The sequence below is a fragment of the Aquimonas sp. genome (assembly GCF_044377145.1).
In the GTDB taxonomy this organism is placed as follows: domain Bacteria; phylum Pseudomonadota; class Gammaproteobacteria; order Xanthomonadales; family Xanthomonadaceae; genus Aquimonas.
Map to the genome: position 1 here is coordinate 1 of NZ_JBILJQ010000039.1, position 48,305 is coordinate 48,305.

Here is a 48,305-nt window from a genome sequence, read left to right on the forward strand (position 1 = left end):
CAGCACACAGCACACAGCACACAGCACACAGCACACAGCACACAGCACACAGCACACAGCACACAGCACACAGCACACAGCACACAGCACACAGCACACAGCACACAGCACACAGCACACAGCACACAGCACACGCGGCGCAGCGCAGCCCACACCCTGCAGCTGACGGATCACAGCTGACAGATTACGGCGCACAGCCCACATCGCCCGACCCGGTGCCGATCTCTCATCGCCCTTCGCGCTAGCCTAGCCGCTCGCCCACCGCCGGGACCCCGCATGTGCGGTCGCTACACCAATGCCACCACCTGGGCCGAAGTGCATGCGGCGGCCTCGCCGCTGCCGGTGCTCGCGAGCGATGCGTCGCCCGGCATCGAGCTCAACATCGCGCCGACCAGTTTGGCCTGGGTGCTGCGGCTGGATGCCGAAGGCGCGCTGCGCGCCGCGCGGCTGCGCTGGGGCTTGGTGCCGGCCTGGTCGGAGACGCCGAGCACCGCGTTCTCGGCCTTCAATGCGCGGGTCGAGAGTGTGGCCGAGAAGCCCGTGTTCCGCGGCGCGTTTCGTGCGCGCCGCTGCCTGGTTCCGGCGTCGGGCTGGTACGAATGGCGGGACGAGACGGGCGGCAAGGTGCCGCACTTGTTCGAACCCGCGGCTGGCGGCGCGCTGCTGTTTGCTGGCCTGTGGGAGCGCTGGCAGCGGGGCGATGAGGCGGTCGAGAGCTTCACCATTCTGACCACCGAGGCGCGGGGCCAAGTGGCTGAGGTGCACGACCGCATGCCGGTGTTGGTGTCACATGCGGAGGCGCGGCAGTGGCTGGATCTGTCGGTGCTGGAAGCCGAAGCCTTCGCGCTTTCGCTGCATCTGGCGCCGCTCAAGGTCGAGCGCGGCCGCGCGCCGCCGGCTTCGCCGCGCAAAGCCCGGTCGACGCCGTTGCCGGAGCAGCCCGGTCTGTTCTGAGCTGTGCCCTGTTCCCGCGAGGCTTGCAGCCAGCCCCGGCCTGCACCACCATCCGCGCCCCGCATCGCAACCCAGGATCCCGCCATGTTCCGCATCGGCACCGGCTACGACGTCCACGCCTTCGGCCCGGGCGACTTCGTCACCCTGGGCGGCGTGCGCATTCCGCACGGCCGCGGCATCGTCGCCCACTCCGATGGCGATGTGCTGATCCACGCGCTCTGCGATGCACTGCTGGGTGCGCTGGCCTTGGGCGATATCGGCAAGCACTTCCCGCCCAGCGACGACGCCTGGAAGGGCGCCGACAGCCGCGGCCTGCTGCGTGCGGTGATGGCGATGCTGGGCGCACGCGGCTATGCGGTGGTGAACATCGACAGCGTGGTGGTCTGCGAGCGGCCGAAGCTGCTGCCGCACATCGATGCGATGCGCGCGAATCTTGCCGCTGATCTGGGCGTCGCGATCGACGCGGTCAGCGTCAAGGCCACCACCAGCGAGAAGTTGGGTTTCACCGGTCGCGAAGAAGGCATCGCCGCCCAGGCCGTGGTGCTGCTGCAGCAGGTGTCGGCATGAGCGCTGACCTGAGCCGCCCGCGCGCTTTGGGCCCGTCGGTGCTGAGCGCACGCATCCGCAGCGAGCCGGAGGATTTCCGCGTCGACGAGGTGCTGGGCTTCGAGCGCAGCGGCAGCGGCGAGCACCTGTTTGTCGAGATCGAAAAGCGCAGCGCCAATACCGCCTGGATCGCCAAGCAGCTGGCCAAGTGGGCCGGCATCGCGCCGATGGGCGTGGGCTACGCGGGCCTGAAGGATCGCCACGCCATCACCCGCCAGTGGTTCAGCCTGCACCTGCCCAAGCGCATCGCCCCGGCGACGCCGTTTGAAGACCCCGAGGCCACGGTCATCACCCAGATCTGGCACAACCGCAAGCTCCCCCGCGGCGCGTTGAAGGGCAATCGTTTCCGCCTGCGGCTGCGTGCGCTGGCGGGTGAACACGCGGCGATCGAGCAGCGTCTGGCCGAGATCGCCGCGCGCGGCGTGCCGAACTATTTCGGCGCACAGCGCTTCGGCCGTGAGGGCGGCAATCTTGATGCCGCGCGCAGCATGTTCGGCGGCCGTCGGGTCGATCGTGAGGAGCGCAGCATCCTGCTGTCGTCGGCGCGTTCGGCGATCTTCAACGCGGTGCTGGCCGAGCGGGTCAAACGTGGCGACTGGGAGCAGCTGGCGGAAGGCGAGGTGTGCATGCTCGACGGCAGCCACAGCGTGTTCGGCCCGGAGCCGATCACCCCGGCGCTGATCGAGCGCGCACGCCTGCTCGACCTGCACCCGACCGGCCCGCTGTGGGGCGCCGGCAGCCTGCGCAGCGCGGCCGAGCTGCAGGCGCTTGAAGCCTCGACCGCGGCCGAGTTCGCCGATCTCTGCGCCGGCCTCGAAGCCGCTGACCTGCGCCAGGAGCGGCGCGCGCTGCGGCTGCCGGTGCGTGAGCTGGCCTGGTCGTTCGAAGCCGATGATGCCCTGCAGCTCGAGTTCTTCCTGCCCGCCGGTGCGTTCGCGACCAGCGTGCTGGAGGCGCTGGGCGAAATCGAAGACGCCAGTGGGCGGCCGATGCCGAGTTGAGGCCACTCGCTGTCTGAGCGGCTGCAATCTCGCTGTTTCGGGGTGCTGTCGGCCCGCCGCGCGGGCGTTGATCCGCGCAACACAGCGAGCCCGGTGATCGCCCCGATGGCGCTGTGCTTTCGTCCGTGTCGGCGTTGGCGCGAGCTTGCCCAACTGCGTCGGCGTGCTTCCCGGACAGGCGATCTGCTGCCCTCCGCGACGCGGATGTTCGCCCGTGGCGCCAGATCGACCGAGCGTCCACTGCGTTGCCGACGCGGAGCAGGCCGCAAGCCTGCCCGACGCCGACGCAGGAGCGTCATCTACTGCAGCAGACGGGCGATCTTTCGGAACACCATCACTCCAGCAGCGGCGACAGCCGATCCAGATCGCGCAGCAGCTCGCTGCGGGCGACCGCGCTCAGGCTTGAGAACGGACGCAGGCCGGCGGCATCCCAGCTGCCGGACCTGCGCAGGGTGAGTGCGCCCAGGGTCTGCTTGGGTTCGTACTGGATATCGCCGACCACGGTGCCGGGGTCGAGCTCGATCTGTGCTTCCAGCCCGCCGGGCAGCTGCTTGGTGAACCAGCCGACCCAGCCGGCATCCTGTGCGTCGCCGTGGCGCCAGCCGCGGTGCTGCAAGCCGTAGGCACTGCCGGTGGCGATGCGCTTGCCCTTGAAGCGCTCGCAGCTGCTCTGGGCGAGCTCGCCCTCACTCATCAGCAGAACTTCGCGGCCGAGCTGCGGGAAGGGCTGCAGGATCTCGTAGTCGCTGAACACCTGGCCGAAGCCGGCCTGATCCTCCGCGCTGAGCTCAAGCAGGTGCGGCAGGCAGATCACCGCATCCGCTGGCAGCTCGAAGACGTCGTCATTGCGATCGGCGAAGCTTGAATCCTCGGCCACGCGGAACGCGCTGACCGCGCCATCGGTGCCGCGCACGCCCCACAGCAGACGCCGCGCCAGATGCCGCTGCAGCGGGTGCTGCACGAAGAACTGCAGGAACACGTCGGCCGGAAAACTGCGGCCGCTGCACATCGCCTGTTCCAGCCGCTGCAGCTGGGTGCTGGCGATCGACTTGGCGTCCTTCTTCAGCAGCTTCCAGCGCTCGCTGGCCGCCTGCGCGAGTTCGGCGGTATCGCTCTTGCCGGGCTTGGGCAGATCCTTCAGGCGCGCGCCACTGGCATCGAGTGCGAACGGCCGCAGCTGCTCGTCGAAGCCGACGGTGAACTGGCGCGGGCCGAAATCCAGCAGCAGGGTGCCGTGCTCATCCAGATCGAGATCCGGCACCAGCCGATCGGCCAGTTCTTCCGGGCTCAGGCCGCGCGCTTCGGCGATCGCTTCGATGCGGTCGGTGGCACGCTGCTGCAGGCCTTTGAACTTGGCCTTGTTGGCGATTGCGTTCAAGTTCATCAGGGCGAGATCGCTGCCGATCGCGGCCAGGATGTCGAGCCCGCTGACCGCGCGCGCGTGTTGCGCCTCGCCCGGCCATTCGCGGATCAGCGGGGTCAGCAGGCGCACGCACTGGTCGCCGCCGAGCAGGCCAACGGCAGTGAACGCCCAGTTGTCTTTGCTGGGTGCGCCGCTCTGGTACCAGGACTGGAACAGGTCCCAGGCGAAAGCATCCAGCGAGTCGGCGCTGCAGGCCTGCTTGACCTCATCCAGCCCGGCATAGGGCTCATCCAGCAGGGACACCTGCAGCATCGTGCCCAGCGCCGGCAGCACCTGCAGCGGCAGCCCATTGCCATCGTGCAGGCGCGGGCGCGCATAGCCGCCGGGCAGGAAGAAGGTGGGCAGCGGGCGTGGCTTCTGCGGCAGCAGCGCCAGCGGATCGATCGCGATCACCGCCGTCAGCAGGTCTTCGCCGGCCGCACCGAAGTGGCCGGCGCCGATCTGCATGCGTGCGCGCTCGGCGTGCACGGCCATCCAGCGCAGGCCGCGTTCGGCCAGCTCGATCTGCTTCTTGCCGGCGCCGGCCGCGCCGACCTGGGCCAGCAGGGCGGTTGTTGCAAGCTCGGTGTGCGCGCGCAGCCAGGCGGCGGCGTGCGGGCGCGAACGTTTGCCGGCCAGACCCAGCGCGGCGTAGCTGGCGACCGCAGCGGCGGCCAGCGGCAGCGCCGCCTGCAGTGCTGCATCCAGCCGCGAGATGAGGTAAGTCAGCAGGCCGGGCAGGGCATCGAGTTCGTGGTGGGCCAGCAGCGAGCCGGCGGTGGCGGAACCATCCCAGCTGTAGGAATCGAAGCCGGGCAGGCTGTTCCACAGCAGCAGCCGATGCTTGGGCGCCAGGCTGCCGAGGTGGTAGATCGCCCGGCTGCGGTAGTAGCTCGGTCGGCTGGCGCGGAAGCGCTCGATCTCCTCAAGGTGCGGCCCAAGGTCCGTGATCGCGCCCGAGACCAGGCCCGGCCGCAGCGCCGGCGGTATCGACAGCGACTCCAGCACCTGGGCGAGGCGGCCCTTCTGCTTGTTCGAGTCGGGGTCGGCCGCTGCATGCGAGGGTATGTCCTTCAGCCACTGCTCGCGCAGGCCCGTCGGCCAGCGCATGCAGGGTTCCGGCAGTGAACGATCGGGCAGGCTGGGGCGTGCAAGCTTCGGCTGCGGTTTCAGCCAGGGCGGATCGCGCAGCACCGCCGGCAGGGACTCCAGCGGCGCATCGCTGATGTTGACCAGCCGATCCTGGAGACGCCGCAGCGCATCCAGCGCAGCGCCCTCCAGGCCCTGATGCAGGGCCGGCAGCCATTGAGGGTGGGCGGCGAGCATGCGGCCAAGCCAGGCTTCGAGGCTCTTGTCGCGGCTGCTGGCGATTCGGATCGCCGCCGCGCGCATGGCCGCAAACGGCCAGGCTTTGGCGAACTCGTCGATGCCGCCGCGCGCTTCCTTGTGCTCGATGTGGGCCAGCAGCTCGGTGAACGCGGCGCTGTGATTGCAGGCCGCCAGCAGGTCGGCCAGCAGGCTGCGCGTGGGTGAACTGTGCTGGGTGGTGTACAGCTCGCCCAGCAGCGGGATCGCCGCTTCGCCGTGGCTGCGGATCAGGTTTACCGCCAGCCGCCGCACGTGATCAACGTGGTCGCGCAGGGCATCGGCGCGCACCAGTTGCTGCGCTTGCGCGAGGTCGAGCCGCACGCCGCTGAGCAGGGCGGCTGAGATGAAGTTGTGGGTGTTGGCGAAGTCAGCGACGCGCAGCGCATCGGCGACCAGCGCAGGTTCGGCGCCGAAGACCGCGCCGCGGGCGAAGCGCTCGAGTTCATTGGCGGGCTCGGACTGCAGCACCGCATCGCGGATCTGGGCGTAGTCGGCCTCGCTGCAGGCGGCGAGCGCCGCGTTGAACTCATCAAGGCCGGGCGCGCGGCTGAGCTGCCAGAAGTAGTTCTGCGCACCCTTCAGCTGCGGGATCGCCGCGAAGTAGCGCCGCAGCGCGAACTCGATGCCGTGCAGATGGATGCACAGCTCGATCACGCCCGGCAGGGCGGGCACGTTCTGATCATCGCTGATCACACAGCCCAGCTGCAGCGCGGCCTCCCAGCGCTCCGTTTCAGCCAGCTCAAGGCTGCCGATGGTGAACAGCGTGTTGATAGGGAATCGCTTCAGCACCGGCTCCAGGCCGTGGCCGGTGATCCCCCAGCGCAGCTGCTGCTGATTGGTGGCGGCGATCCGCCCAAGACGCAGCAGCAGGGCTTCGAGGCTGGGTGCTTCGGTGCTCAGCACTTCGCCGCGCTGTGCCGGCAGCGCCTTGCGCCAGCTCGATGTCCAGCGGAAGGCCCCGCTGGGTTCGGGTGGGGATTGTTCGGCTGCAGCCGCGTCGGCGCTGGCGATCGGGGCGTGGCCGACCACGTCGGCAGCGGGAGCATTCGCTGCGGTCACTGCGGCAGGCTCGGCCTCAGTGCTGACGGTGTCTGCACCGGCTGCCTTCGGCGTTGGCGCCGCGGGGGCTTTCGGGCTCGGTTTGACGGTGGCCGACGCGGGCGCGCCGCCACCTGCCGCGGCGACCTCCTGATAGCCCTTGCCGGTCTTCTCCTTGATCAGTTTGTTGACCTCGACCTCGGCCTGGGCGTCACTGGCTGCTGTCTTTTCGAGCGACTGGCCCTGGGTGCCGATGCGGCCATAGCGCACGGTGTAGGTGCTGCCGTCGCGCCCGACTTCCCAGAATTTCGAGGACTTGCCTTCAACCAGTTCAAAGCGACGCATCGTTGGCTCCCATGTGTTCATCAGCAGTGGCCTGTTCATCGTCAGGCATTGGTTCATCCGCATTCGCATCGTCGAAGTCGAGCGCGGCCAGCGCGTGCTGGGCGAGTGCCGACCAGCACGCCAGCTGCAGCAGCGCATCCACTGCCGGCTGCAGGGCCTCGCGACTGCCGCCCTGCAGCTGTGCGCTGTGCCCGCGCAGGGCTTCAAGCCGCGCGGTGACCGAGGTGGCGGCGATATTCGCATTGGCATGCAGGCCGAGCTCGCGGCTGCGTTCGATCAAGTCGGCCAGCCGATCGAGCAGGCCGCTGCGGCGCGCCAGACCATCGCGCAATGCCTCGCACAGCGCGTCGTCCAGGGCCTGCAGAAAGGCCGCCAGCGGGTCATTCGCTGTGCGTGCCGCGGCGCTCAGCCGCACGCCGGCCAGAGCGCCATCGGCAGCGCTGGCATCCGGCACCACCACGCCACCGGCGCTGAGCGCCCAGGGTTCGATGCAGAGGCTGCCGGCTTCGCGCTGCACGGTGCCGGCGACATAGAGCGGCGCGGAACTCGTCGCCGAATTGGCCCGCGCAAGCAGCACGCGGGCGATGGCATCGAGCGCACCCGGATTGGCCGCAGCGTGTTCGCGCTGCAGAATCCAGGCGGCACCACTCGGGTCGATGAGCAGCGCGTGCAAGCACTGCTGGCCCGGATCGAAGCCGACCTCGGCCACCTCTGCTACCTGCAGCACATGGAAGTTCGGCAGCGCGGTGCGCGCGGCCAGTGCCTGCGGCGGGGCGAGTTGCTGCTGGCGCAGGTACTCGGCCTGTGAGTCGATCCGCAGTGGCGCCAGCACGCGCGACCAGTCGCCATTCTGCGCGCCGATCGAGGCCTTGCCGGCGAAGCTCTGGCCCAGCTTGAGCTCGCCATTGGCGCGGCGTCGCGCGGTGGTGGTGACCAGCGTGCCGGCCGCCAACCTCGCCAGGCGCAGCGAGCCGGCCACGCGCTGCTGGTCGAGCAGGGCCAGTTCGCCGTGCGTGCTGTCGGCGGGACGCTGCCAGGTCTTGTGCAGGCTAAGCAGGGTCTGGGTATCGCAGTCGACCACCGCCAGGGTGGCGCGTCGATGCGGTCCATCGGCCTGAACGCGCAGGCCGAGCGAGATCAGGCTCAGCCGGTCCAGCGGGCTTTCCATCGCCTCGCCGATGCCGAGCACCGTGCGCGCCGACAGTTCACCCGTAGTCGCAGTGGCCGCGCTCATCCGCAGGCTGAGTTCGCGCAGCAGCTGCAGGCCTTCGCTCAACGCAAAGCGCGCGCTGCGCTGGCGGTAGCCGTCGAGCCAGAGTTCCAGTGCTTCCAGGCAGAGCGTCAGCCAGGTGGCGGCCAGCGCGCGGCTTGCGGCGAGCGCGGCGCTCAGCGCGGCTGCCGTCTCGGCGCGCTCAGCGGCGCCATGGGCCAGACCGTCCTGCAGCAGCAGACGCAGCAGCGGGAGATAGGGCGCAGTCGACAGTTCCGCGGCCTGCGCACGCGGCGTGCCGCCGAGCTCGATTGCGCGCCGCGCATCGCCGACTGGGCCGGCCTGGGCCAGCGCCAGCGCACCGAGCGCGATGTGTTCGCAGCGGCTCTGCGCGGTGCAGTCGCAGCGCGCGAAGGCGAGGTCGGCGCCGGCATAGAAGCGCACAGTGGCCTGCGGCAGGCGTGCGCTGTGAATCAGGCTGCGCTGGTCCGAGGCGAGGCTGCGCTCCAGCTCGATGCGGACGCCCTGGCGCAGCTCGCGTTCGACCCGAGGCCACAGCGAGGCCGCGGTCTGCGCCTGCACCTGGGCGAGGTCGAGGCTGCTGAAATCGGCTGCGGCCGGCAGTTCTGCGGCATCCGCATCGGCGGCCGTTGCTGCATGCTGCAGCACCACCGCGATCCGATGCCGACACAGCGGCGCGCCGCAGCTGCAGCGGGCGTCCTTCAGGCCGGCGCCGGGGGCGAACTCGGTGCGCACCTGGTCGGGAAACTCGGCGTGCAGATGACCGTCGACCTCGATGCGGATGCTCGGCACGTAGCCGCCTGCGAGCTCCTTCTGCGCACGTTTGACCAGGCCGAGGTTGGCCAGCTGTGCCAGCGCCTCGGGGGTCAGCTGGGCCAGATCCTTACGCTGCGCGCTCATCCGTTTCGCCTAAGCACTTCGGCCAGCCAGCCGGCCAGCTGGCCCGGCGTCATCGCGCCGACCTCGGCGCCGACCTCAACCAAGCGTGCCGCCATCGCGCGGTCGTAGGCCGGGGTGGCGTCCTGATCCAGCGCGGCCAGGCCCAGCACGCGGCTGCCTTGGGCCACCAGATCGGCGACCACGCGCACCAGCCGATGCTCGGGCCCACCCTCGTAGAAGTCACTGATCAGCACCACGATCGCGCGACGCGGCGCTTCGATCAGGTCGGCGGCGTAGCGCATCGCTTTCTGGATGTCGGTGCCGCCGCCGAGCTGGACCTTCATCAGCAGCTCAACCGGGTCGCTGCGCTCGTCGGTGAGATTCACCACTTGAGTGTCGAAGGCCAGCAGATGGGTGTCGATGCCGGGCAGGCGGCTCAAGCAGGCGGCGGTTACGGCTGAGTGGATCACGCTGGAGACCATGCTGCCGCTCTGGTCGACCACCAGGATGATCTGCCAGCGCTCCAGGTGGCGGGCGCTGCGGCTGTTGAACAGGGCGCGCTCGATCACCAGACGTCGGCGCTCGGGATCGTAGTGCTTCAGATTCGCGCGCAGAGTGGCGGCCGCATCGAAGTTGCGCGCGCTGGCATGGCGGGTGTGCTGACGCCGGTTGCGCACACCGCTGAAGGCCTGCTGCAGCTCGATCGCCAGCGCTTCGATCAGCTGCTGAACAACCTTGGCGACCAGCTCGCGCGCCATCGCCAGCACTTCGGGATTCATCAGGTGCTTGGTGTGCAGCACAGCTTCGAGCAGAGCCTGGCTGGGCTGGACCCGCTGCAGCACCTCCGGACGGGTGACCAGTTCGGTAATGCGGTAGTGCTCGACCGCGTCGCGCTCCAGCCGCTCGATGGTTTCGCGCGGGAACAAAGTGTGGACCTGGTTGATCCAGTCGGGGATGCTCAGCGCGCTGGCGCCGAGGTCGGCCGAGCGCTCGCGCTGCAGCAGGTCGCGGCCTTCGCCTTCGCGGCCGTACAGCCACTCCAGCGCGCGGTCCATCGCCAGGGTTTCGGCCGACAGCCCGCCGCCTTCGCCCGTGCCGCTGCTGCCGCAGAGTTCGTTGTGCGCGGCCTCGCCGAGCAGCAGGCGCCAGCGCTCCAGCGGCTGCAGCTGCGCGCTCACAGGCCGAACCTCGTCTGCAGTTGCGCCACCGCCTGCTGCAGGCGCGCGCTGCGCTGCAGGTCGTGCAGGCTGCAGGGCAGGCGCATCCAGTCGGAGCTGCCGGCCGCAGCGCCGCCGTGCAGGCGGCCGATATGGGCGGCGATCTGCGCGCGTTCGCGCGGCGGGAAGTAGTGAAACGCCTGGCGCAGCGCCGGCGCGGCCAGCAGGAACTCGTGATCGCTCATGCTGCCGATGGCGGCATCCAGTAGAGCCAACAGCGCCTGCGAGCGCGCGCATTCATTGCGCGCCAGCGCAAACAGGCCGAACAGGAAATCGCCGAGCTGCTCGCCGTGGGCGAAGCCGCGCGCGGCCACCAGCAGGGCCGGCTCGGCGGTGGCGGGCTCGGCCTGTCGCCACAGCACGGCAAAGCAGGCACCGCGTAGTGAGGGCGGTGCCTCCGGATGCGCGGCGACGCGGGTCACCACTGCCAGCGCACTGGAGATATCGAAGCTGTCGTCGTGCGCATCGGCGCACAGGCGGTCGATTAGATTGAGCGCATCGACATCGCCGGTCTGCGCCGGCTGGGTCGGGCCCGACAGCCCCTCCAGCAGCCACAGCAGTCGCGCCAGCAGTGCCTGCAGGGCGGGTTCCAGCAAACGCCCGTGGCCAGTCTGACCCAGTCCGACCGCATGCAGGGCCAGCAGACGCAGGCCGGCGCGGCCGAGCAGACCGTGATCGCCGCAGCTGTGCAGGGCGCTCTGCAGATCCGGCAGCAGGCCGGCGCCGAAGGCGTGGTAGCCGGCGCGCACCGCGTTGACGTAGAGCTCGGCGATCGCATCCACGCTGCGGCTGTCGCTGATCTGCTCGCTCAAGCAGCGCAGCGCGGCGGCTTCCAGGGTCGGGCCGTACGCGCCGGCCTCAATCAGGGCGGTGTGGCGCGCTTCGACGGCCTGCAGCTGCCACTGTTCCAGCGGCTGCTGGTCAGCGCCCTGCTGGCGCGCGGCGCCGGGCGCGCTGCTGCCCTGATAGTCGAAGCCGGGGATGCGCAGCAGCCGCAGCCGCCACAGGGTCTGTGCGCGGAGGTCCTGCGCGGGCAGGCGGCGATCCAGCTGCAGCGCCTGGGTGCCCTTCAACTGCTGCGCGTCGAGCAGGGCCTCGACTTCGGCCAGCAGCGGCGGCAGCGGCGTGCCCGGCGCGAGTTGGCCCTTGGCCTCGCCGGTCAGCGCCAGCAGTACCTCACGCAGGGCGGGGTCGTCCTGCATGCTCAATGCACCGCGCTGGGTCCACGGTGGCGGCGCGCTGAGCGCGTCCTGGCTGATCGCATCCAGCAGGCCGTCCAGCACATCGATGCGCATCGGCTGCGGATGTCCGCGCAGCCGCGCCAGCAGTTCGATCCGCGCATGCGCGGCGATCAGGGCGGCGGTGGACAGCGGCTGCCGCGCCGCGCGCCAGCGCTGCACCACAGCGCTGATGGCCCACTCGGCCGCAGCGACCGCGCCGTCGCGAAACAGCCGCGTGTAGTAGGCCGGAGACTGCATTCCGGCGGCGTAGCCAGACAGGGCTTCGAGCTGGCGCTCGCTGTAGGGAATCAGAAAATTGCCGTAGCGCTCGATGTTCGTCGGCACGCTCAGTTCAAGTTCGGCCTCACTGACATCAGCCACGGCGGCCAGTGCCTGCAGCAGCGGCCGTCGATGCCAGCCGCCGCAGACCACCAGCACGCGCTGTGCGCTCGCTGCGGCATGCGCGATCCAACGCGCCATGTAGGCCTCGCGCGCGAAGTCGCTGCTGTCGCCGGGCTCATCCGTGCGCAGCTCGTCGAAATAGGTCGCCAGCCGCACCTGCAGCTCGTCGGTCGGCATGGCCTGTTCGAACAGGTGATCCCACAGCGCGTCGACGCCGTCCATGCCGAAGCGCTGCGCCAGCGCCAGTTCGCGCGTGTGCTGGCGAGCGCGGGCCAGGGCCTCGCCCTGCAGCTCGGCCTGACCGCGCGAGCCGGGATGCCAGTACGGCAGGTCGATGAGTCGGGTGATCGCGCCGAGCGCCGCGGCCTCCTGCAGGGCGACCCATTCCGGCGAGCACTCGGCGAACGGCACGAATACGTGCTGGGTGTGGGTGGCACTGCCGCAGTAGCTGAAGATCGCGATCGGCGCCCGGTGCGCCGGGTTCTGCAGCTCGGCGATGCGCGGGTTGAAATCGCTGGGGCCTTCGATCAGCACACAGTCGGGCCGCAGCGCCTGCATGCGCGCGCGCACCAGCCCCGCGCAGGCCGGACTGTGATGGCGCACGCCGATCACTTCGATCTGTGCACTCATGCCGAGGGCAGGCGGTGACGCGCCTCGTAGAACTCCCGCCAGGCCGCACCCTTGCGCTTGCCGACCCGCTGTTCCAGATAGCGCCGCAGCTTTTTCAGATCCTCGGGGTTGTCCTTGACCGCGGTGCTGACCAGGGCCTCGACGATGTCGCCGGGCTGGCCGCTGTCGCCGCGCAGGTAATAGCCGCGCAGGCCGATCGCGTGGGCCACGCTGACCGCCTCGGCCGTGGACAGCACGCTGGAGAGTTTCTCCATGCCGCCGCCTTCGCCGTCGAGCCCCTGACGCAGCTCGCGGAAGCTGGTCACCAGCACTTCGATCACCTCATCCGGCGGGCTCAGTTCAACCCCGGACTGTTTCAGCAGCCGCGCGGATTCGCGTTTGACCAGGGCCAGCTCGTCTTCCAGTCGGGCGATCGGGAATACGGTCTCGAATGCGAACCGGCGCTTCAGCGCGGCGCTCATCTCGTTGACGCCGCGATCGCGGGTGTTGGCGGTGGCGATCAGGTTGAACCCGGGCCGCGCATGCACCGCGCCCTCGGCGCCGCTGAGCTCGGCGATCATCAGCAGGCGCTCGGACAGGATCGACAGCAGGCTGTCCTGCACCTCGGCCGGGCAGCGGGTGATCTCCTCGAAGCGGGCCAGCTTGCCTTCGCGCATCGCGGTCAGGATCGGGCCCGGCACCAGAGCGCGCGGGCTCGGGCCTTCGTTGAGCAGCAGGGCGTAGTTCCAGCCGTACTTGATCTGGTCCTCGCCGGTGGCCGCGCCGCCCTGAACGGTCAGCAGGCTGGTGCCGGACACTGCCGCCGCCAGCAGCTCGCTGAGCAGGGACTTGGCGGTGCCGGGCTCACCCACCAGCAGCAGGCCGCGTCCGCTGGCGAGCGTCACCATGCAGCGGTCGACCAGGCTCATCGGCACCATCAGTTTCGCCGGTCGGCCTTGCGCCTGATCACCGACAATAAAGCGTCGCACCGCGTGCAGGCTGAGTGCCCAGCCGGGCGGCTTCGGATCGCGATCGGTGGCGGCGAGCTCGGCCAGCTCGTCGGCGTGCTGCACTTCGGCGGGTGGACGTTGAACCGGGGCGTGTGCAGCAGCGGACGAAGGGCGAGCCATGGCTTGATCGAGCGGGGGAGGAGCTTGAATGGTAGCCGTACAGCACGACACGGTGGCGGCGGTGCCGCGCTGTGCGTCGCCGGTGCCACCGCGCTGAATCCGGCCGTAGCCATCTGTCACCGGGCGCGGGCCCGACGACCTTCCGCGGCTTCGCGAAATGAATGGGTGAGGTCGGTGGCCGTGAGATCGGCTGCCAAGCACCTCGGCACGGTCTGCCCTCGGACCGGAATCGTCCGGCGCCTTGATTGGTCGGCGCGGAACCGGTGGTCTGATGTTTGCATCGCAGATCTCGACCCGCTGCCTGCGGACAGCGCCCCGGCAGGGAAGCCTTGATGACCTGCGGGATGCCGGAAGCCTGTTGCGACCTTCTTCAGTCTGGCGGACCTGCTGACCACCCCGCCGAGGCGAGGAGTGGGGGCGGGCCCACGCCGCAAGCGGCAGTCGTGCCGACTGGACACCGCTTTCTGAGCGGTGGGCAAGCACGAGGTTCATCGCCGTGCTCAGTTCACCCAGATGACTCAACCGAACACCCCGAGGTTCCATGGAGCACATGAAGCTGGAAGGCCTTTCAATCAAGCAGCTCGAAACGCTGGAGCTGGCCGTTCGACAGCGTCGCGAATATCTCATCTATCAGGACCGCAAACGGGTCCGCGATCTGCTGATGGAGACCGCGCGCCAGGCGGGATTCTCCCTCTACGCCTTGTTCGACTTGCCGACACCCGGGAGCGCCCGCGCTTCCTCGACGCGCTTGCAGTACGACGCCGAGGACTGATCGCCACGTCAGCACGGCTTGGCCTGCGGTCTGGCTGGCAGGATGCAGGCGCTGAAAACGGACTCCGATCCAGCGGGTGCCGAACGAGACCCGATCGATGTGGCGCCCCGCGGGATTGTTTCATCGTGGATGTAATTCTGGCTGGCTATTCACAACGTTCCGTCCTCGCCTTGAAGAGGGCGTGCGGGCGTCGATGGCTGCGGAGAAAGTCAACCTGGGCCGATAGTGCGGTGCGGTTGGTGCAGAAGTGAGCCGGTATGCCCGCGGACGCGACCACTGTTCATGTCCCGAGCCCACGCACGAACGGCAGCTGCGAGTTCGTCTCCAAGAGCTTGAACATGAGCGAGCGAAGCGATGCACGACGAAGCAGGGCAAGCAACCGTGCTTCAGCACGAGCGCCGAGGGGGCCGCCGCGGTTCTCCAACAGTGGTGCACGTGGCGACCGAAACCACTGCAAGCCTGCCCGTGGACAGAACAAGGTCCCGCTTCATCCGGAGAAAGCAACGCAATGCGGATGCTCAGCGCGTGTTGGAATCCGGAGAGTCCAGGGCACGCTCCCTGAATCCGACGGGCAGCTCGCCCGACCAGCGCTTGAACGCGCGTCGGAACGCGCGCGCATCGGAGTAGCCGACCGCCTGCGCCACTTCGGCGATGGTGGTGCCGGGGCGGGCGAGCAGCTCTTTCGCCTTGGCGTAGCGGGCTGCGTCCGAGACGGTGCGGAAGCTGGTGTCGAGCTTGCCCAGGCGCCGGCGCAGCGTGCGTTCGCTGAGGTTGATGCGGGTGGCGAGTTCGCGCTGGCGCAGCCTCTCGCCGTCGCGCTGGGCCACGGCGGAGAGGGTTTCCACGAGATCGTGTCGGGCGCTGGGCAGGGCCACCAGATTCTCCAGCTGGGTGCGCAGCTGGAACGAACCGATCCGATCGAAGCTGGGCAGGCGCGTGCCGAGCCAGTGGCTGTCGAAGGTGAGGCGATGGGCGATGGCGCCAAAGCGCACCGGGCAACGGAAGTGCCGCGCATAGAGCGGCGAGGGGGCCTCGCAGTCGAAGGCGAACTCGACCCGCAGGGGCCGGAAGGCATCGCCCAGCAGCGCGCGCGTGATGGCGACGATGCTGGCGAAATCCTCCTCGACGATGAAAGCTTCGACCTGCGGATCGAAGCGCCGCGGATAGCACTCGAGGTGCACTTCCGAGCCCACGATTTCGAAGCCGTGGTCGACCAGCGAGCCCAAGCCGTCCTGATGGCTCATGCCGAACTCGATGACTTCGCTGAAGGTTTCGCAGGTGTAGAGCGCAAGCCCCAGCAGTCCCCATGAGGCCGGGGTCTGGCGCGCGCCACAGGCGATGGCCAGGCCCGGCTCCGGCAGCTGCTGTCGCGCACGTGTCAGCACCTGCCGGATCTGCGCCATCGACAGCGCGGCGCGTCCGTGGACGAGGTCGGCGTAGGTGAAGCCGAGCCCCATGCAGAGGCGGTCCGGGCTCAGCCCTCGCTCTTCGACAAGGGACAGCAGCGCCCTCACCACCAGGGGAACCACGTCCGCTCGAGTGAGCGGAAGGGGGAGGGTGTCAGTCGAGTCAGCGGGAGGGACGCGTGGTCGCATGGCGGGATGCCGGTCGCTGGTGGGGCGCTCGGAGTCTACGGCCGACGCAGGCGCGTGGGACCTTCGGGGTGCAGTCCTGGCCGCAAGTGTCCCGTGGTTGTCCTCTGCAGTCCTGCTGACACCAGACACGCGACGGGAGCCTGTCCTGGCCCGACCCCCAGCGTCTCTGCTCAGCCGTGCCCTTTGCTGCCGCATTCGTCCATCGCCTCTGCGGCTGGTGGTGTGCGGCGCCGATCCGCGCGTGTGCGAGCCCTCGGTGCAGGTTTGACGCACCCGCTGCAGGCCCAGGCACAGCTGGGGCGGAGGCGCAGCCCGCACACATCCTGGCTGCGCGAGGCTGCACCGCGCATGGCCACACGCTTCACCTTGCCCGCGGGCGAGGTGGCGCTGCTGCGGCGCGCCGGCCTCACCGTGCTGGAGGCGGACCCGGACTTCCGGCGGCTGCGCGAGCGCCTGTCCGGACAGGTCCCGCCAACGGCCGTTTCTGTCCCGTAACGGCGGCCCCGCCTACCTAGAGTGCGGTCCCGTTGTCCCCCTGCTCACAGCCATCATCGAGGTGTTCCATGGCTATCCGTCGGCGCGCATCGCGGGCCCTGTTGCTTCCCCTGCTCATCGCCGCCAGCGGCTTGGTGGGCTGCTCCAGCGAGGTGGAGCCGGCGCCGCCGGCGCCACGTCCTGCCCTGGTGGCGGTGGCGGAACCGGCCGCGAGCGAGGGCTCGGGCTTCACCGGTCTGGTGCGTGCCCGGCAGCGCGCGGCGCTGGCGGTCACTGTGCCCGGACGTGTGCTACGCGTTCACGTGGACCTGGGTGATCGCGTCGAGCGCGGGCAGGCGCTGCTGAGCCTCGACACCACGGCGGTGCAGGCGGCCGTGCTCGCCGCCGAGGCTGCGCTGGCGCAGGCCTCCGCGCTGGCGCTGGATTCGACCCAGCGCCTGGAGCGGGCCAAGGCGGCATCGGCCTCAGGGGCCGCCAGCCCGACGGAATTCGGCGCGCTCACGGCGTCGGCCGAGGCGGCCGCGGCGCAGGTCGCGTCCGCCCGTGCGGCGCTGGCGGAAGCGCGCTGGCGGCAGGCGCAGTCGCAGCTGCGCTCACCTATCGATGGCGTGGTTGCCGTGCGTCACGTCGAGCCCGGCCAGGCCTTGGCAGAGGGCATGCCCGCGATCGAGATCGACGGCCACGGCCGCGAGCTTGTGCTCGATCTGCCGCTGTCGATCGCGCTTGCGCTGGGCGATGCCGTGCGTCTGACGGGCCCCGATGGGGCGGCCGAGGGCAGGGTGGTGCAGCTCAACCAGCGTCTGGAGGCCGCAGCGACGCGTCGCGCAGTGCTGGCGATGCCCGACGCCGCCCGCGTCGGCGAACTGTGGACCCTGCATCCACAGGCCTCGGCGGGCGACGTGTATGTGCCTCTGCGCGCCGTGCAGCGGCAGGCGCCCGCGGGCACGCCTTTCGTACTCAGGCTGAGCGCGGACACCGGCGAGGTGTCGAGCGTGCCGGTCAGCCTCGGCGCAGCCCGCGGCCCGATGATCGCGATCCGCGAAGGGCTGCAGGTGGGCGAGCGCGTAGTCATTGCCGGCGCTTCCGCGCTGCGTGACGGCGATCGTGTCGTCGCTGTTGAATCCCTGCGCTGAGGCCTGCGTCCATGTCCAGCCTCTCCGAAACCGCGCTGCGTCGCCCGCGTTCCACCGTGCTGCTCACGCTGGCCCTTCTGCTCGCCGGCGTGTGGCTTGCGCTGGACTATCCCTCCACCGAGGAACCCCAGGTCACCATCCGCACGGCGACCGTGCTCAGCCTCGTGCCTGGCGCCTCTGCCGAACGCGTCGAGGACCTCATCGCCAGCCCGATCGAAGAGGCGATCCTGTCCATGCCGGAGGTGCGGCGCGTGCGCACCACGGTGCGCCCGAGCTTCGCGTTCACCTACGTGGATCTGCACCCGACGGTGCCGCCCGCGTCGATGCCGGACGTCTGGCAGCGACTGCGTTCGAAGATGAACGATGTCCAGCCGGGTCTGCCCGCGGGCACGCTCGGGCCGCTGGTCGACGATGAGTTCGGCCGCGTTGCGGTGCTGACCCTGGGGCTCGCTGGCGAGGGCTACGCCCCGGGCGAGCTGCGCGCGGTTGCGCGCAACCTGCGCGATCAGATCCAGCGCGTGCCTGGCGTCGAGCGCGTGACCCTGCACGGGGTCCAGGACGAGCAGGTGACCGTGCGCATCGAGCCCGCCACCCTGCTGGCGCATGGGCTTGCACCGACCGCGCTGGCGCGTGCCGTCGCCGAACGCAATGTGATGCTGCCGTCCGGTCATCTTGAAGTCGACGGCACCGAGCTCACCCTAACCGTCAGCGGCGACACCGACGAGCTGGCTGCCCTCGGCGCGACGCCCGTCGCCCTGCCCAAGGGCGGATACCTGCGTCTGGATGCGCTCGCCAGCCTGTCGCGCGAGCCCATGGACCCGCCGCTGACCGCGGCTTTCGTCGACGGCCGCGAAGCCGTGGTGCTTGCGGTGTCGATGGACCCGGGTCGCAACGTGATCTCGTTCGCCGCGGCACTGCGCGGCACGCTGGAGAACCTCAAGGCCACTCTGCCTGCCGGCCTCGATCTCGTGCCGATCACCGATCAGGCCGCCATCGTGAAAACCCAGCTCGGTCGCGTCGGGCAGGTCTTCGTTGAAACCACGCTGATCGTGATGGGCGTGGTGGTGCTGTTTCTCGGGCTGCGCACCGGCCTGATTGTCGGCGCGATCGTGCCGACCACGGTGCTGGGAAGCCTGGTGGTCATGCGCCTGCTGGGCATCGAACTGCACATCATCTCGATCGGCGCGATCATCATCGCCCTCGGGCTGTTCGTCGATAACGCCATCGTGGTGGCGGAGGACATGGAGCGCCGCCTCAGCCTGGGCGAGGATCGCGCGCACGCCGCCGCCGAAGCCGGCCGCACCATGTTCGTGCCGCTGCTGGTGTCGTCGCTGGCGATCATCCTGACCTTCCTGCCGCTGGTGTTGAGCAGCACCGAGACCGGCGAGTACCTGCGCAGCATGGGCATCGTGATGGCGATCGCGCTGCTGCTGTCGCTCGCGCTCGCGGTGACGGTGACGCCGCTGCTGTGTCAGCGCTTCGCCGTGCATCACGCCGAGCTCAGCCGCGCCGCCGCGGCGGTGGAGCGTCTGACCGGCTGGTATCGCGGCAAGGTCCGCTGGGTGCTGGCCCATCGTCGGCTCTACATCGGCGCGATGGTGCTGCTGCTGGTTGGCGCGGCTGCGCTGTTCACCACGGTGCCGTCTGAACTTATGCCCGCCTCGGAGCGGCGCCAGCTGCAGATGGGCATCGAGCTGGGGCCCGAGGCGAGCACCGTCGAGACACTGCGCGTGAGCCGTGCCGTGAGCGCAGCACTGAGCGACCGCGAGCGCTTTCCCGAGGTGGCCAGCCATGCGCTGTACATGGGCGACGGTGGCCCGCGCTTCATCCTCGCTCTGAACCCGCCGACCCCTGCGGCACATCGCGCCTATGCGGTGATCACCCTGGCCGACGGTGTGACCCACGAGCAGGCCGCGACGGCGCTTCGCGACCGTCTGGATACGGCGTTTCCCAGCCTGCGCTTCGAGCCCAAGCGCTTCTCGATGGGCTCCTCGGAGTCGGGCCTGGCGGTGTTCCGCATTGCCGGCCACGCCGACCTGAGCGCACACGCGGCGGCGGAGCGTCTGCTGGATGCGCTGCGCGCGGTGCCGGGCATGGTCGACGTCCGCAGCGACGGTGAGCATCCGATTCCGAAGGTGCGCGTCGAGATCGACCAGGACCGCGCCGCCCGCGCCGGGCTGAGCAGCGAGAGCGTGTCGAGGACGCTCGAACTGTTCCTGGCCGGCACGCCGATCGCACAGCTGCGCGACGGCGATACGGTGCTGCCGATCGTGCTGCGCGGCAACCCGGCTTTGCGCCAGGACGTGGCCGCGCTGGCGGCACTGCCGATGCCCACCGCCGACGGCGCAGGCAGTGTGCCCCTGGGCGCGGTGGCGGAGATCGCGCTGGACGTGCAGCCCTCGGTGATCCATCGCTACAACCAGCAGGTCGTGGTGACCGTCAGCGCCAAGCACGCGCGCATGACCGCCCTGGACGTGGCAGCCGCGGTCGAGACCACACTGGCCGAGCTCAAGCGCGACGGCATCGAGGTCGCACTGGGCGGCGAGATCGAGGAGAACAACGAGGCCAACGCGGCGATCGGCGCACTGCTGCCGGCCTGTCTGATCGGCATGTTCCTGCTCTTCGTCTGGCAGTTCGAAAGCCTGCGCAAGAGCCTGATCGTGATGGCGAGCATCCCCTTCGTCAGCATCGGTGCGGCGCTCGCCCTGGAGCTCTCCGGCACCACCCTGACCTTCGTGGGCACCCTGGGCCTGCTCGCCCTGGCCGGCATCATCGTCAACAACGCCATCCTGCTGATCGATGCCATCGACGAGGCGCGCGCCGCAGGCGTGGACGACGCGCAGGCGATCGAGGATGCCGCCTCGAAGCGCCTGCGTCCGATCGTGATGACCAAGCTCGTCTGCATCCTCGGCCTGCTGCCGCTGTGGCTGTTTGGCGGCGCGGTGTGGGAAAGCCTGGCCGTGGTGATGATGGGCGGGCTGGCACTCGGCACGCTGATCACCCTCGGCCTGATCCCGGCGCTCTATGCGCTTCTGTTCCGCGTTCCCCACCCTGCGAGCGAGGCTTGAGCCATGTCGAATCTCGACAGTTCCCTGCTGCGATCTGCCCTGGGCGTGGCCCTTGCGGCTGCCCTGATCGCTGTCACCGCCGGCTGTGCGCCGGTCCGGCCGCGACCCATGCTCGACTCGGCGGCCGAGCGCGTCGGGCTCGTTGGCCCTGAGTCTGACAAGGCTTCGACTCCGGTGAGTTCGCAGGCTGCGGTAGAGCGCTCACCGTGGTCCTTCGATCCACTGCTGGTGGCCCTGCTGCAGGCCTCGCGACAGAACAGCCCGGACCTGCAGGCCGCCCGCGCTCGGCTGGACGCGGCGCGCGCCGTGGCGGGCTTCGCTGCGCGCGGCCTGGCGCCCGCTGGTGGCGTGAGCGCCCAGCTCAGCGAGAGCCAGCTCTCGGTGACGGAAGCCGACCCCTACGATCAGGGCTCGCCGCGGCCGCCGCGGCGTCAGATCCTGCAGGCCGGGCTCGCGGTGCGCTGGGAGCTCGATCTGTTCGGACGCGTGGGCACCGCGCAAGCGATCGCCGCGCGCGGCGTCGACGCCGAAGCCGCTGCGCTGGCGGGGGCCGAAGCCCTGCTCGACGCCGAGATCGTCCGGCTCTACGCCCTGCGGCGCGAGCGCCAGTGGGCGCGGCGCTCGCTGGCCGAGGCGCTGCGTCTGTCGGAGCAGCGGAAGCGAGACACCGCGGAGCGACTGGCGGGTGGGCTCGCCGAGCCGCCCGAGCTGTGGCAAATCGAAGCCGAGCATGCGGCGCTGCGGGCCGAACAGGCTGCGGCCGAAGCCGAACTGCAGGCGGCCCGCGCGCAGCTGCTGGCTGCGGTCGGCCTCTCACCGCTGCTCGATCATCCGCTGCGCGAGCGGCTGGAGGCTTCCGCCGAGCCCGGCGCGCTGCCGGACCTCCAGGACTACGCACTGCCGCCGGACTTTCTCGATCGGCGCCCCGACGTGCGCATGGCCGAGGCGCGCCTGCGCGCAGCGATGGGCGAGACGGTGTTCGCCGAGCGCGCGTCCTGGCCGTCGCTGACTCTGCTGGGTTCGCTCGCATCGGTGGCCCTGCCGGGCCAGTTCGGCGAGGCCGCCACGCGCTCGCTGGGGATTGGCCCCGCCCTTGAATGGAACTGGCTCAGCTTTGGCCGCAACCGGCTTCGCGAAGCGGCTGCGCAGGCGGGTGAGCAGGCACTGGCCGCGGAGTTCGAGGCCACCGTGCTGCGCGCCGTCGCCGATGCCGACGGCGCTGCGCGCGCCTGGTATGCCGCGCGCAGTGGCTGGGAAGAAGCCGTAGACGCAGCCCGCCTTGCGGAGCAGGCGCATCTGCGCATGCAGAAGCGTGTCGATGCGGGGCTCGACGCCCGGGTGTTGGGCCTCGGCGCAGCACTGGAACTGCGCGCCGCCGAGCGGCGTGCCGTGCAGGCGTGGGCCGAGGCGCTGGCGGCCTACGCAGCGCTGAAGCTGGCGCTGGGCGTCGACACGGCGGCGGATGACGGGCATGCATGAAGGCGAGCGCGAAGTGCCAGATGCGTCCGCCGCGCTCTCGCCTGATTCGATCGGGCAGTCGGAGGCATTTGCTCCCGCGCCTGGATGCGCGGACGTGCCGCAGATCGACAGCGCGGACGATGCGGTCGGTCAGGGCGCCTTGATGGCGAGTTCCGATGCTTCCAGTGGACGCGCCGAGCCGTCCTGGCCGATCCGATGGGGGCCGAGACGCTGTCGGCGCAGTCGCGTTAGGATCGCGATTCCGGCCCTGACGAATCCGGTCGAGGGCCCGGCTTCGCCGGTTGAGCTGGAATCCTCCGCCCGCGGGTCCGCTGCGTGAGCGTTGGCCGATCCGACCACAGAAAACTGAGCCCGGCCGGCTGCGAGCCTTCGACTTTCGCAGCACCGCTAGCGCGGAGCGGAGTCGATGTCGAACCTGTTGATCATTCCTATGGCCGCGCACATCCTGCTGGCGGCACTGCTTTGCGCCACGCTGACCGCGGGGCGCGCCCACGGTCAGCGTGCATCGACCGCCGCGCGGGCGGGTCGAATCCGTTTGCTGCGATCTAAGCGCGGTTGAGCGCCAACCTGTCGAACCAGTCCGAGTGGCCGCTGTTGTTTCACAACCAGAGCGCCAAGTCCGCACGGTGGGAGGCATCGAGTGGCAGGCGGGCACAGCTTATTTCGCGCCCCGCGATGGCCCGTCGACCGCATTGAGCAAGGAAGGCATCGAAACGCGGCATGGCATTCATGCGGGCATGCGGCGTCGGCGTTCACAGGCCTTCCGGCCTCGGGCATGCGGTGCCGATGACCTGCAGCGCGCAGCGTGGCCCGCGCGATCAACGAGCTGCGCGGCCCGGGCTTAGGCCTGCGTCCCAGCTGCGAAGGCCGGCTAGTCCAGCGATCGGAAATCGCGCGAGCGCTTCTGCACCAGGCGCAGGGCGATGCTGTCCGGCAGGCATTGGGTGATTGCCTTGATCAAGCGGTTCGCGCGGCCGGTCACGTGCACAACCCGGCCCGCTTCCAGCGCGTCGATGCCTTCGCGCGCGACATCCTCGGCGCTCATCCACATCCAGCGCGGCATCCGCGACACCTGCGGCCGGGTGCCGGTGATGTCGTGGAACTCGGAATACGTGAACCCCGGGCACAGCGCGCTGACGCGGATTCCGCGGTCGGCGTTCTCCAGCGCCAGCGATTCGGAGAAGCGGATCATGAAGGCCTTGGCGGCCGCGTACAGGGTGTGTCCCGCCGAACCGGGCATGTGGCCCGCCAGCGAGGCGACATTGAGGATCGAGCCCGACTGCCGCTGCTGCATCGCCGGCAACAGCCGCCAAGTGAGTTCGCAAACCGAGTGGATCATCACCTGCAGAAACCGCGCGTGGGCTTCCCAGCTCGGCACGTGGTATGCGCCAGGCTGGCCGTAGCCCGCATTGTTGACCAGGGTTTCGACTTCCAGTCCGCGACGGGCCAGCTCGGCCACGATCGCTTGCGGCGCGGTCGGATCCGACAGGTCCGCCGTGATGATCTCCACCGCCACCTGTGGCGAGAGTTCGTCGGCGAGCGCCTGCAGTCGCTCGACTCGACGTGCAAGCAGAATCACCGGCTGACCGCGACGCGCGTACTCACGCGCCAGAGCCGCGCCGATGCCCGCGGAAGCGCCGGTGATCAGGATGTAGCGGAGCGTGCTGTTCATGCGGCCGGAGTCTACCAGTCAGCGTGAAGGCGCCGCCGTCATCACGGTCTTTGCATGGTCTTGATGTCGATTGCGCTTCGTTGAATCCATCCGTCCGATGCCGACCGACGAGCTCAAGATCGACAAGAGCTTCGTGCTTGCTTTGACTCCTGGCGGCGCCGATGCCGAGATCGTGCGCATCGCAGTCGAACTGGGGCACAGCCTGGGCTTGAGGTGATCGCTGAAGGCGTAGAAACGATCGAGAGCCTGCGGGTACTGCTCCGGGTCGGGTGCGATCTGGGGCAGGGCTGTCTTTTCAGCCGTCCGATCGATCAGAAACGCTGCGGCCGTGGCCCCGCGAGTTCCGCTTTCCGCTGCTGGATGAGCGGAGCTCGCCCTGATGCAGACCCGGCATCGGCTTGCATCAAGAGGTGTTCCATGAGCGCCGAGCGCGCGCGCCGACGGAGCCATGGAGGTGGATCTCGGCGGCGCACTTCGTGTGCGGCTGCGCTGTTCGGCGCGCGCATGTTGCTCGCTGGATGCGCTGCGGGTGCGACGTCGCGCACGCCCGACCCGCGTGTGTTCGACGCACTGGGTGGCGCGCTTGGCATCGAGCGCATCGTTGACGACTTGTTGATCTCCATCAGCGAAGACCCTCGCATCAGCCACCATTTCGCGGATACCAATGTCTCGCGGTTGCGCGGCAAGCTTATCGAGCAGTTCTGCTCGCAAAGCGGTGGTCCCTGCATCTACACCGCCGACAGCATGCAGGCGAGCCACGCCGGCCATGGTTTTGCCGACGCGGACTTCAACGCCCTGGTCGAGTGCTTGCAGCAGTCGATGTGCGCGCAGAAAGTGCCCTCCGCTGCCCAGAATCGGCTGCTGGAGCGGTTGGCGCCAATGCGCGCAGACATCACCTACCGCTGATGGAAGAGTTGGCATACCTTCGGCGGTCGCGAACCAGGGCCGGCAGTTCTGCGGCGATGGGACAGGCTGCGGCCTCCCCGTCCTCGCGGTGTGTAAGGCCCGGAGCGGATGAGTTGGTTTTGAGCCAGCTGCGCCAATTTCAGATGCCGCGTATTCTCAGCGCCCCGCGCGCGCTGGCACCTGCGCCGCTCCCCTAGAGATTGGAGAACCACGCATGCGCACGCCGATCGTCGCCGGCAACTGGAAGTTGAATGGCTCAAGATCGCAGGCGCGCGGCTTGGTCGACGAGATCGCTGCGGGCGCTCCGAATCAAGGCGTGCGGTTACTTGTGTTCCCGCCAGCGGTCTACTTGGCAGAAGTGGTCGACGCCTGCCGCGGTTCGCTGCTCGGGGTGGGTGCTCAGGATTCGAGTGAACATGCCAGTGGCGCCTACACCGGCGAAGTTTCGGCGCGGATGCTTGCGGACATCGGCGTCGGCTGCTGCCTGGTCGGACACAGCGAGCGTCGTGCCTACCATGGCGAGAGCTCGGCACTGGTGGCGCGCAAGGCTCGGGCGGTACTGGATGCTGGTTTGCGTCCCATCATCTGTATCGGCGAAACCCAGGCGCAACGCGAAGCGGGGGCGACCGAGGCTGTTTTGCTGGAGCAGCTCGCGCCGGTTCTGACGTTGGCGGCGCAGTCAGCGGGCGAGATCATCCTGGCCTACGAGCCCGTCTGGGCGATCGGCACCGGGCTCACCGCCACTCCGCTGCAGGCGCAGGAAGTCCATGCCTTCATCCGTAGCCAATTTTCCGCGATCGATGCTAATATGGCGAACTCGCTTGCCATCCTTTACGGAGGTAGCGTGAAGCCCGACAACGCCGCCATGCTGTTTGCGCAGCCGGACGTCGATGGCGGGCTGGTGGGTGGCGCCTCGCTGGCGGCCGCCGACTTCCTCAGGATCGCGGCGGCTGCCGTGATCCGCTGAAGCCAATCAAACTTTGCCGCCGGGTCCCATGTCCTCAACCGTCCTCACTCTCGCGAACATCCTTTACGTCTTGGTCTCTGTGGCCATGATCGTGATGATTCTTTTGCAGCGCGGCGCCGGTGCGGCCGCAGGTTCGGGTTTTGGTGGTGGTGCGTCGGCGACCGTGTTCGGTTCGCGCGGTGCTTCAAACTTCCTTTCGAAGTCGACCGCGATTCTGGCAACCCTGTTTTTCATCATCAGCCTCGGCATGGCGATGTATGTGACCCGCGGCGGCTTGCCGGCGGCCACGGATGATCTCGGTGTGATGGGTGCGGCTGTCCCGACGGCTGCGCCGCCGGTAGACGCACAGATCCCACCGTCAACCGCCGCGCCGGCGGCAAGTGCGATTCCGGCCGCGGATGACGCAGCTGAAACCACCGCGGAAGCGCCTGTCGAAGCGGTCGAAGCAGAGCAAGTTCCCCCGTCGGAGGGTGATTCGGGCGAGTGATCGCCTGATACAATCCGACTCCTGTTGCGGCAAGCACACAGATGCTTCTTCAACAGTCCCTGGCCCAGGTGGTGGAATTGGTAGACACACTATCTTGAGGGGGTAGCGGCGTAAGCTGTGCGGGTTCGAGTCCCGCCCTGGGCACCAACATTCTGGAACGGCAGCGGAGCTGCTTCACTCTCTCCGCTGCGCTGATGCGCCCGCGGCGGCGCGGAGGTGGCGACGCGTGTTGGCTGATTATTTGCCGATCCTGCTTTTTCTTGGCGTTGCCGCTGGTATCGGCGTTCTCCTGCTGATACTCGGCTGGCTGCTCGGTCCCAAGTCGAACACTCCCGACGGCGAGAAGCTGTCGCCCTACGAGTGCGGCTTCGAGGCCTTCGAAGATGCGCGCATGAAGTTCGATGTGCGCTTCTATCTGGTCGCCATCCTGTTCATCATTTTCGATCTCGAGATCGCCTTCCTGTTTCCGTGGGCGCTGGTGTTCAAGGACATCGGCATCACGGCGATCGCCGCCATGGCCGTGTTCCTGGGGATTCTCGTGATCGGTTTCGTCTACGAATGGAAGAAGGGAGCGCTGGAATGGGAGTGAGCCAGCTGCTGCACAACCCTGAGCCGATCGGCCGGCTGGACGACATCCTGCGTCCTGAAGGCGATAACCCTCTGCTTGAGCGCGGCTTCGTCACCACTTCGGTGGATGCGCTGATGAATTGGGCGCGCACCGGGTCGATGTGGCCGATGACTTTCGGTCTGGCCTGTTGCGCGGTCGAAATGATGCACGCCGGTATGTCCCGCCTGGATCTGGACCGTTACGGGGTGATCTTCCGCCCGTCGCCGCGCCAGTCGGACGTCATGATTGTCGCCGGGACCCTGGTCAACAAAATGGCTCCGGCGCTGCGCAAGGTCTACGACCAGATGCCAAACCCGAAATGGGTGATTTCCATGGGCAGCTGCGCGAACGGTGGCGGCTACTACCACTACTCTTATTCGGTGGTCCGCGGCTGCGATCGCGTGGTGCCGGTCGACGTCTACGTGCCGGGCTGTCCGCCCACCGCCGAGGCGCTGATCTACGGCATCCTGCAGCTGCAGAAGAAGATCCGCCGAACCAATACGATCGCGCGCTGACCTCATGGCCAACGAACTCTCCCCGCTGGCAGAACGTCTGCGCATTCGTTTCGAAGGCAAGTTGCTCAAGTGCAGCTGCGAGCGTGACGAGACCACGATCGAGGTCGCGCCGGATTCCCTGCTGGAGGTCTGCCGCACCCTGCGCGATGACCCTGAATTCCGGTTCGACCAAGCGGTTGATGTCTGCGGCGTCGACTACCTCGGTTTTGGCGATGTCGAGTGGGACACCAGCGACATCTCGCACGAGGGCTTCTCCCGCGGTGTCGAGGGTTTCGGCCCTGGGCGCTTCAACTGGCAGCAGCGGCCGGCTGTGTCCAGCGGTGCGGGTCGGTTTGCCGCCGTGTTCCATCTGCTTTCGATCCTACACAACCGCCGCCTGCGGGTGCGCTGTTTCGGTGCGGACGACAGCCTGCCGGTGGTGCCGAGCGTCACCGAAATCTGGCCGGGCACCAACTGGTTCGAGCGCGAAGCGTTTGACCTCTACGGGATCGTGTTCGAAGGTCATCCTGACCTGCGACGGATCCTGACCGACTACGGTTTCGTCGGCCATCCGTTCCGCAAGGATTTCCCGCTGATCGGCAATGTCGAAGTGCGCTACGACCCTGAGAAGGGTCGCGTGGTGTACGAGCCGGTGAGCATCGATCCGCGCGTCGGCGTGCCGCGTGTGGTTCGCCACGATTCCCGCTACGAACAGGCCCAGGCCGAACGCAGCGCAGGGCAGGGCAAGTAAGCCATGCAGCAGATCCGCAACTACACGATGAACTTCGGTCCGCAGCACCCGGCCGCCCACGGCGTGCTGCGCCTGGTGCTGGAGCTGGACGGCGAGACGGTGATGCGTGCAGACCCGCATGTGGGCCTGCTGCATCGCGGTACCGAGAAGCTTGCTGAGTCCAAGCCGTTCAACCAATCGATCGGCTACATGGATCGCCTCGACTACGTGTCGATGATGTGCAACGAGCACGCGTACGTGCGTGCAATCGAACAACTGCTGGGGATCGAGGCACCGGAGCGGGCGCAGTGGATCCGCACCCTGTTCGATGAGATCACCCGCATCCTGAATCACTTGATGTGGGTCGGGTCGAACGGCCTCGACCTCGGCGCGATGGCGGTCATCCTGTACGCCTTCCGAGAGCGCGAAGAGCTGATGGACTGTTACGAAGCCGTCTCAGGCGCGCGCATGCATGCGGCCTATTACCGCCCGGGCGGCGTCTACCGCGATCTGCCGGATCGGATGCCGCAGTACCGCGAGTCGCCGTGGACCAAGGGCAAGAATCTGCAGCGCCGCAACGCCTGGCGCGAAGGCTCGATGCTCGATTTCCTCGACGCGTTTGCCGATGACTTTCCGTCGAAGATTGACGAGTACGAAACCCTGCTGACCAACAACCGCATCTGGAAGCAGCGGACTGTCGGCATCGGCGTGGTCAGCCCCGAGCATGCCTTGGCGTGGGGAATGAGCGGCCCGATGCTGCGTGGCTCCGGTGTGGCTTGGGATCTGCGCAAGAAGCAGCCTTACGCGAAGTACGCCGAAGTCGATTTCGACATTCCGGTCGGCGTTAACGGCGACTGTTATGACCGCTATCTGGTCCGCGTCGAAGAGATGCGCCAGAGCACCCGCATCGTCAAGCAGTGCATCAAGTGGCTGCGCGCGAATCCCGGCCCGGTCATGCTGAAAAACTTCAAAGTGTCGCCGCCCTCCCGCGAGGAGATGAAGGACGACATGGAAGCCTTGATCCATCACTTCAAGCTGTTTACCGAAGGCTATTGCGTGCCGCCTGGTGAGACGTATGCAGCGGTCGAGGCGCCCAAGGGGGAGTTCGCCTGCTATCTGATCTCGGACGGCGCCAACAAGCCGTTCCGGGTCAAGCTGCGCGCGCCCGGCTTCGCCCACTTGAGCTCGATGGATTCGATCGTGCGCGGTCACATGCTGGCCGACGTGGTGGCGATGATCGGCACTTATGACGTGGTGTTTGGAGAGATCGACCGATGAAGGCCAGCGGCAACTTCGAAGCGGTATGCGAGGTCGACCCGCTCGCCTTGTTGAGCGAGCACACCCGTCATCACATCGACCACTGGGTCGGCAAATTCCCGCCCGAGCGCAAGCGCTCGGCCTTGATCCAGGGCCTGATGGCTGCGCAGGAGCAGAACGGCGGCTGGCTGTCGGATGATCTGGTGACCGCCGTGGCGCGCTACCTGGATCTGCCGTCGGTGTGGGCCTACGAGGTGGCGACGTTCTACTCGATGTTCGAGCTGCAGCCGGTCGGCCGCAACAACGTGGCGATCTGCACCAACATCAGCTGCTGGTTGAACGGGGCGGAAGACCTGGTGACTCACGTCGAGAAACGTCTGGGCATCAAGCTCGGTGAGAGTACCGCCGACGGCCGGATCTACCTCAAGCGCGAAGAGGAATGCCTCGCCGCCTGCTGCGGGGCGCCGATGATGGTGGTCAACGGCCACTATTACGAGCGTCTTGATGCGGCGTCGATGGACGCGATTCTGGATTCGCTGAAGTAGGCCGCGCAGGCAGCGACGCCACCCGGCGCCGCGCCGCAGCGACCTGCACAGCAGCCCGCCCGCCATCCTGCGAGCGGTAGAGAGCAAGAAGGTGAGAAGGCAATGGCGTACGGACCCGAACCGCAAGAGCACAACGTCGTTTACACCACGCTGCATTTCGATACGCCGTGGTCCTACGAAAGCTACCTGAAGGTCGGTGGCTACCAAGCCTTGCGCAAGATACTGACGGACAAGATTCCGCAGGAGCAGGTCATTGAGCAGGTCAAGCAGAGCGGTCTGCGCGGGCGCGGCGGCGCCGGTTTTCCGGCCGGCCTGAAATGGAGCTTCATGCCGCGCAACGCGCCCGGCCAGAAGTACATCCTGTGCAACTCCGATGAGTCCGAGCCTGGCACCTGCAAAGACCGCGACATCCTGCGTTACAACCCGCATTCGGTGATCGAGGGCATGGCGATCGCGTGCTACGCGACCGGCAGTACGGCGGCCTACAACTATCTGCGCGGCGAGTTTCATCACGAGCCCTTCGAGCACTTCGAAGAGGCGCTGAAAGACGCATACGCCAACGGCTGGCTGGGCAAGAACGTGCTGGGCTCGGGCGTCGATATCGATATCTATTCCGCGCTTGGCGCCGGCGCATACATCTGTGGTGAAGAGACTGCGCTGATGGAGTCGCTGGAAGGCAAGAAAGGCCAGCCGCGTTTCAAGCCGCCGTTTCCAGCCAATTTCGGTCTGTTCGGTCGTCCGACCACGATCAACAACACCGAAACCTATGCGTCCGTGCCGGCGATCATCCGCAACGGCCCGGAGTGGTTCCTCAACCTCGGCAAGCCGAACAACGGCGGCCCGAAGGTGTTCTCGGTATCTGGCCACGTCAGCAATCCGGGCAATTTTGAAATCCGCTTGGGTACGCCGTTCAAGGATCTGCTGGCGATGGCCGGCGGTGTGCGAGGCGGTCGCACGCTGAAAGCGGTGATCCCGGGTGGCTCGTCCATGCCGGTGCTGCCGGCCGAAACCATCATGCAACTGACCATGGACTACGACGCCCTGCAGAAGGCGGGCTCGGGCCTGGGTTCGGGCGCCGTCATCGTGATGGATGAAACCACCTGCATGGTCAAGGCCTGTCGCCGCATCTCGCAGTTCTACTACAAGGAAAGCTGCGGCCAGTGCACGCCCTGCCGCGAAGGCACCGGCTGGATGTTCCGCGTGCTCAACCGAATCGTGGAAGGCAAGGGCTCGGTGGAAGACATCCACATGCTCAAGGCTGCCGCCGGCCAGATCGAAGGCCATACCATCTGCGCTTTCGGCGAAGCCGCCGCGTGGCCGGTGCAAGGCTTCCTGCGCCACTACTGGCATGAGTTCGAGTACTACGTCGCCAATGGGCGATCGATGGTCGAAGCGCAATTGGGGGTAGCCGCATGAGCCTTTCTCGCTGTTGCGACGCGGGATTCGGGAATCGGGAGTCGGGAATCGGTAGGGCTGATGCCCCGGTACTTGGCCGTTCCCGCTCTGAACGATTCCCGATTTCCGATTCCCGATTCCCGGAAGCGAAGGCATGAGCGCCGCCCCCACCGCGCCCAACGTGGCGCCCGACTTGATCAAGGTGGAGATCGACGGCACCGCGATGTCGGTGCCGAAGGGCTCGATGATCATCGAGGCTGCCGACAAGGCGGGCATTCCGATCCCGCGCTTCTGCTACCACAAGAAGCTGCCGATCGCGGCCAATTGCCGCATGTGTCTGGTCGACGTCGAAAAGATGCCCAAGCCCGCTCCGGCCTGCGCCACGCCGGTGATGGAAGGCATGAAGATCTACACCCAGTCCAAGCGTGCGCTGGATTCGCAGCGCAACGTCATGGAATTCCTGCTGATCAACCACCCGCTGGACTGCCCGATCTGCGACCAGGGCGGCGAATGCGAGCTGCAGGATGTGGCGATGGGTTACGGTCGTTCGGTCAGCCGCTTCGTTGAACGCAAGCGCGTGGTTGCCGATGAAGACATCGGCCCGCTGGTGGCCACCGACATGACTCGCTGCATCCACTGCACCCGGTGCGTGCGCTTTGTCAGTGAGATCGCAGGTACGTACGAGCTTGGCGGTATGGGCCGCGGTGATCGGCTTGAGATCGGCACCTACATTGGCAAGAACATCGACAGCGAACTGTCGGGAAACATCATCGATGTGTGCCCGGTCGGCGCGCTGACCAACAAGCCCTTCCGCTTCCGCGCCCGTGCCTGGGAGCTCGCTGCGCGCGAGTCTCTCGGCTATCACGATGCGTTGGGGTCCAACCTCTATCTGCATGTGCGCCGCGGCGAAGTGATGCGCGTGGTTCCGCGAGAGAACGAAGCTGTCAACGAAAGCTGGCTCTCCGACCGTGATCGCTATAGCCACACCGGTCTGGTATCGGAGGATCGTGCACGCGTGGCTTTGGTTCGCGACGGCGCCAGCTGGAAGGAAGTGAGTCTTGAAGAGGGTATTGCCCGCGCCGCGCAGCTGCTGAAGGCGGCCGAGGGCGAGCAGACCGGGTTCCTGGTGCATCCCTCCACGACAGTCGAAGAAGGTGCGCTGCTGGCTGCTGTTGCGCGCGGCCTGGGGTCGAGGCATATCGATCATCGCCTCGACGTTCTGGACTTCGCGGATGCTCCGGTGGCCGCCGAGTTCGAGATGTCCCTGCCGGAAATCGAGCAGGCGCGTGCACTGCTGCTGGTGGGCTGCAACCCGCGCCACGAGGCCCCGATCCTCGGACATCGCATCCGCAAAGCGTGGAAAGCGGGCGCCAAGATCAGCGCGATCAATCCAGTGGATTTCGACTTCAACTTCGGCCTCAGCGCCAAGCTGATCAGCACGCCGGACGCGATGCTCGACAGCCTGGCCCGCGTGTTCGTTGCTGCGGGCGGCACGGCCGCTGATCTGCCGGCAGAACTGGCGGAGACGGTTGCTGCCGCACAGGTGGACGAAGTCAGCCGCGCGATCGCAGAGCAGCTGAAGTCAGCTTCGAGCGCGCTGGTGCAACTGGGAGAGAATGCTCAGGGTCATGCCAATGGCTCTTGGCTGCGCGCATTGGCCAAAGCCATCGCCCGGGTCACCGGTGCAAGAATCAATCAGCTGAGCCGTGGCGCGAACGCGTTGGGTCTGGCGTGCAGCGGCGTGTTGCCGGCGGGTTTGAATGCACGCTCGATGCTGGAACAGCCGCGCGCCACGTACGTGCTGTATGGCGTCGAGCCCGAGTTCGATTTCGCCGACAACACACTCGCATTGCAGGCTCTGTCGCAGGCCAAACAGGTCGTGGCCTTCAGCGCCTTCGTCACCGACAGCCTGAAGCGTTGTGCCAACGTGATCCTGCCGATCGCCCTGCTGCCCGAACTGGAGGGCAGCCTGGTCAACGCACAGGGCCAAACGCAGCTGGTTGCTCCCGGTGCCAAGGCGCCTGGCGATGCGCGGCCTGGTTGGCGTCTGCTGCGTGGTCTGGGTGAAGCCCTGAAGCTGCAGGGCTTCGAGTTCACCGACATCCACGGTCTGCGTGCCCACGTGCAGCAGGCCAAGGTCGAATCGGGTGCCGGGCTGTCCAAGCGCGGGGCTGTTCAGGGCCTGCAGCGCATCGCCAGCACCCCGATCTACTGCAGCGACGCGGTGCTGCGCCGCGCGTTGCCGCTGAATGCGCACAGCCTGACTCAAGGCCCCCGCGTGCGGCTCAACCCCGCGGATGCTCTGGCGGCCGGTCTGTCTTCGGGTGCGATGGCGCGGGTGGGCGATGGTCGCGGCCAGGCCACCCTGCAGGTCGAGATCAGTGCGCGCGTCCCGCAGGGCGCGCTGTGGATCGAAACCGCATACGGTGCCACGGCGCCGCTGGCGCCCGCAGGCGCGCTCACCGTGGAAAAGGTCTAAGTCCCCATGCTGTCGCTCATCGAACCTATCCGCGAGTTCTTCCTCGGCTTCGGCGACATCGGGCTGGTGGTCTGGACCTTGGTCAAGATCATCTGCATCACTGCGCCGCTGATCGTGGCCGTCGCGTTCTTCACCCTGTTCGAACGCAAGGTGATCGGCTGGATGCATGTCCGCCAGGGGCCGGTGTTTGTCGGCAGGGTCTTCGGCATCGGCATCATCCAACCCTTCGCTGATACCTTCAAACTGCTGCTGAAAGAAGTCGTGGTGCCCACCAGCGCCAACGGTTTTCTATTCCGTCTGGCGCCCATTCTCGCGCTGGCTCCCGCCTTCGCCGCGTGGGCGGTGGTGCCGTTTGAAGATGGCTTCGTGCTCGCCAACATCAATGCTGGCCTGCTGCTGCTGCTGGCGATGACGTCGATGGGCGTGTATGGAGTGCTGCTGGCCGGCTGGGCCTCGAACTCCAAATACGCCTTCCTGGGCGCGATGCGCTCGGCGGCGCAGGTGGTCAGCTACGAAATCGCGATGGGCTTCGCCCTGGTCGGCGTGCTGGTGGCTGCCGGCAGCTTGAACCTGACTGAGATCGTCAATGCTCAGCAGGGTAATGCCGGTTTCTTCGAGTGGTTCTGGCTTCCGCTGTTTCCACTGTTCATCATCTACTTCATCTCGGGCGTTGCTGAAACCAATCGCGCGCCGTTTGACGTCGCCGAAGGTGAGTCGGAGATCGTCGCCGGATTCCACGTCGAGTACTCGGGTGCGGCGTTCGCCGTGTTCTTCCTGGCCGAGTACGCCAACATGATCCTGATCAGCTTCCTCGCCGCGTTGTTGTTCCTCGGCGGCTGGCTGTCACCCTTCCAGGGCTGGATCGAGGGCCCGCTCGCGGCCTCTGGCCCGTGGTGGCTGCTGGTCAAGGCGGTGTTCTTCGCGTTCTGCTACGTGTGGTTCCGCGCCAGCTTTCCGCGCTACCGCTACGACCAGATCATGCGCCTGGGCTGGAAGGTGTTCATCCCCATCACTATCGTCTGGATCCTCGTTGCCGCTTGGGCGGTGCACGCGGACTGGTTCACGGCCAACGCTTGAGGATGACCGCATGAACCGCGTTGTTTCATACCTGAAGAGCCTGCTGCTGATCGAGCTGCTGCAGGGCCTGTGGCTCACCCTGAAGTACTTCTTCAAGCCGAACTACACGCTCGCCTACCCGTTCGAGAAGATTCCGCAGTCGCCACGTTTCCGTGGACTCCATGCGCTGCGCCGCTATCCCAACGGCGAAGAGCGCTGCATCGCCTGCAAGCTCTGCGAAGCGGTGTGCCCGGCCCTGGCGATCACCATCGATTCGGAGCCGCGCGAGGACGGCAGTCGCCGCACCACGCGTTATGACATCGACCTGTTCAAGTGCATCTTCTGCGGTTTCTGCGAAGAATCCTGTCCGGTCGACTCTATCGTCGAGACGCATATCCACGAGTATCACTTCGAGAAGCGCGGCGAGAACGTTGTCAACAAGGCCCAGTTGCTCGCCATCGGCGATCGGCTGGAAGCGGAAATCGCCGAGCGCCGCACGCTCGACTCCGCCTACCGCTGAGTCGGCCGTGTTGCCGTCCGCCTGTCCGGAACCCCTGCAATGAGCTATCCCCTGATCGCCTTCTACGCCTTCGCCGCTGTCGCCGTCTGTTCGGCGCTGGCCGTGGTTTCCGTGCGTAACCCGGTGCACGCGGTGTTGTTCCTGATCCTCACCTTCTTCTCCAGCGCCTGCCTGTGGTTGCTGGCTCAAGCCGAATTCCTGGGCATCGCCCTGGTGCTCGTCTACGTGGGAGCGGTGATGGTGCTTTTCCTATTCGTGGTGATGATGCTCGACATAAAGTTCGCGCCGCTGCGCGAAGGCTTTGCCCGCTACTTGCCTGTCGGGATTGTGGTCGGCATCGTGATGGCGCTGGAAATGATCGTGCTGATCGGCCTGGCGCGTTTCGAGCAGCCCCTGTCCGGCGCGGATCCGGCGCTTGCAGCAGGGATGTCCAACACCGAGTGGTTGGGCAAGGCGATGTTCACCGACTACCTGTATCCGTTCGAGATCGCGGCCGTGGTGTTGACGGTGGCGATTGTTGGCGCGATCGCCATCACCTTGCGTCGGCAGGTCAACCCGAAGGCACAGGATCCGGCTCGCCAGGTCCAGGTGCGCCGAGAGGATCGCGTGCGCATCATCAAGATGAAGGCCGAGACGCAGGAGAGCCGCCAGTGATCACGTTGGGACACTACCTTGCAGTCGGTGCGCTGCTGTTCTGCATCGGCGTCGGCGGCATCTTCATCAACCGCAAGAACGTCATCGTGCTGCTGATGAGCATCGAGCTGATGCTGCTGGCGGTCAACATGAACTTCATCGGCTTCTCGCGCCATCTGGGCGACCCCGCCGGGCAGGTGTTCGTGTTTTTCATTCTGACTGTGGCCGCCGCCGAGGCGGCGATCGGTCTTGCCATTCTGGTGGCGCTGTTCCGCGCCCGTTCGACGATCAACGTCGGCGAACTCGATTCGATGAAGGGTTGAACCATGCTGCCCGTAGCTTCCATGTGTAGTGCTCGAGCGTTCCAAGGGGGTGGCCGGTGATCAGTCAGAACTCGCTGCTGGTGATCGCGCTGGCGCCGCTGCTTGGGGCGATCCTTGCGGGCCTGTTCGGGCGCCAGCTCGGTCGCGCCGGCGCGCACTGGGTGACGATCCTCGGCGTCGCGCTGTCCTGCGCGCTGTCGATCCAGGTGCTGTACCAGTTGGTCTGGGGCGGTGCGCCTGTGTTCAACCAGAATCTGTACACTTGGTTCGAGATCGGTGAGTACTCGGCGCATGTCGGTTTTTTGATCGACCGTCTGAGCGCGATGATGATGGTGGTGGTGACCTTCGTGTCGCTGCTGGTGCACATCTACACCATTGGATACATGCACGAAGATCCGGGCTACCAGCGCTTCTTCTCCTACATCAGCCTGTTCACCTTCTCGATGCTGATGCTGGTGATGAGCAACAACTTCCTTCAGTTGTTCTTCGGCTGGGAAGCGGTCGGTCTCGTGTCCTACCTGCTGATCGGTTTCTGGTTCAAGAAGCCGTCGGCGGTGTTCGCCAATATGAAGGCCTTCCTGGTCAATCGCGTCGGTGACTTCGGCTTCCTGCTCGGCATCGCCGGTGTGCTGTACTGGTTGGGTACGCTGGACTATCAGACCGCGTTCGCCAATGCCCCGCAGATCGCCGCCCTGAGCGTCGAGGTGTGGCCGGGCAGCCAGTGGGCGGTGCCGACATTCATCTGCATCTGCCTGTTCATCGGCGCAATGGGCAAGTCGGCACAGGTGCCTCTGCACGTCTGGCTGCCGGACTCGATGGAAGGCCCGACGCCGATCTCGGCCCTGATCCACGCCGCGACCATGGTCACCGCTGGCATCTTCATGGTGGCGCGGATGTCCCCGCTGTTCGAGATGAGCGAGACCGCGCTCGCCTTCGTGTTGTTTGTCGGCGCGACCACTGCGCTGTTCACCGGTTTGATCGGCATTGTTCAAAACGACATCAAGCGCGTGGTTGCGTATTCGACGCTGTCTCAGCTGGGATACATGACAGTCGCGCTCGGCGTATCGGCCTATGCCGGCGCGGTGTTCCATCTGATGACTCATGCCTTCTTCAAGGCGCTGCTGTTCCTCGCGGCGGGCTCGGTGATCATCGGTATGCATCATGAGCAGGACATGCGCCGCATGGGCGGCCTGCGCAGATACATGCCGATCACCTGGATCACCAGCCTGATCGGCACCTTGGCCCTGGTGGGCACGCCGTTCCTGTCCGGCTACTACTCGAAGGACACCATCATCGAGGCTGCAGGCGTGGCGGCAGGGCAGGGCGGCTGGGTGCAGAGCTATGCCTATTGGGCGGTGATGCTGGGCGTGTTCATCACCAGCTTCTACAGCTTCCGTTTGCTCTACTTGACCTTCCACGGCAAGGAGCGCTTCCGCGATGCTCATGCGCATGAGCACGCCCACGACGAGCACGGGCACGATGACCACCACGGCCCGCATGAGCCGCACGAGTCGCCTTGGGTGGTGACCTTGCCGCTGGTGCTGCTGGCGATTCCATCCATCGCGATAGGTTTCCTGACAGTCGGGCCGATGGCCTTCGGCGACTTCTTCTCCGGTGCGATCAGCGTGCTGCCCGAGCACGACACCCTGTCTGGCGTCGCCGCCAAGCTGTGGCACGACGAGCACGGCTGGTTCTCGGCGGCGATAGGCTTCGGCGCGCATTTCGTTGCTTCGCCGGCGTTCTGGCTGGCGTTCGCCGGGTTCGCATCCGCGACCTATCTGTATCTTTTCAACCCTGGCATGGCCGCATCGCTGCGCAAGACCTTCGCGCTGCCGGTGCGGGTGCTGGAGAACAAGTACGGGTTCGACGACTTCAACCAGGCGGTGTTCGCTCGTGGCAGCGTCGGATTGGGTCGGCTTTTCTGGAAGGCGGGCGACACCGCGGTCATCGACGGCATTGCCATCGATGGCACCGCGGCGCTGGTCGACCGGATCGCTGCGGTGGTGCGCAAGCTGCAGTCCGGCCTGATGTACCACTACGCCTTCGCCATGATCCTGGGCCTGATCGCGCTGCTCGGCGCGCTGATCTGGTCGCTGCGCGTCTGATGACGTCGCGATAACAAGAACACAAAGGAACTGCGGATGCCGTCCTCACTGCCCCTCCTGAGCCTGCTGATCTGGCTGCCCATACTGGGCGGCTTTGCAGCGCTCGCTTTCGGCGCCGAACGTGCCACGCAGGTGCGCTGGTTCGCCCTACTGGTCACTCTGCTGACTTTCGCCATCAGCATCCCGCTGTACACCGGTTTCGATGCCGGCACCGCAGCGATGCAGTTTGTCGAGAACTACAGCTGGATCAGCGCTTTCGATATCCGCTATCACCTGGGCGTAGACGGCATTTCACTGGCCCTGGTGCTGTTGACCTGCTTCACCAGCGTGCTGGTGTTGATCGGCGCCTGGACATCGGTCGACGAGCGCGTGCACCAGTACATGGCCGCCTTCATGATTCTCGAAGGCTTGATGATCGGCGTGTTCTGCGCGCTCGATGCAATTCTGTTCTACGTGTTCTTCGAGGGCATGCTGATCCCGATGTTCATCATCATCGGCGTCTGGGGCGGCTACCGCCGAATCTATGCCTCGATGAAGTTCTTTCTGTACACCTTCCTTGGCTCGATCTTCATGCTGATCGGGCTCATTTATCTGTACCTGAAAGGGGGCAGCTTCCAGCTCGCCGACCTGTATGCGCTGAAGCTCAGCTCCACCGAACAGATGTGGCTGTTCTTCGGGTTCTTCGCTGCCTTCGCGGTCAAGATCCCGATGTTCCCGGTGCACACCTGGCTGCCGGATGCCCATGTCGAGGCTCCGACCGCCGGCTCGGTTGTACTGGCGGCGATCATGCTGAAGATCGGCGGCTACGGATTCCTGCGCTTCACCCTGCCGATCGTGCCCGATGCGGGCTTCGAGTACGCCTGGCTGCTGATCACGCTGAGCCTGATCGCGGTGGTCTACATCGGCCTGGTCGCGCTGGCGCAGGAGGATATGAAGAAGCTGATCGCCTACTCGTCGATCTCACACATGGGCTTCGTTACGCTCGGTACCTTCATCGCCTTCGCGCTGATGCGCCAGGGCAGCGTTGATGCTGCCCAGCTGGGTCTGCAGGGCGCGATGGTTCAGATGATCTCGCACGGGTTCATCTCCGGCGCGATGTTCTCCTGCGTGGGCGTGATGTACGACCGCATGCACACACGCATGATCAAGGACTACGGCGGCGTTGCGAACGTCATGCCTATGTTTGCCGCGTTCATGGTGTTCTTTGCCATGGCCAACAGCGGCCTGCCAGGCACTTCCGGCTTTGTTGGCGAGTTCATGGTGATTCTCGCAGCATTCCAGCAGAGCCCGTGGATTGCCGCAGTCGCTGCACTCACCCTGATCATTGGTGCGGCCTATACCCTGTGGATGGTCAAGCGGGTGCTGTACGGCGAGGTGGCGAACCCCAATGTCGCTGCATTGAAGGATCTGCGCGGGCATGAGTTTCTGGTGCTGGCCTCGTTCGCTGCGGCGGTCCTTTACTTCGGTGTGAATCCCAAGCCGTTGACCGATCTGATGGACGTCTCCATCGCCCAACTCGCGGTGCAGCTCGCCGCCAGCAAGCTGTAAGCGGAGACGACAGCCATGATTGCTACCTCCGACTTCATTCCACTCACGCCCGAGCTGTTCCTGCTTGGGGCGACCTGCGTGCTTCTGCTGGCCGACCTGTTCATCAGCGATGCCCGGCGCGGATTGACTCACTTCCTGGGCCTGCTGACCCTGGTCGCCACGGCGGCGCTGACGCTACGCAATGGCGTCGCCACCGAAGCGGTTACCGCCTTCGGGGGCATGTTCATCCGCGATGGGGTGGCTGATGTGCTGAAGGTCTTCGCGCTGCTGGTGACGGGCGCCGCCTTCGTCTATGCCAAGCCCTATCTGCAGGACCGTGGATTGTTCAAGGGCGAGTTCTACGTGCTCTGCCTGTTCGCCGTGCTCGGCATCATGCTGTTGGTGTCGGCGGGCAACCTGATCAGCGTGTACATGGGCCTGGAACTGCTGGCATTGTCGTCCTATGCGTTGGTGGCGCTGGACCGTGACAGCAAGCTTGCGACCGAAGCTGCCATGAAGTACTTCGTGCTCGGAGCACTTGCCTCGGGCATGTTGCTCTACGGCATGTCGATGATCTACGGCGCTACCGGCAGCCTCGACATCGCCACCATCCACGCGGCCGTCGGCGGCATTGGTGAGAACCGCGGCATCTTGCTGCTGGGCGTGGTTTTTCTGGTGGTCGGAATCGCCTTCAAGTTCGGCGCGGCGCCGTTCCACATGTGGCTACCCGATGTCTACCAGGGCGCGCCGACGGCAGTTACCGCCTTCATCGGCTCGGCGCCCAAGCTCGCTGCGTTTGGCATGGCCTATCGGCTGCTTGAAGGCGCCGTGGGTGACGTCAACGAATGGCGCCACATGCTCGCTTGGCTTGCAGTGCTGTCGCTGGCGATCGGCAATGTGGTGGCCATCGCCCAGACCAATCTGAAGCGGATGCTGGCGTACTCCACCATCTCGCACGTCGGCTTCCTGTTCCTCGGGCTTTCTGCGGGTACGCCCGCCGGCTATGGCGCCGCGATGTTCTATGCGATCAGCTATGCGTTGATGTCGGTCGGCGCGTTTGCCGCGGTGATGCTGCTGGCGCGCAAGGGCTTCGAGGCGGACAACATCAGCGACTTCCGGGGTCTGAACCAGCGCCATCCCTGGTATGCATTCATCATCCTGCTGCTGATGGCCTCGCTGGCCGGCTTCCCGCCGCTGTTCGGTTTCTGGGCCAAGCTGGCGGTGCTTGAGGCTGCCCTGAAGGCCGACATGCTGTGGCTGGCGCTGGTGGCCGTGGTGTTCGCCGTGATCGGCGCCTACTACTACCTGCGCATCATTCGAACCATGTACTTCGATGCGCCCGAAGAAGGCGAGAAGCAAACCCTATCGCCAGACCCTCAGTTCCGTTGGCTGCTGACCGTCAATGGCCTCGCTATGCTGGCGCTCGGCGTGTTCTGGGGCCCGTTGATGCAGTGGTGTCTGCGCGCCACCGGTGCCGCGGATTGAACAACCTAGTTCGACAAGTGTTGCGGTGCGATTTGAACACCGCTATACTTGCGCACTGACTGATGCGGGGTGGAGCAGTCTGGCAGCTCGTCGGGCTCATAACCCGAAGGTCGCAGGTTCAAATCCTGCCCCCGCTACCATCAGTACTGCGGAAGATCCTTACGGATGTTCTGCACTGTAAAGAGCCTCCACGTGAGGCTCTTTCATTTTGCGGGCCCGCAGCGTTGGCGAGGTTGGTCAACGAGGCTCCGGTGTCTTGGACAGGGCCCAGCCCTAGCCGCGCTCCGCCTGGCTGCGAGCGCGATCAAGCTCCAAGGAAATCCGCATACACATGTCGCAGAAGAATCAGGAACTCGAAGCCCTTCTCAACCCTGCCGTCGAGGCCTTGGGCCTGGAGCTGCTGGGGGTCGAGTACGCGCCCAGTAGCCATCGCAGCGTGTTGCGCCTGTACATTGATGTCGCCGACCGCCATGTCGGCGTTGAAGATTGCGAAGCGGTGAGCCGCGAGGTCAGCGCTTTGCTTGACGTGAATGACCCGATCCAGGGCAATTACGTACTTGAGGTTTCCTCGCCTGGCTTCGATCGTCCGCTGTTTACTCCCGCCCATTTCGAACGCTTCATCGGTTCTCCGGTGAAGATCAGCCTGCACCTGCCGCAGGATGGTCGCCGCCGCTTCAGCGCGACCATTCTCGGCGTCGACGCAGATCAGATCCGGATCGAGCAGGAGGGCAAGGAGTACAGTCTTGTTCACGACAATATCGCCAAGGCCCGCTTGGTCCCGGACTACTCGGTGATCGGACAAGGCAAAGCCGATCCCGCCGCCGAGGATGCTGCAGAGCCCTCGCTGTACGACGACCCCGATGCGCCCACGCCCCGTCGCCCCGGCCGCGGTCGCGGCTGAGCGGGCGCAACCCTTGATTCCCTGCACCCAGGCCGCCCAAGGCCTGTCGGAGACACCACGATGAGCAAAGAACTCCTGCTGGTAGCCGAAGCCGTCGCCAATGAAAAGGGCGTCGATCGTGGCGTCATTTTCGATGCCCTGGAAGCCGCACTCGCCTCCGCTGCGAAGAAGCAGTTTCCGGAAGAGGACGTGCAGATGCGGGTGGCGATCAACCGCAGCAACGGCGCCTACGAGACCTTCCGGGTCTGGGAAGTGGTGGCCGATGATGTGGTGATGGAGTCACCGCACCGTCAGATCCGCCTGATGGACGCGGTCGACATCAAGGCCGATGCCGAAGTGGGTGAGTCCATCGAAGAGTCGGTCGAGAACGTCGATTTCGGACGCATCTCGGCGCAGGCGGCCAAACAGGTCATCGTGCAGCGGGTTCGCGAAGCCGAGCGTGCGCAGGTGGTCGATGCCTACCGCGATCGCATCGGCGAGTTGATCACCGGCATCGTCAAGCGCGTCGAGCGCGGCAACATCTACGTGGATCTCGGCGGGAATGCCGAGGCCTTCATCGCCAAGGACAAGTCGATCCCGCGCGATACGCTGCGCCCCGGTGATCGCGTGCGTGGCTACCTCTACGACGTCCGCTCGGAAGCGCGTGGGCCGCAGTTGTTCGTCAGCCGTGCCGCGCCAGAATTCATGATGGCGCTGTTCAAGCTCGAAGTGCCGGAAGTGGGCCAGGGCCTGGTCGAAATCAAGGGCGCAGCGCGTGACCCGGGTGATCGCGCCAAGATCGCGGTGATTGCCCACGACACCCGTACCGATCCGATCGGTGCCTGTATCGGCATGCGCGGTTCGCGCGTTCAGGCAGTGTCCAACGAGCTCAACGGCGAGCGCATCGACATCGTGCTGTGGAGCGAGAACGCTGCCCAGTTCGTGATCAATGCGATGGCGCCGGCGGAGGTGCAGTCGATCATCGTCGACGAAGAGCGCCACTCGATGGATATCGCTGTCGCCGAAGACAAGCTGGCGCAGGCGATCGGCAAGGGCGGGCAGAATGTCCGTCTGGCCAGCAAGCTGAGCGGCTGGCAGTTGAACGTGATGACCCAGGATCAGGTCGCCGCCAAGAGTGAGGCCGAGCAGGCCAGCGCGCGGCAGCTGTTCATCGCCCGCCTCGAAGTGGATGAAGAGATCGCGGGCATTCTGGTGGCCGAAGGTTTCAGCACGGTCGAAGAAATCGCCTACGTGCCCGCGGCGGAGCTGCTGGCAGTGGAAGGCTTTGACGAGGACATCGTCGAAGAGCTGCGCGCCCGTGCGCGTGACGCCCTGCTGACCGAGGCGCTGGCCGCTGAAGAGCAGCTCGACGAGCACAAGCCGGCGGATGATCTGCTGACGTTGGACGGCATGGACGACGCGATCGCCTACGCACTGGCTTCTCGCGGCATCGCCACCCGCGATGATCTGGCAGAGCTGGCCGTGGACGAAATCAGTGATATCGAAGGCCTGGATGCTGAACGCGCCGCCGCGCTGATCATGGCTGCACGCAAGCACTGGTTCGAGTAAGCCTGCAGGTGCAGGCTCCGGTATTGCCGGTGCCTGGCCGCGGTCTGCTCACATGGGCGGCGACCCTTCGCCGCTGCGGTTACAATTGTCGGCTTGACGCTCCGGGGCGAACGCCCCGCCGGCCCATGAAAGTTTAGGAAGCCACATGTCGGAAGTTACTGTAAGCACCCTCGCAAAATTGACTGGCACCCCGGTTGAGAAGCTCCTTGAGCAGCTCGCCGAGGCCGGCATGAGCTTCAGCGGGCCCGACCAGGTGGTGACCAGCGCGGAGAAGATGAAGCTGCTCGGCTTCCTGCGGCGCACCCATGGCAAGAACGAGCCGGCCGAAGATCCCTCCGCTCCGCGTCAGATCACCCTGAAGCGGCGCAAGGTTGAAGAAATCACTGTGGCTGCCGGCAAGACCAAGACCACGGTCAATGTCGAAGTCCGTCAGAAGCGGACCTACGTCAAGCGCAGCGAAATCACTCCCAGCGACGATCCCGGTCGTGACGAAGCGCAGCGTCTGCTGGCCGAGTCGCATGCGCGCCAGGATGCCGAAGCTGCCGCGCGTCAGGAAGCCGATCAGCGCCGCGCCGACGAAGAGGCACGCAAGCGCGAGACCGAACAGGCACGCAAGCAGGAAACCGAGGCCGCCGCTGCACCGGCCCCAGCCCCTGCAGCCACTCCTGCACCTGTAGTCGAGCCTGCACCGGTTGAGCCGGTCGCAGCGGTCCGTCGTCCGGAGCCGCGGGTTGAAGCCGCACCGCCGCAGGTGCGCCCCTCGGCGCCGCGTCCCTCATCGGCTCCGCCGTCTTCGCCGCGTCCGTCCTCGGCTCCGCCGTCTTCGCCGCGTCCATCATCGCCTTCGGCTCCACGTCCGACTGGGCCGCGACCGCCGATGCGCGGTCCCGCGGGGCCGTCGTCGCCAGCGCCCGGTGGCCCGGGTGGTGCACCGGGTGCTCCTGGCGCCCGCCGCGACGATCGACGCGCACGCCCTGCGCGCGCTCCGGCACGTCCCGGTGGCGAAGACGATGCATCGCGGTTTGGCCGCGGCGAACTGCATCTGTCCGACGCTGGCACCGCACGCCGTGGCGCACGCAAGAAGCCCGGCCGTCGTCAGGAGGCTTCGCGCTCAGGTGGCGGCGTTCACGGCTTCTCGCGCCCGACCGCGCCGATGCTGCGTGAAGTCGCCATCGGCGACAATATTCTGGTCGCTGACCTCGCCGTCAAGCTGGCGCTGAAGGGCGCTGAAGTGGTGAAGGCGCTGTTCAAGATGGGCGTGATGGCCACCATCAACCAGACCATCGACCACGACACCGCGGTGCTGGTGGTTGAAGAGCTGGGCCACACTGCAGTGCGCGCCAACGAGAACGACGTCGAAGAAGCGCTGATCGCCCACGTCGAACAGACCGGCGAAGGCGAGCTGCGGCCGCCGGTGGTCACCATCATGGGCCACGTCGACCACGGCAAGACCTCACTGCTCGACCATATCCGCCGCACCCGCGTCGCCTCCGGCGAAGCCGGTGGCATCACCCAGCACATCGGTGCATACCACGTGCAGACCGCGAAGGGCGTTATCAGCTTCCTTGATACGCCCGGCCATGCAGCCTTCACCCAGATGCGTGCGCGCGGCGCCAAGCTGACCGACATCGTGGTGCTGGTTGTGGCTGCCGATGACGGTGTCATGCCGCAGACCACGGAAGCGGTGAAGCATGCGCGCGCCGCCAAGGTGCCGCTGATCATCGCAGTCAACAAGATGGACAAGTCGGACGCCAACCCAGACAACGTCAAGCAGGGCTTGGCCAATCTGGAAGTGATTCCGGAAGAGTGGGGTGGTGATACCCAGTTCGTGCCGGTGTCGGCCAAGACCGGCATGGGCATCGATGCCCTGCTTGAGGCGATCTCGGTGCAGGCTGAGGTGATGGAGCTTCGTGCGGTGGTGGATGGCCGCGCCAGCGGCGCAGTGATCGAATCCGCTCTCGACAAGGGTCGTGGTCCGGTTGCCACCGTGCTGGTCCAGCAGGGCACGCTGAAGAAGGGCGACTTTGTTGTTTGCGGTACCGAATATGGCCGCGTGCGCGCCCTGTTCAACGAAGTCGGCGCACAGGTCGATGCGGCCGGTCCGTCGATTCCGGTGGTCGTGCTGGGTCTGTCGGGCGTGCCCGATGCCGGCGACGACTTCGTGGTGGTCGAGGATGAGCGTCTGGCCAAGGATGTCGCCCAGCAACGTGAGACCAAGAAGCGCGAAACGCGTCTGGTCAAGCAGGCTGGCAACCGCATGGAAGACATCATGGCGCAGATGGGCCAGGGCGAAGGCCAGCAGAGCCTCAATCTGGTCATCAAGGCCGATGTGCAGGGTTCGGTCGAGGCGCTGCGCGACTCGCTGACCGGTCTGTCCAACGAGCTGATCCGGATCAACGTGATCACCTCCGGCGTCGGTGGCATCAATGAGTCCGATGCGACCCTGGCTGCGGCCTCCAAGGCGGTGGTGATCGGTTTCAATGTCCGCGCTGACGCGGCCGCCCGCCGGGTCATCGAGTCCAATGGTCTTGACCTGCGCTACTTCTCGATCATCTATGACGTGATCGACCAGGTGAAGCAGGTGGCATCGGGTCTGCTAGGCGTGGAGATCCGCGAAGAGATCATCGGCACCGCCGAGGTCCGCGACGTGTTCCGCAGCTCCAAGTTTGGCGCGGTAGCCGGCTCGATGGTCATCGAGGGTGTGGTTCGCCGCAACAAGCCGATCCGCGTGCTGCGCAACAACACCGTGGTCTTCCAGGGTGAACTCGAATCGCTGCGCCGCTTCAAGGAGGTCGTCGACGAGGTGCGTATCGGCACCGAGTGTGGCATCGCCGTGAAGCAGTACAACGACGTCAAGCCCGGCGACCAGATCGAGTGCTACGAGCGTATCGAGGTTCAGCGCACGCTTTGAAGCCGGGATTCGGGATTCGCTCCCGCCCCAATCGCCAGTGCGTCGGCTCCGCTCCGCCTATATGCGGAGCGCTGAGCCGAGTCCCTGTTGCTCCTCGCTCTTTACGAATCCCGAATCCCGAATCCCCAATCCCGGCTCAGAATGAAACGTAGCTTTACCCGCACCGACCGCGTTTCCGCCCAGCTTCGCCGTGATGTCGGCCAACTGGTGCACGAGGCTGTGCGTGAGCACGGGCTGCCGTCGGTGAGCGTGTCCGATGTCGAGGTCACGCGTGATCTGGCGCATGCCAAGGTGTTCGTGACCGCGCTTGAGCCCGAGCGCGCGCGCGAGGCGGTGAAGGCGCTCAAGGGGCTGACCAAGGAAATCCGCTACGAGCTCGGCAAGCGGGTGCGCATGCGTGCGGTGCCGGAGCTGCATTTCCACTACGACGATTCGGTCGACCGCGGCGAGCGCATCGAGGCGCTGCTGCGCGGCGAAAGCTGAGGCCTGCGATGAAGCGGCGCCCGCGCACCGTCTGGCGACGTCTGGACGGTATCGTTCTGCTCGATAAGCCGGCGGCGATGTCATCCAGCGCTGCGCTGCAGCGCGTGCGGCATCTGCTGCGCGCTGACAAGGGCGGCCACACCGGTGCGCTCGATCCCTTGGCGACCGGCCTGCTGCCGCTGTGCTTCGGCGAGGCCACCAAGATCGCCGGCTACTTGCTCGGCGCCAACAAAGCCTACGAAACCGTAGCGGTGCTCGGTCGCACCACCGACACCGATGATGCCGACGGCGAACTGCTGCGCGAGCGTCCTGTTCCCGCCCTAGACCCGCAGCTGATTGAAGCTGCACTCGCGCCTTTGCGAGGTGCCATTCAGCAGGTGCCGCCGATCTACTCGGCATTGAAGCGCGAGGGCGAGGCGCTGTACGTGCGTGCGCGTCGCGGCGAGCAGCTTGAGCTTGAGGCACGGCCGGTTGAGGTGCATCGCCTGGAGCTGGTCGGGATCGAAGGCGACTGCCTGCGGCTGCGAATCGAATGTGGCTCGGGCACCTATGTGCGCAGCCTTGTCCGTGATCTCGGCGAGGCGCTGGGCTGCGGTGCGCATGTGCGCGAACTGCGGCGGCTGTGGGTGGATCCATTCCGGCAGCCGGCCATGCTGAGCATCGAACAGATCGCGGAGCAATCGGCGGGCGTGCCTGACGTGCCCTGGCTGTTGCCGCTGGAAGCCGGTTTGCAGGGTTTTCCTCGGCTTGAGGTCAGCGCTGAGCATGCGCAACAGATCCGCCGCGGTCAGCGCCCTCCGGGCTATGCGGTGGCCCCCGCCGGCGCGCTGGCAGCGTTCGCACCCGATGGACGCGCGGTGGCCTTGGTGGAGCGTGTAGATGGCGGGCTGCTGGCCTCGCTACGCGTGTTCGCGGTGCCGATGTAGGCGCAGCGGTGTGTGGCTGTTGATAGGCGTAAAGAATCGCTGTTGCGATTCTCGCACCGCGGCTAGTCCTCGGCCTGCAGCAGGATCCGACCGCGGCTGGCTTCGCGCAGCGCCAGCGTGAGCGCGGACAGGGCACTCTGGCGTACGCGTAAACGCAGGGCGACACCCTCGGTATCAAAATCCTCACTCAGCTTTTCCGCGCCGCGCACGCCGAGCAAGCCATGCACTTCACCGAGGTCGCCAAACGCGCAGCGCAGGCGCACCGTCTGGGTGGCTTCGTAAGCGTCCGCCCACCTCACCTACCTTCCTTACCTGATTCTCCCGACCGTCTCCGGTTTCCCCAACGGAGGACCGGTCGATGGCGTGTTCGGAGGCGTGGCGGTGGCGGGCGCATGTGCGCTCGC

General features: G+C 66.6%; 38 protein-coding genes and 2 tRNA genes. 32 read left to right on the top strand and 8 right to left on the bottom strand.

The features are described from left to right. Nucleotides 1–276 precede the first annotated feature (276 nt). From ACIQ7H_RS12655 to truD, 3 genes are all read left to right on the top strand, one after another. The gene (locus ACIQ7H_RS12655; protein ID WP_395791987.1) at nt 277–954 is read left to right on the top strand and encodes an SOS response-associated peptidase; all 678 of its coding nucleotides are present in this window, start codon (nt 277–279) and stop codon (nt 952–954) included. Nucleotides 955–1,038: 84 nt separating this feature from the next. Continuing rightward, nucleotides 1,039–1,521: a 2-C-methyl-D-erythritol 2,4-cyclodiphosphate synthase gene (ispF, locus tag ACIQ7H_RS12660; protein ID WP_395791989.1), complete on the top strand. Its 483-nt coding sequence runs from the start codon at nt 1,039–1,041 to the stop codon at nt 1,519–1,521. After that, nucleotides 1,518–2,561, top strand: a complete 1,044-nt coding sequence (gene truD, locus ACIQ7H_RS12665) for a tRNA pseudouridine(13) synthase TruD (protein ID WP_395791991.1) — start codon at nt 1,518–1,520, stop codon at nt 2,559–2,561. Before ispF ends, truD begins: the two co-directional genes overlap by 4 nt. Before the next feature lie 334 nt (nt 2,562–2,895). On the opposite strand, the gene ACIQ7H_RS12670 is transcribed toward truD, so the two are convergent. Genes ACIQ7H_RS12670 through ACIQ7H_RS12690 form a run of 5 tightly spaced genes read right to left on the bottom strand, consistent with a single transcriptional unit; the run spans nt 2,896 to nt 13,402 of the window. Continuing rightward, entirely contained in the window at nt 2,896–6,714 is a 3,819-nt protein-coding gene (locus ACIQ7H_RS12670) for a DUF4132 domain-containing protein (RefSeq protein WP_395791993.1), read from the bottom strand. Next, a complete protein-coding gene (locus ACIQ7H_RS12675; protein WP_395791995.1) occupies nt 6,701–8,845 on the bottom strand; it encodes a hypothetical protein in 2,145 nt (714 codons plus the stop codon). The genes ACIQ7H_RS12670 and ACIQ7H_RS12675 overlap by 14 nt, the downstream gene beginning before the upstream one ends. Then, nucleotides 8,842–10,002 carry a VWA domain-containing protein gene (locus tag ACIQ7H_RS12680; protein ID WP_395791997.1) on the bottom strand — a complete coding sequence of 387 codons (1,161 nt, stop codon included), beginning with the start codon at nt 10,000–10,002 and terminating at the stop codon, nt 8,842–8,844. Before ACIQ7H_RS12680 ends, ACIQ7H_RS12675 begins: the two co-directional genes overlap by 4 nt. Next, nucleotides 9,999–12,293 (bottom strand): DUF5682 family protein, encoded by a 2,295-nt coding sequence (locus tag ACIQ7H_RS12685; protein WP_395791999.1) that lies wholly within the window; start codon nt 12,291–12,293, stop codon nt 9,999–10,001. The genes ACIQ7H_RS12680 and ACIQ7H_RS12685 overlap by 4 nt, the downstream gene beginning before the upstream one ends. After that, nucleotides 12,290–13,402 carry an AAA family ATPase gene (locus ACIQ7H_RS12690; protein WP_395792001.1) on the bottom strand — a complete coding sequence of 371 codons (1,113 nt, stop codon included), beginning with the start codon at nt 13,400–13,402 and terminating at the stop codon, nt 12,290–12,292. The genes ACIQ7H_RS12685 and ACIQ7H_RS12690 overlap by 4 nt, the downstream gene beginning before the upstream one ends. Before the next feature lie 550 nt (nt 13,403–13,952). Here ACIQ7H_RS12690 and ACIQ7H_RS12695 point away from each other — a divergent pair. After that, entirely contained in the window at nt 13,953–14,174 is a 222-nt protein-coding gene (locus ACIQ7H_RS12695) for a hypothetical protein (RefSeq protein WP_395792003.1), read from the top strand. A 518-nt stretch (nt 14,175–14,692) separates the two neighbouring features. Here ACIQ7H_RS12695 and ACIQ7H_RS12700 read toward each other — a convergent pair. Then, entirely contained in the window at nt 14,693–15,703 is a 1,011-nt protein-coding gene (locus ACIQ7H_RS12700; RefSeq protein ID WP_395792005.1) for an AraC family transcriptional regulator ligand-binding domain-containing protein, read from the bottom strand. A 414-nt stretch (nt 15,704–16,117) separates the two neighbouring features. Here ACIQ7H_RS12700 and ACIQ7H_RS12705 point away from each other — a divergent pair, with 414 nt between their 5' ends. The 4 genes from ACIQ7H_RS12705 (at nt 16,118) to ACIQ7H_RS12720 (ending at nt 21,944) form a co-directional block, all read left to right on the top strand. Beyond that, nucleotides 16,118–16,264 (top strand): hypothetical protein, encoded by a 147-nt coding sequence (locus ACIQ7H_RS12705; protein ID WP_395792007.1) that lies wholly within the window; start codon nt 16,118–16,120, stop codon nt 16,262–16,264. A 68-nt stretch (nt 16,265–16,332) separates the two neighbouring features. Next, the gene (locus ACIQ7H_RS12710) at nt 16,333–17,397 is read left to right on the top strand and encodes an efflux RND transporter periplasmic adaptor subunit (RefSeq protein WP_395792009.1); all 1,065 of its coding nucleotides are present in this window, start codon (nt 16,333–16,335) and stop codon (nt 17,395–17,397) included. A gap of 11 nt (nt 17,398–17,408) precedes the next feature. Then, nucleotides 17,409–20,465 (top strand): efflux RND transporter permease subunit, encoded by a 3,057-nt coding sequence (locus ACIQ7H_RS12715; protein ID WP_395792011.1) that lies wholly within the window; start codon nt 17,409–17,411, stop codon nt 20,463–20,465. A gap of 3 nt (nt 20,466–20,468) precedes the next feature. Next, nucleotides 20,469–21,944, top strand: a complete 1,476-nt coding sequence (locus tag ACIQ7H_RS12720; protein WP_395792013.1) for a TolC family protein — start codon at nt 20,469–20,471, stop codon at nt 21,942–21,944. Between the two features lie 871 nt (nt 21,945–22,815). Here ACIQ7H_RS12720 and ACIQ7H_RS12725 read toward each other — a convergent pair. Next, nucleotides 22,816–23,616 carry an SDR family NAD(P)-dependent oxidoreductase gene (locus ACIQ7H_RS12725; protein WP_395792015.1) on the bottom strand — a complete coding sequence of 267 codons (801 nt, stop codon included), beginning with the start codon at nt 23,614–23,616 and terminating at the stop codon, nt 22,816–22,818. 504 nt (nt 23,617–24,120) lie between these two features. Here ACIQ7H_RS12725 and ACIQ7H_RS12730 point away from each other — a divergent pair. The 24 genes from ACIQ7H_RS12730 (at nt 24,121) to truB (ending at nt 47,901) form a co-directional block, all read left to right on the top strand. After that, nucleotides 24,121–24,522 carry a group 1 truncated hemoglobin gene (locus tag ACIQ7H_RS12730; protein ID WP_395792017.1) on the top strand — a complete coding sequence of 134 codons (402 nt, stop codon included), beginning with the start codon at nt 24,121–24,123 and terminating at the stop codon, nt 24,520–24,522. A 214-nt stretch (nt 24,523–24,736) separates the two neighbouring features. Next, nucleotides 24,737–25,489, top strand: coding sequence for a triose-phosphate isomerase (gene tpiA / locus ACIQ7H_RS12735; protein WP_395792019.1), 753 nt, complete (start codon nt 24,737–24,739; stop codon nt 25,487–25,489). Nucleotides 25,490–25,517: 28 nt separating this feature from the next. Then, a complete protein-coding gene (gene secG / locus ACIQ7H_RS12740; RefSeq protein ID WP_395792021.1) occupies nt 25,518–25,976 on the top strand; it encodes a preprotein translocase subunit SecG in 459 nt (152 codons plus the stop codon). A gap of 62 nt (nt 25,977–26,038) precedes the next feature. Further along, nucleotides 26,039–26,123: transfer RNA gene (locus ACIQ7H_RS12745), tRNA-Leu, on the top strand. Nucleotides 26,124–26,202: 79 nt separating this feature from the next. Further along, nucleotides 26,203–26,565: an NADH-quinone oxidoreductase subunit A gene (locus ACIQ7H_RS12750; protein WP_395792023.1), complete on the top strand. Its 363-nt coding sequence runs from the start codon at nt 26,203–26,205 to the stop codon at nt 26,563–26,565. Further along, entirely contained in the window at nt 26,556–27,098 is a 543-nt protein-coding gene (locus ACIQ7H_RS12755; RefSeq protein ID WP_395792060.1) for a NuoB/complex I 20 kDa subunit family protein, read from the top strand. The genes ACIQ7H_RS12750 and ACIQ7H_RS12755 overlap by 10 nt, the downstream gene beginning before the upstream one ends. A 4-nt stretch (nt 27,099–27,102) precedes the next feature. Next, nucleotides 27,103–27,828 (top strand): NADH-quinone oxidoreductase subunit C, encoded by a 726-nt coding sequence (locus ACIQ7H_RS12760; protein ID WP_395792024.1) that lies wholly within the window; start codon nt 27,103–27,105, stop codon nt 27,826–27,828. Between the two features lie 3 nt (nt 27,829–27,831). Next, nucleotides 27,832–29,085 carry an NADH-quinone oxidoreductase subunit D gene (locus ACIQ7H_RS12765; protein WP_395792026.1) on the top strand — a complete coding sequence of 418 codons (1,254 nt, stop codon included), beginning with the start codon at nt 27,832–27,834 and terminating at the stop codon, nt 29,083–29,085. Next, nucleotides 29,082–29,609: an NADH-quinone oxidoreductase subunit NuoE gene (gene nuoE, locus ACIQ7H_RS12770; protein WP_395792028.1), complete on the top strand. Its 528-nt coding sequence runs from the start codon at nt 29,082–29,084 to the stop codon at nt 29,607–29,609. The genes ACIQ7H_RS12765 and nuoE overlap by 4 nt, the downstream gene beginning before the upstream one ends. Nucleotides 29,610–29,711: 102 nt before the next feature. Then, nucleotides 29,712–31,025 carry an NADH-quinone oxidoreductase subunit NuoF gene (gene nuoF, locus ACIQ7H_RS12775; RefSeq protein ID WP_395792030.1) on the top strand — a complete coding sequence of 438 codons (1,314 nt, stop codon included), beginning with the start codon at nt 29,712–29,714 and terminating at the stop codon, nt 31,023–31,025. A 133-nt stretch (nt 31,026–31,158) separates the two neighbouring features. After that, nucleotides 31,159–33,483 (top strand): NADH-quinone oxidoreductase subunit NuoG, encoded by a 2,325-nt coding sequence (nuoG, locus tag ACIQ7H_RS12780; protein WP_395792032.1) that lies wholly within the window; start codon nt 31,159–31,161, stop codon nt 33,481–33,483. A 6-nt stretch (nt 33,484–33,489) separates the two neighbouring features. Then, the gene (nuoH, locus tag ACIQ7H_RS12785; protein ID WP_395792034.1) at nt 33,490–34,560 is read left to right on the top strand and encodes an NADH-quinone oxidoreductase subunit NuoH; all 1,071 of its coding nucleotides are present in this window, start codon (nt 33,490–33,492) and stop codon (nt 34,558–34,560) included. Nucleotides 34,561–34,570: 10 nt separating this feature from the next. Next, nucleotides 34,571–35,059, top strand: a complete 489-nt coding sequence (gene nuoI, locus ACIQ7H_RS12790) for an NADH-quinone oxidoreductase subunit NuoI (protein WP_395792036.1) — start codon at nt 34,571–34,573, stop codon at nt 35,057–35,059. Between the two features lie 39 nt (nt 35,060–35,098). Next, nucleotides 35,099–35,713 carry an NADH-quinone oxidoreductase subunit J gene (locus tag ACIQ7H_RS12795; RefSeq protein WP_395792038.1) on the top strand — a complete coding sequence of 205 codons (615 nt, stop codon included), beginning with the start codon at nt 35,099–35,101 and terminating at the stop codon, nt 35,711–35,713. After that, the gene (nuoK, locus tag ACIQ7H_RS12800) at nt 35,710–36,015 is read left to right on the top strand and encodes an NADH-quinone oxidoreductase subunit NuoK (RefSeq protein WP_395792040.1); all 306 of its coding nucleotides are present in this window, start codon (nt 35,710–35,712) and stop codon (nt 36,013–36,015) included. The genes ACIQ7H_RS12795 and nuoK overlap by 4 nt, the downstream gene beginning before the upstream one ends. A gap of 56 nt (nt 36,016–36,071) precedes the next feature. Then, entirely contained in the window at nt 36,072–38,120 is a 2,049-nt protein-coding gene (gene nuoL, locus ACIQ7H_RS12805) for an NADH-quinone oxidoreductase subunit L (protein WP_395792042.1), read from the top strand. A gap of 36 nt (nt 38,121–38,156) precedes the next feature. Further along, nucleotides 38,157–39,668, top strand: a complete 1,512-nt coding sequence (locus tag ACIQ7H_RS12810; protein ID WP_395792044.1) for an NADH-quinone oxidoreductase subunit M — start codon at nt 38,157–38,159, stop codon at nt 39,666–39,668. Nucleotides 39,669–39,683: 15 nt separating this feature from the next. Continuing rightward, nucleotides 39,684–41,132, top strand: a complete 1,449-nt coding sequence (gene nuoN, locus ACIQ7H_RS12815; RefSeq protein WP_395792046.1) for an NADH-quinone oxidoreductase subunit NuoN — start codon at nt 39,684–39,686, stop codon at nt 41,130–41,132. A 63-nt stretch (nt 41,133–41,195) separates the two neighbouring features. Further along, nucleotides 41,196–41,272, top strand: a tRNA-Met gene (locus ACIQ7H_RS12820). Between the two features lie 191 nt (nt 41,273–41,463). Next, entirely contained in the window at nt 41,464–42,033 is a 570-nt protein-coding gene (gene rimP / locus ACIQ7H_RS12825) for a ribosome maturation factor RimP (protein ID WP_395792048.1), read from the top strand. Between the two features lie 60 nt (nt 42,034–42,093). Further along, nucleotides 42,094–43,581, top strand: coding sequence for a transcription termination factor NusA (nusA, locus tag ACIQ7H_RS12830; protein ID WP_395792050.1), 1,488 nt, complete (start codon nt 42,094–42,096; stop codon nt 43,579–43,581). 145 nt (nt 43,582–43,726) lie between these two features. Next, complete coding sequence (gene infB / locus ACIQ7H_RS12835; protein WP_395792052.1) at nt 43,727–46,492, top strand: translation initiation factor IF-2; 2,766 nt, start codon at nt 43,727–43,729, stop codon at nt 46,490–46,492. Nucleotides 46,493–46,633: 141 nt separating this feature from the next. Continuing rightward, the gene (gene rbfA / locus ACIQ7H_RS12840; protein ID WP_395792054.1) at nt 46,634–46,975 is read left to right on the top strand and encodes a 30S ribosome-binding factor RbfA; all 342 of its coding nucleotides are present in this window, start codon (nt 46,634–46,636) and stop codon (nt 46,973–46,975) included. A gap of 8 nt (nt 46,976–46,983) precedes the next feature. Next, nucleotides 46,984–47,901, top strand: coding sequence for a tRNA pseudouridine(55) synthase TruB (gene truB / locus ACIQ7H_RS12845; protein ID WP_395792056.1), 918 nt, complete (start codon nt 46,984–46,986; stop codon nt 47,899–47,901). A 62-nt stretch (nt 47,902–47,963) separates the two neighbouring features. Here the strand turns inward: truB and ACIQ7H_RS12850 are convergent, their stop codons facing one another. After that, nucleotides 47,964–48,200 (bottom strand): DUF1949 domain-containing protein, encoded by a 237-nt coding sequence (locus ACIQ7H_RS12850; RefSeq protein ID WP_395792058.1) that lies wholly within the window; start codon nt 48,198–48,200, stop codon nt 47,964–47,966. Nucleotides 48,201–48,305 lie beyond the last annotated feature (105 nt).

Bases quoted from the DNA above. Each gene is read 5' to 3' on its own strand.
- nuoG (WP_395792032.1), top strand. From the start codon at position 31,159: ATGAGCGCCGCCCCCACCGCGCCCAACGTGGCGCCCGACTTGATCAAG.
- truB (WP_395792056.1), top strand. From the start codon at position 46,984: ATGAAGCGGCGCCCGCGCACCGTCTGGCGACGTCTGGACGGTATCGTT.
- nusA (WP_395792050.1), top strand. From the start codon at position 42,094: ATGAGCAAAGAACTCCTGCTGGTAGCCGAAGCCGTCGCCAATGAAAAG.
- tpiA (WP_395792019.1), top strand. From the start codon at position 24,737: ATGCGCACGCCGATCGTCGCCGGCAACTGGAAGTTGAATGGCTCAAGA.
- ACIQ7H_RS12710 (WP_395792009.1), top strand. From the start codon at position 16,333: ATGGCTATCCGTCGGCGCGCATCGCGGGCCCTGTTGCTTCCCCTGCTC.
- ACIQ7H_RS12705 (WP_395792007.1), top strand. From the start codon at position 16,118: ATGGCCACACGCTTCACCTTGCCCGCGGGCGAGGTGGCGCTGCTGCGG.
- ACIQ7H_RS12715 (WP_395792011.1), top strand. From the start codon at position 17,409: ATGTCCAGCCTCTCCGAAACCGCGCTGCGTCGCCCGCGTTCCACCGTG.
- ACIQ7H_RS12730 (WP_395792017.1), top strand. From the start codon at position 24,121: ATGTTGCTCGCTGGATGCGCTGCGGGTGCGACGTCGCGCACGCCCGAC.
- secG (WP_395792021.1), top strand. From the start codon at position 25,518: ATGTCCTCAACCGTCCTCACTCTCGCGAACATCCTTTACGTCTTGGTC.
- ACIQ7H_RS12675 (WP_395791995.1), bottom strand. From the start codon at position 8,845: ATGAGCGCGCAGCGTAAGGATCTGGCCCAGCTGACCCCCGAGGCGCTG.
- ACIQ7H_RS12695 (WP_395792003.1), top strand. From the start codon at position 13,953: ATGAAGCTGGAAGGCCTTTCAATCAAGCAGCTCGAAACGCTGGAGCTG.
- ACIQ7H_RS12655 (WP_395791987.1), top strand. From the start codon at position 277: ATGTGCGGTCGCTACACCAATGCCACCACCTGGGCCGAAGTGCATGCG.
- ACIQ7H_RS12685 (WP_395791999.1), bottom strand. From the start codon at position 12,293: ATGAGTGCACAGATCGAAGTGATCGGCGTGCGCCATCACAGTCCGGCC.
- ACIQ7H_RS12720 (WP_395792013.1), top strand. From the start codon at position 20,469: ATGTCGAATCTCGACAGTTCCCTGCTGCGATCTGCCCTGGGCGTGGCC.
- nuoI (WP_395792036.1), top strand. From the start codon at position 34,571: ATGAACCGCGTTGTTTCATACCTGAAGAGCCTGCTGCTGATCGAGCTG.
- nuoE (WP_395792028.1), top strand. From the start codon at position 29,082: ATGAAGGCCAGCGGCAACTTCGAAGCGGTATGCGAGGTCGACCCGCTC.
- rbfA (WP_395792054.1), top strand. From the start codon at position 46,634: ATGAAACGTAGCTTTACCCGCACCGACCGCGTTTCCGCCCAGCTTCGC.
- nuoN (WP_395792046.1), top strand. From the start codon at position 39,684: ATGATTGCTACCTCCGACTTCATTCCACTCACGCCCGAGCTGTTCCTG.
- ACIQ7H_RS12810 (WP_395792044.1), top strand. From the start codon at position 38,157: ATGCCGTCCTCACTGCCCCTCCTGAGCCTGCTGATCTGGCTGCCCATA.
- ACIQ7H_RS12765 (WP_395792026.1), top strand. From the start codon at position 27,832: ATGCAGCAGATCCGCAACTACACGATGAACTTCGGTCCGCAGCACCCG.
- rimP (WP_395792048.1), top strand. From the start codon at position 41,464: ATGTCGCAGAAGAATCAGGAACTCGAAGCCCTTCTCAACCCTGCCGTC.
- infB (WP_395792052.1), top strand. From the start codon at position 43,727: ATGTCGGAAGTTACTGTAAGCACCCTCGCAAAATTGACTGGCACCCCG.
- ACIQ7H_RS12760 (WP_395792024.1), top strand. From the start codon at position 27,103: ATGGCCAACGAACTCTCCCCGCTGGCAGAACGTCTGCGCATTCGTTTC.
- ACIQ7H_RS12755 (WP_395792060.1), top strand. From the start codon at position 26,556: ATGGGAGTGAGCCAGCTGCTGCACAACCCTGAGCCGATCGGCCGGCTG.
- ACIQ7H_RS12690 (WP_395792001.1), bottom strand. From the start codon at position 13,402: ATGGCTCGCCCTTCGTCCGCTGCTGCACACGCCCCGGTTCAACGTCCA.
- truD (WP_395791991.1), top strand. From the start codon at position 1,518: ATGAGCGCTGACCTGAGCCGCCCGCGCGCTTTGGGCCCGTCGGTGCTG.
- nuoH (WP_395792034.1), top strand. From the start codon at position 33,490: ATGCTGTCGCTCATCGAACCTATCCGCGAGTTCTTCCTCGGCTTCGGC.
- ACIQ7H_RS12670 (WP_395791993.1), bottom strand. From the start codon at position 6,714: ATGCGTCGCTTTGAACTGGTTGAAGGCAAGTCCTCGAAATTCTGGGAA.
- ACIQ7H_RS12795 (WP_395792038.1), top strand. From the start codon at position 35,099: ATGAGCTATCCCCTGATCGCCTTCTACGCCTTCGCCGCTGTCGCCGTC.
- ispF (WP_395791989.1), top strand. From the start codon at position 1,039: ATGTTCCGCATCGGCACCGGCTACGACGTCCACGCCTTCGGCCCGGGC.
- nuoF (WP_395792030.1), top strand. From the start codon at position 29,712: ATGGCGTACGGACCCGAACCGCAAGAGCACAACGTCGTTTACACCACG.
- ACIQ7H_RS12725 (WP_395792015.1), bottom strand. From the start codon at position 23,616: ATGAACAGCACGCTCCGCTACATCCTGATCACCGGCGCTTCCGCGGGC.